The sequence below is a fragment of the Mesorhizobium sp. B2-7-2 genome (assembly GCF_006440775.1).
GTDB lineage: Bacteria > Pseudomonadota > Alphaproteobacteria > Rhizobiales > Rhizobiaceae > Mesorhizobium.
The window spans coordinates 221,489-279,159 of record NZ_VFTZ01000001.1 but is presented as its reverse complement, the minus strand read 5'-3'; the positions used below and the strand labels follow the sequence as shown (position 1 = coordinate 279,159).

Below are 57,671 nucleotides of genomic sequence, written 5' to 3'. Positions count from 1 at the left end.
GACGTCGCGGCCAAGCATCTTTTCGGCCTCGCCCCAGAGCTTGAGCGAGCGATGGGCAAGCGGCAACTGGGATAAATGGCGGCCCGTGCGCCTGATGTTACCGAACGAAGCGACGGTCGCCCCGGAGCCGATCCGGCGGCGCTCGATCAGCGTCACGCGCGCGCCGCGCCTGGCGAGAAAATAGGCCGAAGCCGTCCCCATCAGTCCGCCGCCCAGCACGATCACATCCATAGTCATTCCTTAGCGAAGAGCAGCAGATCCTTGGATGCATCCATCTTGTCGGCGCCGCGGCATTGCGTCAAAGATGGGTTTGGACGGAAGTCATAAGCTCGACCTATGGAGTTGGGATTTGCGGGCCCGGCAGCTCGAAGTGTTCATCGCCGTCATGCGCGCAAGCACCGTGACCGCCGCGGCGCGGATGCTGAACATCTCGCAGCCCGCGCTCAGCCAGATACTGCTTCATACCGAGGACGAGCTTGGCTTCACCCTGTTCGAACGGGTCAAAGGCCGGCTGCGGCCGACGCCTGAGGCGCTCGAGATCTTCGCCGATGCCGAGCGGCTGTCGGCGGGACTGGAAGGTTTGCGCCGCAAGACTACCGACCTGCGTCTCGGGCGGACCGGGCTGGTGCGGGTCGCGGCTTCGCCACCGCCGGCCATGGCGATATTGCCGCGCGCCTTCACCGCATTCCGGACGCAGCATCCGGACATTTTGCTGCGTTCCAACAGCGCGCCGATCGCCGCGATCGTCGACATGCTGCGCGCCGGCGATGCCAGCCTCGGCGTAGCCATGGACGACCGGCTGCCTCCCGATATCGAGGCGGAGGTGATCGGCAGCGTCGGCTTCGCCTGCCTGCTGCCTGCCGGGCATTCACTGCAGAAGAAAACGGAGCTGACGCTCGCCGACCTGGCCGGGGAGGAGCTGATATCCTATCGCGGCAATACCCGCCCCGCTGACGAACTGGCCCACGCTGCCCGCGCGCAAGGCGTGGCGCTTTCACCATCGCTAGAGATCGACGTCTCTATTTCCGCGATCGGTTTCGTCCAGGCCGGCCTGGGTATCGGCCTGGTCGACGCGCTGCTGCCCTGGCACCAGTTCGCCGGCCTTGCTGTCAGGCCATTGGCGGCCGGACCGGAATTTCCGATCGCGCTGCTCACGTCGCGTGCCCGGGCCCTGTCGCGCGCCGACGAGATGATGCGCGACGAAATCCGTACGGCCTGTTCCGCCGTTCTCGGTGAGCATCGCGCCAAGGCATAAGCAGGACTTATATCCTTCCCCCTCATCCATCTTGGACGTTGATCGTCCGCTCGTGCGAGTTTTGGTCGGCAGACAGGAAGGGACGCATCATGGACGGTGCCATCGCGGCGGACGAGGCGCAGAACGAAGCCGACTGGAAGGTCGGCGTCGATATCGGCGGAACATTCATTGACTTCTGCGCGCTGGAGACCCGTTCCGGCCGGGTCGCCTCGCTGAAGGTGCTGACGACGCCGGACGATCCGGGCGCCGAGCTGATGGCGGGCCTCGCCCTCCTGGCGGAACGTGAAGGCTTCGATCCCACCCATATGACGCGCTTCGTGCACGGCACGACCGTCGGCATCAATACCATCATCCAGCGCAAGGGCGCCGCGCTCGCGTTGTTCACCAATGCCGGCTTCGAGGACGTGGTCGAGCTCGCGCGGCTGCGAATGCCGGACATGTATTCGCTGTTCTGCGCGCGGCCGGACCCGCTGATCTCGCGCGACATGGTGTTCGGCATTCCGGCCCGCATGCGTGCCGATGGCAGTGAAACTCAGGCACCCGACATCGCCGTCGTCGAACGGGCGGTTGCGGCTGCGAAAGCAGGCGGAGCGCAAGGGATTATCGTGTCCTTCCTCCATGCCTGGCGCAACGCCGCGCAGGAAGCCTCGGTCAAGGCCGCGATCGCCCGTCTGGCACCGGACCTCTTCGTCTTCACCTCTGCCGAAGTGTGGCCGGTCATCCGCGAGTATGAACGCAGCTCGACTGCCATTCTCAATGGCTATGTCCATCCGCGCGTCTCGGGCTATCTGACAGCGCTGGAAGAGCGGCTGAGGAGCTGCGGTGTGCCGGCGCGCCCGATGCTGACGAAATCGAATGGCGGGCTGATGAACGCCGCCGAAGGCAAGCGCGCATGCGTGAACATGCTTTTGTCGGGAACGGCTTCCGGCGTCATCGGCGCCTCGTGGCTGGCGCGTCAAGCCGGCGAAGACAAGATCCTTACCCTCGACATCGGTGGGACGTCGGCCGACTTCGCGCTGATCATAGACGGCGAGGCGCAGTTCGGCACCGGCGAACTGATCGGCGAATTCCCGCTCCACATTCCATCCGTGTCGGTGAGCTCGATCGGCGTGGGCGGCGGCTCGATCGCCAGTATAGATGCGCAAGGCGTGCTGCGAGTCGGGCCGGAATCGGCTGGCTCGGCACCGGGACCGGCATGCTACGGCCGCGGCGGCGAACGGGCGACGGTGACTGACGCCATGGTGGTGTGCGGGTGGCTCGGCCACAGCGAGATGGCCTATGGCCAGCTCCGGATCGACACTGGATTGGCGCATCGCGCGGTCGGCGAGCTTGCCGCCCGGCTCGGCCGCACGATCGAGCAGACCGCGCAGGCAATCCTCGATATCGCGGTGTCGGAAATGTTCGTCGAGGTCGAGAAACTCGCCTCGCGCGCTGGTGTCGACCTGCGCGATTTCACGCTGATGCCATTCGGCGGCGGCGGCCCGATGCTCGGCTCTTTCCTTGCCCGCGAACTCGGCATGAAACGAGTGATGGCGCCGCGCCGCCCCGGCGTGGTCTCGGCACTCGGCGGGTTGGTGGCGGATCTGCGCGGCGATTTTATCCGCACGATCTTCAGCCCGCTGTCCTCAGCGTCGCTTCCCACCATCCGCGACGCCTTCGAAGCGCTTGCGGCTGAGGGGCGTCATTGGCTCGCAGCGCAGGGGCATGGCGCGGCCGCGGAACTCAATCTCTTCTGCGACATGCGCTATGTCGGGCAGAGCTATGAGATCGAAGTCGTCCTTTCGCCGCAATGGCTGGCGGATGGCGATGTGGCCGCCATCGTGCAGGCTTTTCACCTCACCCATCAGCAGCTCTACGATTTTCACGATCCGGACGGCGATATCGAGCTTGTGAACATCCGGCTGTCCGCCATAGGCGCAGGGCCGAAACTTTCCTTCCCGCAAACCGATGAGGTCGACGCCCCCGCCGATCCGACGCGCCGGCTCCCGGTTTATACGGGCCTCGGCGTCGAGACCGTCGACCTTCACGACCGGCAGACCCTCATGCCTGGCAGCACGTTCCGTGGGCCCGCCGTGGTCGTTCAGGAAGACACCACGTTTGCGATCCCCGCGGGAGCGCAGGCACGGGTCGACCGCCATCTCAACCTTCTGCTGACCTTCCCGGAGTGATGCCATGTTCGACCGGACAAACCTTCAGGTTTTGGCGAACCATGCCCGCGCGGCGGCCGAGAATATGGCCCACACGCTGCACCGCACCGCGCACTCCGCCTTCGTCAAGGAGACGCAGGATTTCACGGTGATGCTGATGGACAGTGGGGGCGCGACTTTCGCCGTGCCGATGGAACTCGGCGCCACCTGGTATCCGGGGCTTTCGTATCATCGGGCTATCGCGATGGTCGACGATTACCGGCCGGGCGATGTTGCGTTCACCAACGATCCCTATTCCGGCCACGTCGCCACGCATGCGCCCGACACGCATCTGTGGAAGCCCGTCTTCGTCGGCGGTGAGATCGTCGCCTGGACCGGCGGGCACATCCACAACACCGACATGGGCGGGGCGGTGCCGGCTTCGCTGAGCCGGGGGCTGACCGAAATCCATCAGGAAGGCATCCGCTTCCCGCCGATGAAGCTGGTGAGGGAGGGCGTCTTCGACGAGACCATCCTGCGCATCATGAGCACCAATGTGCGCAAGCCCGACCTCAACATCGGCGACATCAAGGCACTGGTCGGCGCGCTCAACACCGGCGAGCGCAAGATCCAGGCGATGGTGCGGAAGTTCGGCAAGGCCGGCTTCGTCGAAGGCGTTTCCGCGCTTCTCGACCATGCGGAGGCGCAGGCGCGCGACGTGCTGCGCGCCATGCCCGACGGCACATGGGAATTCGCCGACTATGCCGACGAGGATTCGGTCGAGGCCAATCCTTGCCGGCTGAAGCTGACGCTGACGATCAGGGGCGACGAGGCGGTGCTCGACTTCACCGGCTCCGATCCGCAGCTCGGCTCCTCGCTCAACGTGCCCTCGGGCGGCGACCCGCGCCACACGATGCTTCTGGTCGGCGTCTACTATGTGCTCTACACGTTGAACCCGAAGATCCTGCTCAACACGGGCCTCACCCGGCCGTTTACCTGCATCACGCCCCTCGGTTCGGTGCTCAATCCGGTCCACCCGGCCGCCGTGGGCATGCGTTCGCTCACATGCGCCCGGCTGCGCTCGGTGATCTTCGGCGCTTTCTCGCAGGCCGTGCCGGAGCGGATGCCCGCTGCGCCGGCCGGCAACAACTGCATCGTCAACGTCATGACGACGGACGAGCGCACGAGCCGCACCGTCATCGCGGCGGTGAACCCGGTGGTGGGTGGCGGCGGGGCGATGCCGCATCGCGATGGGACAAATGGATCGGGGGCGGATGCCGCTTATCTCAAGAACACGCCGATCGAGATCACCGAGACCGAGACGCCGGTCGAATTCGTCAGATATGGCCTCGCCAAGGACAGCGGCGGCGCCGGGCGGTGGCGGGGCGGGCTGGCGACAGAGATGGCCTTCCGCGTCTTCGCGCCCGACTCCCGGATCACGGCACGCAATCGCGACCGCAGCTTCTTCCGACCCTGGGGCGTGCTGGGCGGCAAGGCGGCCGGTCTCTCGGACATGGTCGTCAATCCAGGGACAGAGCACGAGCGGCGGCTGGGCAACATCGACACGGCGGTTCTGCAGCCAGGTGACGTGCTGGAAATCCGCTCGGCGGGGGGCGGCGGGCGCGGCGATCCGCATCAGCGCGAGCCCTGGCGGGTGGCGCTGGACGTTCGGCGCGGCTACATCTCGCAGGCTGCGGCCGAGCGTGACTATGGCGTCGTCTTTCGCGGCACCGCGGTCGACGAGCAAGCGACGGAGCAGCTGCGCGCGCAAAGGGCGCCCGCCATCGGCCATTTCCATTTCGGCCCCGAGCGCGACGGCTACGAAGCGCAGTGGACGCCCGCCGCCTATGACCGGCTCCATGCTCTGCTTGAAGCCTTGCCGATCCACTGGCGATTCTTCGCCAAGACCGAGATCTTCCGCCGCATGAAGGGATGCGCCGGGCCGAAGGGCGTTCAGGCGGCCTTTGATGCGGTCTGCGAGCGTTTTCCCGAACTGCCGCGTCCTCGCGCAATGCGGGAGGCTGCGGAATGATCACGGGCGGCCGCATCGTCCGGCTGGCGGAGCGGGACCGGGCAGAGGTGCATTTCCTTCTCGACGGTGAGAAGCGCGGCGCGCTCGCGGGCGACACCGTGCTGACCGCCATGCTGGCGTCAGGACACGCCTTGCGGAACTCCGAGTTCGGATCGGAGCCGCGCGCCGGCTTTTGCCTGATGGGCGCCTGCCAGGATTGCTGGGTTTGGCAGGAGGAGGGACCGCGCCTGCGCGCGTGCACGACCCTGATCTCCGAGGGCATGCGGCTGCGCACTCAGCCACCGGAGAACTGGCCGTGAGCGCAGTTGCCGCGCCGAAAATCGTGATCGTGGGTGCCGGCCCTGCCGGTATCAGGGCTGCGGCGACGTTAGTCGATGCTGGCTTCCACCCGATTGTGATTGACGAGGGGCAGCGCGCAGGCGGCCAGATCTATCGCCGCCCGGCTACCGGGTTCACCCGTACGCCGGAAGAGCTCTATGGATCGGAGGCGGCCAAGGCCCGCGCGCTGCATTCGCTCTTCGACCGACTGGCCGAAGAGCGGCGGCTCACCCATTGCGCCGGCACCTCGGTCATCGCCACGCATGAGGGGCGGCTGCATGTGCTGGGGGAGGGCGGCGTGCAGATGATCGTCTGTGACCGCCTGATCCTTGCCACCGGCGCGTCCGACCGCGTCGCCCCCGTTCCAGGCTGGCAGAACGCCGGCGTCTACAGCCTGGGTGCTGCGCAGATCGCGCTCAAGGCGCAGGGCGTGGCGCTCGGGCGACGGATCGTCCTTATGGGATCCGGGCCTTTGCTGACCCTGGTTGGTGCCCAACTCGTCAAGGCTGGCGCGGATGTGGTGGCGGTGCTCGACACCTCCCCCTGGCGCCAGCAACTGCGAGGCCTGTGGGATCTTGCCGCTCGGCCAGCCGTCGCGTTGCGCGGTTTGGTTATGCGGGCGCGGCTTGGTGGTCGCTACCATGCGGGCGTGACGCTCGAACGGATCGAGGCCGACGGGTCGGGCGTGGTGGCGTTTCGCTGGCGCGACGCCGGCGGAAAGGAGCGCGTCACCTCATGCGACATGATCGGCATGGGCTGGCATCTGCGGGCGGAGACGCATCTAGCCGACATCGCCGGATGCGCCTTCACCTATGACGAGCAGTGGCAGCAATGGCTGCCGAAGATCGACGAGATGGGGCGGGCCGGCAACGGCCTGTACCTTGCAGGCGATGGGGCTCGCCTGCTTGGGGCGGACGGCGCGGAAATCGCCGGCAGGCTCGCGGCGGCAGCCTGCCTTGCCGATCTGGGACATCCGATGCCTTCCGTCGGCGCCGACCTGCTCAAGCTTAAGCGGCTCAAGCGCTTTGCGCGCGGTCTGGCCATCGCCTTTCCGTGGCCGGGGGCGATGGCCCGGGCACTCCCCGACGATGCGATCGTCTGCCGCTGCGAGAACGTGACAGCAGGAAGCATTCGCGCGAGCGTGGAGCATGGCGGCGGCGAGGCCAACCGAGTGAAATCGCTGTCGCGCGTCGGCATGGGCCGCTGCCAGGGACGCTATTGCCTGCCGGCCGCCGTCGAAGTCATCACGGCGCAGGCCGGATGCGCGCCAAAGGATGTCGGCCGGTTTCGCGGACAGGCGCCTGTGCGGCCCGCGCCTGTCGGCGCTTTTCTCCAGGAGGGCTGATGCGAGCGCGAAAGTCGTGGCGAGCCTTAGAAATCGGCGACCTTACCCCAGGACGAAGCATCGAAGCGCCGCGGATCGTAGGATTTCGGGTCGACAATCGGCTCCGAGCCGGTGACGAGATCGGCCACCAGGTGTCCGGCGCCGGATCCTATGCCGAAGCCGTGTCCCGAAAATCCTGCGGCCAGGAAGAAGCCCTGAACGGTATGGATCTCGCCGATCGCGGGCACGCCGTCCGGCGTGCTGTCGATATAGCCGGCCCAGGCCGCGCTGATCCTTGTCTGGCGCAGCGCCGGCAACAGCTCGAGCGCGCGGGCGTGGGTCAGGCGGATGGTCGCCTGGTCCGGGACCGGATCGAGAATGCGCATGCGCTCCATCGGCGTCGGTTGGTCGAGTCGCCAAAGCTTGAGCGTTTCGTGCCCAGAACGCAAACCCTGCAGGCCGCCCGGCGCAAGGCTGCGCCACCGCTTCAGGAACATCGGCACGAAGTGCGACGAGAAGCGCAGCTGCTGCGGCGTGACATCGACGCGTCCCCGACCGCTTATGGCGAGGGTATAGCCGCCGTCGCCGCGGTGCGTGACCGAGATGCGCGCTGTGTGCAGCGCGTCCGGCAGGCCCTCCGCGCCGGGCGAGACGGACAGGATCGAGGAGCGGATCGATGCCTGCGGAAAGCGGAAGCCGAGCTGACGGCAAAAGGAGGAGGCCCAGGCGCCGCCGGCCAGGACCGCCACCTTCGTGCGGATCGTCCCGCTTTCCGTGACGATCCCGCTCAATCGCCCGCCTTCGGTCTCGATGCCGCGCGCTGCGCAATTCTGGTGCACCGTGCTTCCGAGCTTCAGGATGGCGCGGGCGACCGCTGGCGCGGCTCGCGATGGATCAGCGGTGCCGTCGCTCGGCGAGAAGACGCCGCCCTTCCATGGTCGGCCTGTTGCGCGGCCCCGCTCACTGGCCTCGGCGCCGTCGAGCATAAGCGTCGTTACGCCGGCCGTTCTGGCGAAGTCGCGCCAGCGCGCCCACCTGGTCAGTTCCGCCTCGTCATTGCTGAGGTACAGCAGGCCGCAGCGGCGAAAGCCGGTGTCCTCCCCGCTGTCCGCCACGAAACGCTCCCACAGATCGAGGCTGCGTGTCGCCATTGGCAGCTCGCGGGCGTCGCGGTTCTGCTGGCGGCACCAGCCCCAGTTGCGGCAGGACTGCTCGGCGCCGATGCGTCCCTTTTCGACGAGCACGACCTTCATGCCGCGCCGCGCCAGGTAATAGGCCGCAAAGACGCCGACGATGCCGCCGCCGATGACCACCGCGTCCGCGGATTGCGGCAGTTCGCTCGAAGTCTGAATTTGCTGCAGCGGTGCGCGCATGATCCTCTCCGCCTGGGGGCTTCAATCTACCGCGCTGCGCAGGCAGGCGCTGCTGCAGTTGAGAGCGAGGCAGAATTTTATTCCGCAGTCCGGTTGAATTCGGAAGCCGATGCGCTTCAAAGCGGTGTCCGATCCGATGGACAGGCCGTTGGGCTGTGCTAGTGTCGCTGGGTATTGGCAGCACGGCATTTTGTGCTGTGGCATGCGTTCCGTGGAGACGGCCATGAAGCTGGATCGGATCGACATCAAGATCCTGCACGAACTGCAGAAGAACGGGCGCATCACCAATGTCGAACTGGCCGAGCTGGTGCATCTGTCGCCGAGCCCATGCCTGATGCGGGTGAAAAAGCTCCAGTCGGAAGGCTACATCGAGGGCTATTCCGCACAGGTCAATATCGGCAAGCTCGGCCAGACGCTGACGGTGTTCACCGAGATCACATTGAAGAACCATCGCCAGGTCGACTTCGCCCGCTTTCTCGCCGTGGTGGAGAAGATCGACCAGGTCATAGAATGCCACCTTGTCTCGGGCGGCTACGATTACCTGATGAAATTCATGACCGCCGGTATCAGCGAGTATCAGACGATCATGGAACGGCTGACCGACATGGATATCGGCATCGACAAGTATTTCAGCTTCGTGGTCCTGAAGTCGCCGATCGTCAAGGCACACATGCCGCTGCCCAGCCTGTTCCCGATGTAGTCGGCTATGGCCGCGCCCTGACTGCAGTTGTCGCAGGTCCCTTACAGTGTGTCCGGCCCCAACAGAGGATGCAGCCTCTCCAGTTCGGCCTGCATCTCGGCAATCATCCAGGCAGCGATGTCGGACACGATCGGTCGCAGCGGTCGTGAGGGTGGCGCAACCAGCTGATGGGTCCGGCCCGTGTTGATCTGCCTGTCGGATGCCCGAACGAGCGTCCCCTGAAGCAACGCCGTTGAAACATTGCTGAGCCAGCCGAGCGCCACGCCTTGGCCGTTCATGGCCCCCTGAAGGACGACCGCATAGTCCGAGAACTCCAGCCACTTTGCCCGGCTTGTCTTGCGGTCCGCCACGCTGCCCCAGGCATCCTGCCACTGCTGCTCAGCATCGGTCAGATGAAGCAGGACATGACCTTCCCCGTTTCCTGCATGCACTAACTGGCCGTGGGTCGACAGATAGGACGGGCTGCACACCGGCACGATGATTTCCGGACAGAATGGCCAGTGGTGATAATGCGTATCGTCGTCGGCCAGGAATCGCGTGGCAAGGTCGACGTTCTCGGCCGGGCCTCGCAGAGGACGCCCGCGATCAGTTCGAACCTCAGGTCGACGTTGGGGAACCTCGTGTCGAACGCCCCCAACCTCGGAACGAACCAATGGGTTGCGAGAGAGCTCGAAAGAGAAAGGGTGACGACCGGCCTCGCGTCGCTGTTCTTCCTGATCGTGCCGATCACGCCCTCGATTCCTTCAAATGCCTCGCTTACGGCCGCATAGAGGGCGCGCGCCTCCGCGGTCGGGGCCAAACCCGCTGGACCTCGTGCGAAAAGACCGACGCCAAGATGGGCCTCCAGCTGGGCGATGCTGCGGCTGATCGACGGCTGCGTGACGTTGAACTCGCGCGCGGCCGCCGTGAAGCTGCCCGTCCGGACGGCAGCTTCGAAGACAAGCAGTCCGCGCGCGGACGGAACGAGTTTTGCAAAACCGGCCATGCGTGCAGCGTATAGCTGCCCAAAGTATTTTCAAGCTTACCGCCGCGCTGCAAATGGCGAACTATAACCCTCGCGAATGGGCGGGACCAGACATGAGCGTAGCGGCAACTCGAGCAGGCACAGCATCCAGCGATCCCCTGCTTCAGCCCTTTCGGCTGAAGGGCCTGATGCTGCGCAACCGCATCGTCAGCACCAGCCATGCCTCGATGCTCGACGAAGGCGGCCTGCCGCTCGAACGCTATCAGCGTTACCATGAGGAGAAAGCGCGGGGCGGCCTTGCGATGACGATGGTGGGCGGCTCGGCGATGACCTCGCCCGATTCGAGCTGGGGCGGCGGTCAGCTGGATCTTTCGAGCGATCGCATCGTACCCCATCTTCAGTCGCTGTCGCACCGCATTCATCGCCACGGCGCGGCCGTGATGTGCCAGGTCTCGCATCTGGGCCGGCGCGCCAGTGCCTATGCCGGAAACTGGCTGCCGCCGGTGGCGCCGTCGCGCGTTCGCGAGATGCGAAACCGCAATTTTCCGAAAGAGATGGATGGCGCCGACATCGACAGGATCGTCAAGGATTACGCGAGTGCCGCCAGGCGCTGCCTCGAGGGCGGTCTGGATGGCGTCGAAACCGTCACCGGGGGCCATCTGATCGGCCAATTCCTGTCCCGCCGAACCAACAGGCGTACCGATGCCTTTGGCGGCTCCCTGGAGAACCGGGCGCGCTTCGGCCTGATGGTCCACGAGGCGATCCGTCATGCGGTGGGTAACGACTTCGCCGTCGGCATCCGTTTCGTTATCGACGAGGCGGCGGACGACGGATCAAATTTCGAGGAGTGTCTGGCCTTCGCCAAGCTGTTCGAGCGGGAAGGCCATATCGATTTCTTCAACTGCATCGTCGGCCGCATGGACACCGATCTAGCGTTGGCCGAACAGAACATGCCTGGCATGTTCACCAGGAGCGCGCCGTTTCTGCCCTTGGTCGGACAGTTCAAACGGGAGACCAGACTGCCCGTCATCCATGCAGCCGGCATCAGGGATGTCGCCACGGCCAGGCATGCGATCCGCGAGAACCTGATCGATCTGGTTGGCATGACGCGGGCGCACATCGCGGACCCAAATATCGTCAACAAGGTGATGCGGGGAGAGGAAGAGCGCATTCGCCCGTGCGTCGGCGCATCCTACTGCCTGTACAAGAAGGTGCAGTGTATCCATAACCCGGCCAGCGGCCACGAAACGATCGTCGGGCATGTCATTGACCGGGCCGAAACATTGAAGCGGGTGGTCGTCGTCGGCGGCGGTCCTGGCGGGATGGAGGCGGCAAGGATTGCAGCCGAGCGCGGGCACAAGGTGACCCTGCTCGAGGCCGGAGCGCGGCTTGGCGGGCAGGTGCTCGTTGCCGCCTCTGCCCATCACCGCAAGGACCTCATCGGCATCGTTGACTGGCGTGTCGACGAGCTGGCTCGCCTTGGGGTCGCAGTCCGTCTCAACATCTATGCGGATGCCGAGCTCGTCCTTGCCGAAAAGCCGGACGCCGTCATCGTTGCCACCGGAGGCATTCCTGACATGCAATGGCTGGATGGCGCTGAACACTGCGACAGCGTCTGGGACGTTCTGACCGGAGTCGTGCCAGCCAAAGAGGATGTGCTGATCTACGACGAGACCGGACGTCAGGCCGCCATCTCCTGTGCCCTCCACTTGGCACGTCTGGGGCGCGTGGTCAGCTTGGCCATGGCGGATGACACCCTGGCGATCGAGACGCCTTATCCGGACAGAGTGAGTTTTCGCAAACTTGCCTCGGAGCTCGGCGTCCGCGTTGCCGGCGATCTGCGCCTGGTCAAGGTCGCGCGCCAAGGCGACGGGATCGCCGCCATGTTCCGGCACGAACTCACCGGCGCAGAAACGGAAATGACCGCGGCGCAACTCATCATTGAGCGCGGCACGGTGCCCATCGAAGACACCTTCCAGGAATTGCGCGGCCGCGCCGCCAACAACGGCGTCACCGATCTTGCCCTCATGATGGGAGCAAGCACAGAGCAAGCTGATGGCGCGCAGGCCGCTGGATCGTTCGTCCTGCACCGCATTGGCGACGCCGTTGCCAGCCGGGATGTCTACTCGTCGATCTATGAGGCCTACCGGCTCTGCTCGCGATTGTAGCGTCGCGAGAGGCGCTCATGAAGCGCGTGACCGAGATGGATGCCGGCACCGGCAAACGTTTCAACTTCGTGGTGCTGAAGCGCTTGCGTCGTCAAGAAGCACATGCCTTCCCCGCCCTGTTTGCGATGTGAGGCGCGATCCTTTGCCTAGCGATGGCCATACTGGGTGACCAGTTCGGGGTCGCGGACGAGCCCGTCGAGCCACGTCGGATCGAGCTTCGGCACGGAGGAGAACAGAAGCTTGGAATAGGGGTGGGCGGGCGCTTTCAGCCCGTCGGGTGAGATCTGCTCCACCCGCTCGCCATTGTACATGACCATGATCTCGTCGCAGATCGCCTCGACGACCGAGAGGTCGTGGCTGATGAAGATATAGGAAAGGCCAAGCTCGCGCTGCAGCTCCTTGAGCAGTTCGATCACCGCGGCTGCCACCACCGTGTCGAGCGCCGAGGTGATTTCATCGCAGATGATGAGCTTGGGATCGGCTGCCAGCGCGCGTGCAAAGTTCACCCGCTGCTTCTGGCCGCCCGAGAGCTCCGACGGACGACGATAGCGCAGCGCTCTCGGCAGCCGCACCATGTCGAGCAGTTCATCGACGCGCTTCGTGCGCGCCTGCCTGTTCATCGCGTGGTAGAAGGCCAGCGGGCGGGAGATGATGTCTTCGATCGGCTTGGCCGGATTGAGCGCGGTATCGGCATACTGGAACACGATCTGCATCTCGCGCAGCTGGTCCTGGCTGCGTTTGCTTGCGGCGCGCTCCAGTTGCTTGCCGTCGAAGATGATGTCGCCGGCCGCTGCCGGATGGATGCCGGCGATGACGCGCGCGAGCGTCGATTTTCCGCAACCGGATTCGCCGATGACGCCGAGGTTGCGGCCTTTCTCGACGACCAGGCTGACGGCATTGACAGCCCGGATAAGTGGCAGTCCATCGTCTCGCACTGCACCATAGCCGGCCGTCACATTGTCGATGCGCAGCAACGGCTTCGCGCCGGCATCTGCGTCCGCGTGCGCTTGCCGCCGCTTCGGCTCGAAGGCCGCGAGCAATTCGCGTGTGTAGGGGTGGCGGGCCGCAGAAAGGATTTCGGTGGTGCTGCCGGCCTCCTGCACTTCGCCGCCCTTGAGCACTACGATGTGATCGGCGATCTGGGCGACGACGGCGAGGTCGTGGGAAACATACACACCTGCTATCCCGCCAGCCCGCATCACCGACTTGAACGCCTTCAGCACGTCTATCTGCGTCGTCACATCGAGGGCCGTCGTCGGCTCGTCGAAGATTACCAGCTTGGGATCGCCGATAAGCGCCATGGCCGCCGATAGCCGCTGCAACTGGCCGCCGGAAACCTGGTGCGGATAACGGGCGCCGATCCCTTCCGGATCCGGCAACGACAAGGCCCTGAACAGCTCGACAGCGCGCTTTCGCGCCTTCTCGGGGGGCATCAGCCTGTGGATGCGCGTGACCTCGATCACCTGCTCCATGATGGTCGCCGAGGGATTGAACGAGGCGGCGGCACTTTGTGGAACATAGGCAATGTCGGTGCCCCGCAGCTTGGCTCGCTGCTTTTCGGAAAGTGCGGCCATGTTCTTGCCGTTCACATTGATCTCGCCGCCGGTTATCCGGCAGCCGGGGCGTGCGTGCCCCATGAGTGAGAGCGCCACCGTCGTCTTGCCGGAGCCGCTCTCGCCGATCAGCGCGACGATCTCGCCGTCGGCGATGTCGAGGCTGACGCCCTTGATGATTTCGACGATCCGTCCGGAATCGGTCTTCGCCTCGATCCTCAGGTTCCTCACCTCGACGAGATTGGTCATGCGTCCCTGTCCCTGATCTTCTGCGGCAGGTTGTCGATCAGCAGGTTGACGCTGATGGTGAGGCTGGCAATCGCCAGCGAAGGTACGATGACTGCCGGCGCCGCGAACGGCAGTCCGCCGATATTCTCACGCACCAGCGCGCCCCAGTCGGCCAGAGGCGGTTGCAGCCCGAGCCCGAGAAAGGACAGGCCGGAAAGCAGGAGCACGATGAAGACGAAGCGCAGGCCGAAATCGGCGAGCACCGGGCGGATAATGTTGGGAAGGACCTCCGAGCCGATGAGGTAGGCGGTGCTTTCGCCGCGCACGCGGGCGACGGTCATGAAGTCCATGGTGTTGATGTTGACGGCAAGCGCGCGGGCAAAACGGTAGGCGCCAGGGATATAGATCACCGCGAGCGTCAGGATCAGCACCGGGATCGACGAGCCGACCGCGGCAACGACGACGAGCCCGAACAGCTTGCTGGGGATGGAGTTCATGGCGTCGAGGAAGCGGCTGAGGCAGGTGTCGAACCACCCGCCGGTGACGGCCGCGACCATGCCGAGCACGACACCTGAAAAGCAGGCGATGAAGACGGCGGCAAGCGATATGCCGACGGTGTAGCGCGCGCCCATCAGCACCCGCGAGAGCATGTCGCGGCCGAGATAGTCCGAGCCCAGCCACAGGGCTTGGCGCATCGGGCCGAAATAGTCGTCATCGACGATGTCGCCGATCGAATGCGGGATGATGTAGGGCGCGAAGATGGCGATCAGCGTCCACGCCAGGATAACCAGCGAAGCCACGACGCCGACAACATTGTAGCTGTGGCCGAGCAGGGATCGTCGGGAGGCTGCAGCGCGTGCCATCGTCATCTCAGCCTCGGGTTGGACATGATGGCCACGATGTCCGCGGCCGTGATGAGCAGCAGATAGCCGAGGCAGAAGATCATCGCGCAGCTCTGGATCAGCGGCAGGTCGCGTGTCGCGACGGCATCGACCATCAGCTTGGCGATGCCAGGATAGTTGAAGATTGTCTCAACGATGATGACGCCGCCGACCAGATAGGACAGCGACAGCGCAACCGCGTTGACGATCGGGCCGAGCGCATTGGGAAGCGCGTGCTTCAGCACCATGCGGCCGCGCGAGGCGCCCTTGAGCAGCGCCATCTCGGCGTAGGGCGTGGAGAGCGTTTCAATCACCGCGGCCCGCGTCATGCGTACCATCTGGGCGGAGATGACGAAGGTGAGCGTGATCACCGGCATCGCATAGATGCGCACCAGGTCGGTCAGCGAATGCGCCTCGTTGACCGAGGACAACGCCGGCAGCCATTTTAGATAGACCGCGAAGAGCAGGACCGCCAGCGTCGCGACCATGAACTCCGGCACCGAGATCACCCCGATCGAAAGCACGGTGACAGCGCGGTCATAGAGCGAGCCGCGCAGCATCGCGGCGGTAATGCCGAGCGTCAGCGCCAGCGGCACCGACAACAGCGTTGTGATGGCGGCTAGCTTCATGGTGTTGACCAGACGGCCGCCGATCAGCGCTGCCACCGGCATGTTGTTGGCATAGGACGTGCCGAGGTCGCCATGGAGCAGGCCGAGAAGCCAGCGCAGGAAGCGCAGGATCGCCGGATCGTTGAGGTGCATGGCCTCGCGCAGGCCGGCGACCGCTTCGGGCGTCGCCGCCTGGCCGAGCAGGATCGACGCGGTGTCGCCAGGCAGCATGCTGGTGGCGAAAAACACGGCGAAGAGCACGATCAGAAGCGTGACGAGCGCGATCCCCAGCCGCTTCACCACGAGGTTCAAAACCCCAGACGTCATGGAGGCTCCTGCGGTTGCGTTCGGCCGAAATATTGCTCGACGCGGTGCCGAGGGGCCGGCTGACCGGGCCCCCGGCAGGCGCCTCTCAGGCTTCGAGCCAGAGATACTCGGCCATTGCGTAGCCCATCATGCCACCAAGCGGGTTTGCTTCCAAACCCTTCACCTTGCTGGAGAGGGCATCGACATTCGAGATATAGGCCGGGATGATGGTGCCCGCCTCCTCGGACACCATGGTCTGCATCTGGTCGTAGATCTCCTTGCGCTTGGCCTGGTCGAGGGAGCCGCGCGCCTCGACAAGCATCTTGTCGAACTTCTCCGACTTGTACTGGCTTTCGTTCCACGGCGCGTTGGATGCGTATAGCAGCGAGAACAGGATGTCCGGGGTCGGGCGCGGATTGATATTGCCGAAATGGACCGGCGCCTTGAGCCAGTAATTGTCCCAGTACCCGTCGGAGGGGACGCGCTGGACATCGAGCTTCATGCCGATATCCGCCCCGGCCGCCTGGATGATCACGGCCATGTCGATCGAGGAGGTGGCAGCGTCGGAGGCAATCACCGGGATGGACTGGCCGAGCACGCCTGCCTTCTGGAAGTGGAACTTCGCCTTGTCCGGATCGAAAGTCTTCGGCTTGAGGTCGGCGTTGTGGAAGATGTTGGCCGGCGAGACCGGCTGGTCGTTGCCGACCTCTCCAAGGCCGCGCAATGCCGATTTGACGATCTGCTCGCGGTTGACGAGATATTTCATGCCGGTCACGAAGTCGGCCTTGCTGCCGGGTTCCATATCGAGCCGAATGTTGAGGTCGGTGTAGTTGCCCGAGGTCGTCTTCGACAATTCGAAGCCCTGCTGGCCGGAGATGAGCTTCATCGCACGTGGATTGATCGCAGCGGCGAAATTGATGTCCCCTGACAGAAGCGCGTTGACGCGCGCGCTGTCGTCGCTGATGGCGATGAATTCGAAGGAATCGAGATAAGGCTTGCCCGACTTCCAGTAGTTCTTGTTCTTGGTGACCACCGAGCGCACGCCCGGCTCGAAGGTCTCCAGCACGAAAGCGCCCGTGCCGTTGCCTTTGGAAAAGTCGGTGGTGCCGTCCCTTACGATCATGAAGTGATGGAGCGCCAGGATGGTCGGCAGGTCGGCGTTCGGGTCGGCGAGCGTGATTTCGACGGTCGACTTGTCGACAGACTTGAAGCCCGTCATCTGCGCGGCGATCTTGGCGACCTTGGAGCCGACTGCCTTGTCGAGGTGACGCTTTAGCGAGAAGACGATGTCGTCGGCGGTGAGGTCCTTGCCGTCATGGAAGGTGACGCCCTTGCGCAGCTTCACCGTCCAGGTCTTGGCGTCCTTGCTGTCGATGCTTTCGGCCAGCTCCATCTGCGTCTTGCCATCCCTGTCGAGGAAGGTCAGGCGGTTATAGAGCGAGCAGCAGCGGACATAGTCGGTGGAGAGCGACGCCTTGGCCGGATCGAGCGTATCGGCCGTCGAGGACGACCAGCCGGCAGCCTTGAGGTGGCCGCCTGAGACTGGCGTGGCGGCGACGGCATTGGTGGCTCGGCCGAGCACAGCGCTTCCCGCGGCAAAGGCGGCGCCGCCTGCCAGCAGCATTTTGAGGAGTTCGCGGCGGCTCGCGCCTCGCCTGATGGCGTTTTCGACCATCGCATCGTCTGCTCCGGTCCAGTTGGTGATCTTGTCGCTCATGTCATTCCCCTTTCTGTTGTTTGGCCGGGATGCGCGTCTTGATGCGGCTTTCCGGGTCTTGAGCTCAGGTTCGTTCCTTCAGGCTTTCCCGCACGGCCGCCGCAAAGTCGGCCATTGAGGTGAAGTGGTAGTCGGGCACGGTGAAGTGCTTGGGCTCTGTCGTGCCGCCATAGCCCTTCTGGGCGTGGCGGCGCTCGATCCAGCAGTTGGTCATGCCGAGCGTCCGGGATATGCCGATGTCGTGATACTGGCTTTGCGCAACGTGCAGGATGTCGTCCTTGCTGTCGCCGCGGGAGGCCACGAAGTCGAAGACCTTTTGAAAGAAGGCAGGGTCCGGCTTCTCGGTGCCGGTATCGTCGGCGGTGAAGGTAGCGAAGAAGGGCGATCCAAGCTGCTTCTCGAAATGGTCGAGAGCCCAGCGCCGGGCATTGGTCATGGCAATCAGCTTGTGGGACTTCGCAAGGCCGGCTAGTGCCGCCCTGCTGTCGGAGAAGCCTTGCCAGCCGCTCGCCGAATCCCGGAGGCGGGCGCCGTATTTCTCCTCGGCCGGCAGGCCGAGCCGCGGTGCGATGACCATGTAGACACGCGCGAGATCGTCGGGGAAAAGCTTCGCATCGGGCATGTAGCGGGCCTGCCGGTAGAGGGCGAGCGCTTCTTCGCCGTCGACGGAAGCACCGGCCTCCGCGGCGATCTCGGCCAAGCAGGTCGTGATGCCGCCTTCGAAGTCGATCAGCGTACCGACCACATCGAAGGTCACGTATTTGAATTCGTTAAAGCCCCTGGCCAAGACTGGCTCTCCTCTGCGCGCGGCCGAATTACTCATGCTGAACAGAACAATATTCCGTGCTGTCCGCGGCGTCGGCCTTGTTCGAATGCCCGGAAATTCGGGGCTTTCTGGCCCCTTCTTAAAAAGCAGTCTGGCACTTCCCCCGCGCTGGATTCGCCGAAAAGGCGCGAGGTAGCGGCACAAAATTGCGAAATCGTCTGCCCCAGCGATATTTCGAGACACGACATAATCACTCTCATCATGCCAGCGCCTGGCGCACGTCCGGGTCCTCGAGCGTCTGGTCGAGCGTCTGGCGCGTGCGCTCGACGATCGCGTCGATCTCGTCGTCGGTGCAGCAGAGCGGAGGGGCATAGCCGAGAACACCGTGCGCGAAGGCGCGGATGATGATGCCATTGTCCCAGGCCCTGTCGAACACGCGTCGCGCCGGCATGGCCGAGGCTGGAAGCGGCGTTTTCTTCTTTTTGTCGATCACCAGCTCGATCGCAGCAAGCATGCCGCGACCGCGGACGTCGCCGACCAGCGGATGGTCGCTCAACCCTGACAGGCCCGCCATCAGGCGGGCGCCGGCCTTGACGCCGTTCTCAAGAATTCCGTTTTCATAGAGCTTCAGCACTTCAAGTGCGACGGCTGCGCTGACCGGATGGGCGGAATAGGTGTAGCCATGGCCGACCGCAGACGCACCCGCGCCATCGGCGATGGTGTTGTAGACATGATCGGCCATGAACACGGCGCCCATCGGCACATAGCCCGAGGTCAAGCCTTTCGCCGTCGTCATGAAGTCGGGAACGATATCCTCCTGGATGCAGGCAAACAGGGGGCCTGTGCGCCCGAAGCCGGTAATCACCTCGTCGGCTATGAACAGGATGCCGTATTCCCGGCAGAGCTCGCGGATCGCCTTGATCCAGCCTTTCGGCGGCACGATGACGCCGCCCGAGCCCTGGATCGGCTCGGCATAAAAGGCGGCGACGCGCTGCGGGCCGAGATCCTCGATCTTGGCCTTCAGCGCCGCAAGCGATGCGGCGGTGATGGCGTTCGGGTCATTCCCAACCGGATTGCGATAAGGATAGGGCGAGGGGATCTTGTGCTGCCATTCGAAGGGAATGCCGAAGCCGGCATGAAAGGCGGGCAGGGCGGTCAGGCCAGCGCCGACCACCGACGATCCGTGATAACCTTGCTCGATGGAAATGAACTGGTCGCGCTGCGGCTCGCCCTTGGCATTCCAGTAATAGCGGACGAAACGGATCGTGCTGTCGACCGCATCCGAGCCGCCAAGCGTGAAATAGACGTGGTTGAGGTCGCCGGGCGCGCGTTCGGCCAATTCCGAGGCGAGCCGGATGGCGGGCTCCGAGCCGAGATCGAAATAGGCAGTGGCGTAGGGCAGCTCGCGCATCTGCCGGGCCGCCGCCTCGACGATGCTGTCGTGACCATAGCCGGCATTCACGCACCACAGGCCGGCGAATCCGTCGAGAAGCTGCCGGCCGGACGCGTCGGTCACTGTAGCGCCCTTCGCCGATTTCAGCACGCGCACGCCGAGCGCCTCATGGGCGCGATAGGAGGTGACCGGATGGATGAGATGGGCGCGGTCGAGTTCTAGCAGGGAATTGGCGAGCATTTTTGTCCTCCGGACTATCCGAGCGCCTGGTTGGCGAGGGCGTAAACTCTTGGCCTGGCCTGTTCCGGCCCATTCCTGGCGGGGCGGTCCATGGCAACGCCTCCGCCGACATGAGCGAGGCCGATTTCGGCCAGCCATCCCGCGAGGCCGGTGCGGCTGTCGGTATCCACGCGCAGGAACGCGCCGGGGCGCGACGCGGCGAAGAAGCTAATCAGCACTTTGGCGTCCGCGGCGTTGTCCGCAATGACGGGGCCGATCACCTCGCCGCGTCCGAATGGGCGGATTGCGGCATAGGCCGCGATGATGCCTTTGCGGCGGATGACTGCGAATTCACCCCACTCGGCCAGCGCATCGATCAAAGCTTTACGGTCGGCGCCGTAGGCGTCACGGTCCAGGGCCTTGATTTCCAGCAGATCGTGGGTGCTTGCGGCTTCCACACCCTCGGGAGCCTCAAGCGCTGCCACCTGGCCATGGTGCTGAAGAATCGTGCCCGAGGGCATAAAGCCCAGCTTCTCATAAAGGGGCATGCCGTCGGTTGTCGCGACAAGTCGCAGTGGCCGGTCGCCGGCAAGGGCAAAGGCCTGTTCCATGAGCCGGCGCCCGAGTCCTTTGCCCCGCGCCTTCCTGTCGACGATCACCATGTTGATCATGGCGCAATCGGCGCCGTAGGGCGTTACCAGGATTGTGCCGGTGACCCGGCCCTGGTCGTCGAGCGCGACCGCGCCGCTGGAGAGTTGCAGCGCCATCTGCCAGTCCTGCGGGCGATGCGGCCAGTTCTCCTGGCGAGAAAGCGCGACTGCGCCCTCGATATGATCCGGCCCAAAGTCCTGGAGTTCGCCTTGCTGCATGAGGCACCTTTCCATCTGGCCCCAAGTCTCGGCCATCGGCGGGCTGCAGATCGTCTGAAGGTTTCGACTTCGGCAGTATCATTCGCCTTTGCGCAGGGGGTGCGCCGCATCTTGTGCTGGCGCGGGCCGCAGCGGATGCGCCGCAGGCCGCCGACCAACCCCTCGGGATCGGCTGCAGGGTGCTACAGCGTGCCAAACAGGCCAGCGGATACGGAACTTTCTGCTTTCGGAACGTGCATTTCGGTCAGGTGGCTCGCTCCCGGCCAGCCTATGATGAAAAACATCCGAACGCGGATGTGCTTCCACTGGAGATCGACGAACATGGCTTCCTTCAGGCCCAAATACATCACCTTCGACTGCTACGGCACGTTGACCAATTTCCAGATGGCGGAGGCGGCGCGCGACCTCTATGGCAGCCGGCTTGACGAGCCGCGCATGCAGGAGTTCATCAAGAACTTCGCGGCTTACCGGCTCGATGAGATTCTGGGCGACTGGAAGCCCTATGCCGAGGTCATCCACAACGCGCTGGAGCGCGCCTGCAAACGCAATGGCGTCGGCTTCAGCCCCGATGACGCCAAAATGGTCTATGAGCGCGTGCCGACCTGGGGGCCGCACGCCGACGTTCCGGCCGGACTTGCCAAGGTCGCCAAGGAAATTCCGCTGGTCATCCTCTCCAACGCCATGAACGCGCAGATCATGTCGAACGTCGAAAAGCTCGGCGCACCGTTCCATGCCGTCTACACGGCCGAGCAGGCACAGGCTTACAAGCCTCGCTTCAAGGCCTTCGAATATATGCTCGACAGGCTTGGCTGCGGTCCGCAAGACATCCTTCACTGTTCGTCTTCCTTCCGCTACGACCTGATGTCGGCCCATGACCTCGGCATCAAGAACAAGGTTTGGGTCAACCGCGGCCACGAGCCGGCCAATCCCTACTACGGCTATGTGGAGATATCCGATATTTCCGGGCTGCCGGGTGTGGTCGGGCTCTGAAACAGGCGGATTACCGATGAAGTTCGTCTCCTACTGGCACGACACCGCCCCCGTCTTTTCCGGCGGGGCGCAAGGCCCGGTCGAGGGGCACTACGACGCCGCCATCGTCGGCGGCGGCTTCACCGGTCTCGCCGCCGCGCGCCAGCTGGCGAAGGCCGGCGCCAAGGTCGTGGTGCTGGAAGCGGAGCGGGTTGGCTGGGGCGCCTCCGGGCGCAATGGCGGGCATCTGAACAACGGCCTCGCGCACAGCTATCTTTCGGCCAAGGCGGAGCTTGGCAAGGAACGCGCGATCGCGCTCTACCGCGCGCTGGACGATTCCATCGACACCATCGCGGCGCTGATCGCCGAGGAAGGCATCGACTGCAACTTCCGTCGCGCCGGCAAGCTGAAGCTCGCCTCCAAGCCGAAGCATTTCGAAGCGATCGCCCGCAACTTCGAAGCCGTCCATGCGGAAGTGGACTCGGATACGGCGCTGCTGTCGTCGACCGACCTTAAATCCGAGATCGGCTCGCCCTTTCATGGCGCAATGCTCTCGAAGAAAAGCGCCATGATGCATATGGGCCGCTATGTGGCTGGGCTGGCGACAGCGGCGGTCCGCCATGGCGCCATTATCCATGAGAATGCAACCGTGACGGATCACAGGCAGTCCGGCGCACTGCATCAGCTGACCACTTCGCGCGGCCGCATCAGCGCAGACAATTTGCTCGTGGCGACCGGCGCCTACACCACGCCGAATTTCGACTATTTCCGCCGCAGGATCATCTCCGTTGGTAGCTTCATCATCGCCACGCGGCCGCTGAGCGATGCCGAGATCGCCGCGACGATGCCGGGCAACCGGACATGCGTGACCTCGATGAATATCGGCAACTACTTCCGGCTTTCGCCGGACAAGCGCCTGATCTTTGGCGGCCGTGCCCGCTTCTCGGCAACATCGGACCAGCGCTCCGATGCCAGCAGCGGCCAGATATTGCGGGCAAGTCTCGCTGCGATCTTCCCGCAGCTCGCCAAGGTCGAGATAGACTATTGCTGGGGCGGGCTGGTCGACATGACCAAGGACCGCTTCCCGCGGGCCGGCTACCATGATGGGGTCTGGTACGCGATGGGCTATTCAGGGCACGGCGCGCAGCTTTCCACGCAGCTCGGCATGATCATCGCGGACGCCATGCTCGGCCGCGAGGATCGCAATCCGCTGAAGGGCCTCCAATGGCCGTCCATCCCCGGCTATTCCGGCAAGCCCTGGTTCCTGCCGATGGTCGGCCTCTACTACAAGGCGCTCGACCGGATCCAGTGATCGGGGCTGGGGTTAGCCCAGCCCGCCCATATGGAAGCTCTTCATCTCAAGATATTCCTCGATGCCGGCCTGGGCGCCCTCGCGCCCGAGGCCGGACTGCTTGACGCCGCCGAAGGGAGCGACCTCCATCGAGACGGAGCCGGTGTTGAGCCCCACCATGCCGAATTCCAGCGCCTCGCCGACGCGCCAGGCGCGCTTCAGGTTCTCGGTGTAGAAGTAGGAGGCCAGTCCGTATGGCGTGCCGTTGGCGAGCGCGATCGCCTCCTCTTCGGTCTCGAAACGGAAGAGCGGCGCTACCGGACCAAAGGTTTCCTCGCCGGCGAGCTGCATCTCAGCCGTTGCGCCGGTCAGCACCAGCGGCGCAACATATTGCGGGCCCTGCGGTAACGCCGGCTTCTCGGTTGCGATCGCAGCACCCTTGGCGAGCGCGTCCTCGACATGCCGCTCGATCTTCTCGACCGCCGCCATGTTGATCATCGGTCCGATCGCGACGCCGGGCTGCGTGCCTGGCCCGACTATCATGGCGTTCACGCGGGCGCTGAGCTTGGCGGCGAAGGCGTCATAGACCGAGGTCTGGACGAGGATGCGGTTGGCGCACACGCAGGTCTGGCCGCCGTTGCGAAATTTCGAGGCGAGCGCGCCTTCGACTGCCAAATCGAGATCTGCGTCGTCGAAGACGATGAACGGCGCGTTGCCGCCGAGCTCGAGGCTGAGCCTTTTCACGCTGTCGGCCGCGCCGCGCATCAGCAGTGAGCCGACCCTGGTCGAACCGGTGAAGGAAATCTTGCGCACGGTCTCGTTCGCCATGATCTCGTTGCCGATCTCGGCCGGCATGCCGGTGACGATGTTGATGACGCCGGTGGGGATGCCCGCTCGTTCGGCAAGCACGCCGAGCGCCAGTGCCGAATAGGGCGTGAACTCGGACGGCTTGATGACCACGGTGCAGCCGGCGGCCAACGCCGGCGCGACCTTGCGGGTGATCATCGCGTTGGGAAAATTCCACGGCGTGATGATGCCGCAAACGCCAACCGGTTCCTTCAGAACGATGATGCGGCGGTCGGATGAGGGCGCGGGAATGGTGTGGCCGTTGATGCGGCGCGCCTCCTCGGCGAACCATTTGACGAAGGAGGCGCCGTAGCGGATCTCGCCTTTGGCCTCGTCCAGCGGCTTGCCTTGTTCCGTCGTCAGGATCAGCGCGAGATCGTCCAGATGCGTGAGCATCAGGCCATGCCAGGCCTCCAGCAGGGCGGCACGTTCGGCATGGGTCTTCTTTTTCCAATCCTGATAGGCGGAAGCCGCGGCCTGTATGGCCGTTCGGGTCTCCGGACCAGCCATGTCTGGCACCGTGCCGACCGATAGCTGTGTTGCAGGATTAATCACATCGACCGTCCTGCCGGAACCTGCCGCGACCCATCTCCCGCCGATGAGGCCGGCCTCGCGGAAGAGACTGTTGTCATTCAGGTTTTTCATCAAAACGACCTCGCAAATCAGGTGAGCGCCGCGACGACGGCGGCCGTAATGGCGTCTGTCTTGTCTTTGCCGGCGGTGGTTCCGATGCCGCGCGCAGTCGTCGCTTCGACCGCTTTCATGATGCGGAAGGCCCCATCCTTCTCGCCAAGATGATCGAGCATCATGGCGCCGGACCAGATGGTGGCGATCGGATTGGCGATGCCAAGATGGGCGATGTCGGGCGCGGAGCCGTGCACTGGCTCGAACATCGACGGCGCCGAGCGGTCGGGGTTGATGTTGGCGGAAGCTGCGTAGCCGAGCCCGCCCTGGATCGCCGCGCCGATGTCCGTCAGGATGTCGCCGAAGAGATTGGAAGCGACGACCACGTCGAGACTCTCCGGCGCCATGATCATGCGCGCGGCGAGCGCGTCGACATGATAGCTGGTGACGGCGACATCCTGATATTCCGCAGCCAGCTTGCGCGTGATCTCGTCCCAGAACACCATTGAGTATTTCTGCGCATTGGACTTGGTGACGGAGGCGAGTTTGCCTCGCCGGGCTCGCGCCTGCTCGAAGCCGAAGCGCAGGATGCGCTCGACGCCGGCTCGGGTGAAGATCGAGGTCTCCACCGCGACTTCGTCCAGCGTGCCCTGGTGCACGCGTCCGCCGGCGCCGGAATATTCGCCTTCGGTGTTCTCGCGGATGCAAAGGATGTCGAAACTTTCCGCCCGCAGCGGTCCCTTGACGCCCGGCAACAGGCGGTGCGGCCGGATATTGGCATATTGCACGAAGGCCTTGCGGATCGGCAGCAGAAGGCCGTGCAGCGACACGGAATCCGGCACTTCGGCCGGCCAGCCCACGGCGCCGAGAAGGATGGCATCGAAGCCGCGCAGGGTCTCGATGCCGTCCTCGGGCATCATGCGGCCGTTTTCCTTGAAGAAGCGGCAGGACCAGGGGAACTCCGTGCCTGCAAGGCAAAAGCCTCCCTGTTTGGCTACCGTTTCCAACACTGTCCAGGCAGCGGCGGTGACGTCGCGGCCGATGCCGTCACCGGGGATCAGGGCGATAGAGTAGGTTTTCATCGACATCTCTTCACAGGCTGATCAGGACGCTCTTGGTCCTGCGGTTGGCGAGATAGGCTTCGCGGCCAAGGTCCTTGCCGATGCCGGAGCGCTTGTAGCCGCCAGTGGGCAGGATGTGGTCGCGCGAGCGGCTGTAGCGGTTGACCCAGACGGTGCCCGCCTCGAGCCTGCGCGCGAAACGGGTCGTGCGCGACAGGTCGGCGGTGAACAGGCCGGAGGCCAGCCCGTAGGTCGGATGGCTGGATAGCGCCAGCGCCTCCTCCTCGCTGTCGAAGGTCTGGACGGTCAGGACCGGGCCGAAGATCTCCTCGACGATCGCCGGATTGTCCTGACTGACATTGGCAATCAGCGTCGGCTCGTAAAAATAGCCGGGAGCTTCCATGGCCCCGCCACCGATCAGGCATTCGCCGCCTGCGGCGACAGCGGCCCGCACGATGCCGTCAACGCGCGCCCGCTGCCGTTCCGAGATGATTGGCGAATACTGCGTCGCCTCGTCCCAGGTTGCGCCGGGCCGCACTGCCTTCATCCGCTCCAGGATGGCGGCCGTTAACTGGTCGATCACGCTCTTCTCGACGATCAGACGCGTGCCGGCCACGCAGGCCTGGCCTGCATTGAAGGTGACGCTGCCGGCGATTGCCGTCGCCGCCTTGTCGAGATCGGCATCGGCAAAGACGAGCTGCGGGCTCTTGCCGCCGAGCTCCAGCGTCATCGGCTTGACGCCGGTGCGGGCGACGTTCTCCATGATGGCTGAACCGGCGCGGGTCGAACCGGTGAAGCTGACCTTGGCGATCTCGGGATGACCGGTAAGCGCCGTGCCGGTCGTCGGGCCGTCGCCGAGCACCACGTTGATCAGCCCCGCCGGCAGGCCGGCTCTGACCGCAAGCTCTGCCATGTAGATAGCCGAGAAGGGCGTCATTTCCGACGGCTTCAGCACGACTGCATTGCCCGCGGCCAGCGCCGGCCCGAGTTTCCATCCGGCCATCGAGATCGGAAAATTCCACGGCGTGATCGCACCGACCACGCCATAGGGCTCGCTCATGATCATGCCGAGACTGGCGTCGTCGGTCGGCACCAGCTCGCTGCCTTCCTTGTCGGCGAACTCGGCAAAGAAGCGGATCTGCTCGGCGGTGACGGCGATGTCGCCGGCGACGAGCTGGCCCACGGGCCGGGTCGAGCTCAGGGCCTCGATCCGGGCGAGCGTTTGGCCCTCCGCCTCCATCAGATCGGCCCAGGCGTGGAGCGCCTTGGTGCGCTCGCGCGGCCGGACGCCGCCCCAGTTGCTGGCTTTCAGCGCCGCTTTGGCGCTTTCCACCGCCCGATCGACCAAATCCAGACCGGCCACGGGGCAGGCGGCGTAGGATTTGCCATCGGACGGACGGCGCATCTCCATCACGCCCTCGGCCGAAACCAGCTCCCCATCGATGAAGTGGCCGACGGCAAGGGCGATTGTATCGGGATTGAAGCTCAGGCTCATGGGCAAACCATTTGGCAGCATCGGCCTGAGCTTAGCCCGTGCCGGCACGCAGCATGCGCTGTTCGGTGATCCGCCGCCGACGAATGTTGCGTGCTTGGAACAAGAGACGGCAAAATCTTCCGCGGAGGTCGCTGCCTGCGCGGACGCTCCCTAGCCCACCGTGACGTAGATCTTGCGCACGGTCTCGATGGTCCTCCAAACACCGGTGAAGCCCGGCTTCATCACGAAGCTATCGCCGGCCCGATAGGTCACCGTATCGCCGGCGTCGGGCGTGATCTCGACCACGCCGGCGAGGATGTGGCAGAACTCGAAGGTGTCGCCCTTGATCGAGCGCGTCTCGCCCGGTGTCGCCTCCCACACGCCGGTGTGGACAAGGTCGTCCTTGGCGACATCCTGGGCCCAGGTCTTGAAGGCTGGGTCGCCGGCAATCAGGCGGTCGGGCAGCGCCTTGGATTCGCGCGGCGGGAAAACCGGGTTGGTATCGACGGTCTTGAGCAGAGACAAGGTATGATCCTTCCAGTTGACGTTTCAATAGCCGCGCGAGCGGTCGACGAGCCCGATCGGATCGAGACCGGCGCGATGGCGCCTTATGTTGTCGATCACGGCGCGCGCGGCGGTCGCGGGCTGGGTGACGCTGGCGACATGCGGGGTCAGGATGATCTTCGGATGCGACCAGAACGGATGGCCAGCGGGAAGCGGCTCGGGATCCGTTACGTCGATCATCGCCGACGACAGATGACCGCTGTCCAGCGTGGCGACAAGCCCTTCATGGTCGAGCTGCGGTCCGCGCCCGGTGTGGACGAGAGCCGCGCCCGCGGGCAACTTCGCGAAGAGATCGGCATTGAGGAAACCTCGCGTCTCGTCGGTCAGCGGCAGGAGGCAGACCAGTATATCGCTGGCCGCCAGCATCTGCTTAAGCCCGAGGTCGCCATGATAACAGGTCACGTCCTGGATCAGCCGCTGCGAGCGACTCCAGCCGGCAAGTGGAAAGCCAAAGGGCTTCAGCCGGTCGAGGACGGCTTGGCCGAGCTGTCCGAGACCGAGCACACCGATCCGACGCGAGCCTGCTTGAAGCTGAGGGACGTCGCGCCATTCTCCGGCTCGCTGCTGCGCCAGATAGATTGGCAGGTTGCGGTGAAGCGCAAGCACGGCGAGTGCCGCATACTCTTGCATCATGCGCACGATGCCTTCTTCGATCATGCGAACGATCTTGACCTTCGCCGGGACCGCATCGAAGCGGAACTGATCAACGCCGGCGCCGAGGGAAAACAGGATTTCGAGGTTGCGGTAACGGCCGAGGTCCTGAGGAACGGTCCAGGTGATCAGATAGCGAACCGCGTCGGGATCGACCGACGCCGGGTCCATCGCGAAGGGCAGTTCGGGTAATTCGCTCGCGAATGCCTCGGCAAATACCGCGCCGCGCCGCGCATCGGAGTTGAACAGGAAGGTCATTCCGGCTGCTCCTTCACGCCGCGCATCGTGCACCCAGCGCCTCGATCATCTGCTGGCAGGCAGCGAGCTCGCTCTCGAGGATATATTCATCCGGCTTGTGGGCGCGGCCGATATCACCCGGGCCGCAGATGATCGCGTCTAGCCCCGCGGCCTGGTAGAGCCCGGCCTCTGTGCCGTAGCTGACGGCGGCGAGCGGCGTCTGGCCGGTCAGCTCTTGCAACAGCGCCGCCAGCGGCGCGTCCTGCGGAAGCGACAGCGCCGGATAGGCGCTTACCGGCGTCCACTCGACGCGAAAACCGTCGATCGCCCGAGTCTCAGCGCTGGCCCTGACCGGCGTGAGCAGGCTGGTCGGGTCGACGCCGGGAATAGCGCGCGCCTCCAGGTCCAGCGTGCAGGTGTCGGGGATGATGTTGACCGACTGTCCGCCGGCGATCACGCCGGCCTGCAACGAAGAATAGGGCGGCTCAAAGGCCGCATCGAACGGGCCGTGCATCAGCCCTCCGGCTTCGCTCACGGCTGTGCTCAGGACATCGGCCATCGCATGGATGGCATTGAGGCCTAGATCGGGGCGAGAGGAATGGCCTGAGCGCCCCCTTATGGTCACGCGGGCGGCCGCCTTGCCCTTGTGGCCGCGCACGGCGCGCATGCCGCTCGGCTCCCCGACGATGACGCCGAGCGGCTTGGCGCAAAACTCGCAAAGGCAGGCGATCAGGTGCGGCACGCCGCGACATCCGATCTCCTCATCATAGGAGAAAGCGATATGGATCGGCGTGGCGAGGCGCAGTTTCGCGAGCGCTGGGACCGCCGCGAGCACCGCCGCAAGAAACCCTTTCATGTCAGTGGTGCCGCGTCCGTAGAGCCGCTCGGTCTCGCGGCGCAAGGCGAAAGGGTTGGAACTCCATTGCGGCTCGCAAGCGGGGACGACATCCATGTGGCCGGAAAGAATATAGCCCGGTACATCGGCGGGACCGATCGTGGCGAATAGATTTGAGCGGTCGCCCTCAGGCCCGGGAATCAGCCTGACCTTTGCTCCGTATTCTCTAAGATAGGTCTCGATCCAACTGGCGATGTCATTGTTTGGCTTGCCGGCGACGGAGGGAAAGGCGACGAGACGGTCGAGGATGTCGCAGACGTCCATTCCTGCCCTCAAATCAGTTCGGTTCGCCGGACTCGGCGCCGGTCATAACTGCAGAATTGCCGCAGACGATGGGCGCTTTCCTTCGCGATTGCGTGCCGAAAGCGGAAATGTTTCAGTCGAATCTTGCGTTGGCGCGCGGCATTCGAGCAAATCGTATTGGTCTGGTCGTTTAAACGTGGACAGGGCAGGGGTGTATGTCACCCGTTACGCAATCTTTCAGAGGCAAGGAATTGAAGCCGTCCGAAAGCTTGAAAATCGATGCCTTCTCGGTGCGGATCGCCGAGATCGAAGGTGTTGAACTGGACCGATTGCATGCGCTCTCGCTGTCTGTAGGCTGGCCGCATCGTGCGGAAGACTGGCACTTCCTGCGCGAAGTGGGGCAAGGCTTGGTGGCTCTCGATGAGATCGGCCGGGTTCTCGGCTCCGCGATGTGGTTCGGGCATGGCGATAGCTTCGCGACCGTCGGCATGGTCATCACCTCGCCACGGCTTCAGACGCTTGGGGCCGCGCAGTGGCTGATGAAGCGGGTTTTCGATAACCTTCCCGGGCACGACCTTCGCCTCAATGCAACCCGCGCCGCCCGGCGACTCTATCTCTCGCTCGACTTCCAGCCTGAGAAGACCGTCTATCAATGCCAGGGCATCGCCCGCGTCCCAACGGCAGGCAGCCCCACGGAGGCGGGCAGCGACGTCCGGACTTTGGACGCAGGCGATATTCCGGCAGCGGTCGCCCTCGACGCGGCGGGGTTTGGAGTGAGGCGGACAGCGCTTATCGAAAGGCTCTTCGCACACTCGAACGGATATGGTCTTTTCAAGAATGACAAGCTGAGCGCATTCGCGCTCTGCCGGCCATTCGGGCGAGGCCATGTCATAGGACCGGTCGTGGCCGAAAGCGATGCTGATGCGGTTGCGATTGTCCGGCCGCATGTAACCGATCATTCTGGGTCTTTCCTCAGGGTTGACACTCACATGCACAATGGCGAGTTCGCTGCCTTCCTGTCGCACGCCGGAATGCCGGTTTTCGACACGGTGCTGACCATGTCGCTGGGCAAACGCCTCGCCGATTTTTACGAAGGCCGCTCGGCTGGGCCGAAGACCTATGCTCTGGCAAGCCAAACCCTGGGGTAGTTGGTGCTCGTCGATACATCCCATCTTTGAAACCGAGAGGCGTCGCGTCATTTCCGGGGTTTCGCCGAAGTTCGTGAACGATCTGATGAAGCTGCGCGCCGAGAGGGGTTCGCTTGACCCGCTCCGGCAATCACTGGCGGCGGCAAGCTGGCCGCTCACGCCGACTTCGTGCGCCAGTGGACGGCCAATAACGGCAATCTGATGCTCGACGAGCTGTGCGGTGCGATCGCGTAAGTCAGGCCTGTTGTCGGGTCGCCGGCCCGGCGAAGCTGCAACTAGACTAGGCGGGCGCGCTGCAGAGCAAGGCCTCCCGAACAGCCTCGAAGAAGCGACGGACCTCAGCGCGCGCATCGTTGGCGTCCTGGCCGCGTTCGGTCGCGACCGAAAGCAGATGCGTAGCAGTTTCCCGCCAGAGCGTAGCCGCCTCGTCACTCGGAAGGCGAGCAATTGCGTTCGCCACGATTCGAATGGCGGGAAGTTCTCGACTAATTGGGAAGGCATGCACCGACATGGACCGGATGACCCGCAAACGTTCCATGCCGAACCTATCGATCGAAAGGAAACAGAAGCTTAAGAAGCGGGGCTTAAGCCCTTCGCCAAGACCTTGTCGCCAGATGATGAAAGATCTCCCGTAGGGCCATTCTCGAGTTCGCGGGAAGTTGCGCGGCTCCTGGGATTTGGCCCGGAACAATCACGCGCCTGAAAGCAGGGCGCTTAGAGCTTCGAACTGAAGCCGCACTGCATCACCATCGCCTCGATTGCCGCCATGCTAGCTATCGGGCTTGCCCGTCCGGCAGTTTATGGCCATGTGGCGCGCCCTTTCCCAATTTGTGTAATGCCACGGCGAAGTAATTGATACTGGGAACAAATTAGCAGTTCGAAAGTTCGCGACAACGCGGGAGAAGGACTAACCGCTCCCGAGCCGGTTGGTCGAAGGCCTGCTTTCGTTCCAGGATTCCCGCATATGAAGATTGACCAGATCGCCCCCCTGACTGAGTCCGTGCCACCCAAGCTCTATGGCGGGACCGAGCGCATCGTTTCATATTTAACGGAAGAGCTGGTTCGAAGGGGCCATGACGTGACGCTGTTCGCCAGCGGCGATTCACGTACTTCGGCCGAACTGGTGGCATGTTGCGACGTTGCGCTTCGCTTCAATCCCAAAGCAAGGAATCCGATTCCTTACCACGTGATGATGCTTGAACAGGTCCGCAGACGGGCGGACGAATTCGACGTGCTGCTCCTCGCGTTCCTCGGCCGCATCTCACCCGAAAAGGGGCCGGAAGCCGCGATGGAAATCGATACGCGGGCGATCGGGGATGCGCCGATCGCCTATCCCGTCGCCTGTCTGCCGCAGGCATGGTCGGCCGGTTCCGCGTTTATGATGCTGCAGGCCTGCCTGGGGATCCGCATCGATGGTTGGAAGCGCGAGATCAATGTCGAACGCCCACGGTTGCCGATAGGCATCGACAACATCGTCATCCGGCACTTAACCGTGGGCGAGGCGAAGGTCGACCTCAATTTCCAGCGCGTCGGCGACCGGATCGTCTGCTATCTCGGCGAACGGCACGAGGGCCTGGTGCCGCTGGTCGTTCGCTCGTAGCAACCGGGATAGCAGGGCCTGCTATAGATGCTCACCGGCATTCAGGTGCTGCTGGTGAGGTCTCTCGGACTCCTCTTGAACCGAAAAGAGCTCCTTCCAATCTTTTCTCTTGGTCTCCAGCGGGGCGTGCAGGTGTTCGAATATCACCGGTGCATCTGCGGAAACGACCAAAGGGGTCAGTTGTTGAAGGAGGTCACTATGGACGGTGATGCTTTCAAGCAGCCGGTTTTCGTAGGGGAGAATGGCTACATCCAAAAGATCGACTGCGTGATGGATGCCATTGAGTTTTTGGAAGAATGGCCTGTGGAGAGACGTGGCCTGCTTCACGCGGCGGCCTGCGAAGCGTGCTACTCGGCTTATGACGGTCGCAAACCAGTCGAGGCCGCGCGCAAGGCCTTTACGACTTGGGCCCGCAAGGTTGGCGTGATCGAGGACGTGCCCACAGCGCCGTCGTGGATGACTGGGCCAAAGATCAGCAACGCCAACCTCTTGTGAGGCGTGCGAAAGGGCTCCTCGTCAGGCGCGGCTTGCGATGAATACGTGCCGGAGCGAAACGCCGCGTCAGACGCGTATATGGGACCTCGGCCGCCCCTCTTCCTATCCCATAGAACCGGGGTTGACTGATGGAGGCCGCGCCGCTGCAAACGCTGTCTGTTCGGCCGGACGACTTCGCCGCTCTCATGGAAGTTCGATCTCGCCGTCCACCTCGTGGGTGAGGCCAGTGCCTTCCGCCGTCAGAGTCATGCGGACCTTCAACTTCTTGCCGCCGATTTGCCCTTCGCGCACCGTCTCCTCGATCTTGCGCTGGGAGGTGACGCCGACTTCCTTCAGGAACTTGCGGATCGACATGTTGAAGGCATCTTCGCTCACGGCGGAACTCCTCTCTTGTCCGATAGGGATTTTAAGGGAAGGCAAAGCATCAAGGAAGCAGGACCGTGCCGTGTCCCCATAGGACTGGATTCCGAGCCCGAAGGAGCGTCGGGCTCGGCGATTGGAAGGTATGGAACCGTGATTGGCCTCTGCTGTCGCTAGTTGCGAAGGCAGAACGGTTTCTAGAACCAACAATGGGGCTCGGCAACGTTGGGGTCTGTCCAATGGGCGAGAGCCGATGACCAGGTTCTGTTTTCCACATCGATAACCATGCCTTCACTCCTGATCCCGATCGGGTGGATCTCCCGGATTTGGGTGCGGCCACTGCAAGCGGTGCGTCCTGCTGGCGAGACGATAAACGACAAAAAGCAGTCGTTCTGGCAGGATCTAAGCCAAATACGCCAGCCTCAACCACTCACCCCTTGCAGCGAAGTCGGAAGTGTCAGTCCCCGCTAGCATGCTATGGACACCTGGCGGCCTGCCGGCGCCCTCAGCATCCAGAAATTGGCTTATTGACGCACGATTCCGCGGCATTTCTCGCGTGATTTCATTTGGTATCAATCACATCGAGCCCAGTGTTGCAGAACCGGACTGGTCGTCTCATATGGCGCCCTTCGCCGGGGGCTGTCGGTCCCGCATCCCGCCTTACGGCGGCGCTATGCTGATGCTCCTTCGGCCGCCCTGTTGAACCGGTCTCAGGGCCACGAACCTGCTCCGGCACCGAACTGACCTGTTTGCGCTTACGGACATTTCGGTGCCTCCACTTTGTACGCCCTTTTCACATTGGTCGGGCGAGCAGTGGGCTCTCCCGATGGAGAGGCCGAGAAGGGCGGAGTTTTGAGCGACGGATTGATGAGGGAAAGAGAGGAGCAAAGGCCCGGTGCGTGCAGACGTCGCGGAAGCAGAGTGTCACCGAGAGCGGCGGCGGCGCACCGTGCCGCTTGCGCGCCAAGGCCGGCAAGGGAAGCTGCGCCGCGGCGCAACACGCCACAATCACTGCCTTGCATGCCGCGCCCTTGCCCGCCTTGCTCTTCGCGGCCTCCTGTTCCTGCCCAATTGCTTGGGCGAGAACCGAATAGAAGGGAGGCGCTGCACAGGTGCGCGGGCGAAATGGAAAAAGCAGAAATTGAAGGGCTGAAGGACAAGGTACCCTGCGCTGCGGTGCTGGAGCGCGCGGGATTCGCCCTCGACATCAAGCAGAGCACGCGCAAGGCGATGAAATATCGCCGTGAGGCGTCGATCATCATCGTCATCCATGACGGCAAGGGCTGGTTCGACCCGCTTGGCGACGACAAAGGCGATGTCTTTCGCCTGGTCGAACATCTTGAGAAGGTGCCGTTCGTCGAAGCCATGAACGACGTCGCCAGCCTCGTCGGGTTCGTGCCGTCCGAGCCTGTCTGGCAGCGGGTGTCCCGCCAGCGGGAGCCTGTCCTGTCGATACCGGAGCGCTGGCACGCACGGCGCAGGCCATGGCGCGGATCGGCGACTTGGCGCTATCTCACCGAGGGCCGGCATCTTCCCGATCGCATCGTCCGTGCCGCAATCAGCGCCGGCGTTCTGCGCGAAGGCCCGCACGGCTCGATGTGGGCTGCCCATGTCCACACCAACGGCACCGTTGCCGGTTGGGAAGAACGCGGACCGGACTGGCGCGGCTTTGCCACCGGCGGCGCCAAGGTGCTGTTCCACCTCGGAAGTCCCGATGCGTTGCGCCTTTGCGTGACCGAAGCCGCGATCGACGCCATGAGCCTTGCCGCGCTTGAGGGTTTCAGCGCCGACACGCTCTATCTCAGCACCGGTGGCGGCTGGTCGCCGGCAACCGATGCGGCGCTCCGCGCGCTTGCCGCCAAGCCGGGTATTGAGCTCGTCGCGGCTACCGACAACAACAAGCAGGGCGAGGTCTATGCCGACCGCCTGCTCGGACTGGGGGAGGAAGCTGAGTGCGGCAGTGATCGCCTTCGACCTATAGCGGATGATTGGAACGCCGATCTGAGAATGAAAGCGGAAGCAGGAGAGGAGGAAGGAGGAAGCTGCCGCATGCCCGCCGGTCGCCTCAAGGGTGAAGCTTCGCCCGGCTCGCGCCGGCCCTTGACCCGCCCGGGCGGAGAGGCGGCCGCGGGGGGAGGGTCCGGAAGAGCCGAAGAAGATGGTGATCCACAGGGGATGAACCGCACTCCGGCTCCGCACAAGGCCAGGAGCCTCCCATGACCCAATCCTTCATCCGCAAGATCTACTTCGGCGTCGCCGATCGCCGGCAGATGCCGATGACGGCATCGAGTTCATCGAGGCCGAGCGTCTGCTTCCGCTGTTCGACCGCAACCTGCGGACTACTCACCTCAACGTCGAACTCACCGAGACCGAAATCGCGCTCTCGCTGATCACCCGCTGACTTCCCAAGCCGCGACATCGATCGCCTGGCCGACCCGCCCGGCCGGGGGTTTGCGCGCGCCTTCAAGACGAGGATTTCTCCAGATGTCCAACGACGATCCATTCACGCTCGATCTGTTCAACACCACCACGCTCTCGTCCAGTCTCGGCTTCGGCATCACCGCCTTCGGCAACGACTTCGGCGCCGACAACGAAGAGACTACGACGCCCGCCGTGCCGGAGTCGCAGCCGGCCTTCCAAACCGTCCACTCGCTGTGCCGCGCGGCCGAGGCCGGCCTGGATGGCAACAACTTCTTCCTCGAGACCGATCGCGGTCTTGCCCGGAGCTGGAAGCAGCGAGCCCGCGATAATCTCGATGCGATACGGCTCGCCGCCGAAATCGAGAGCGCCGATCGGCCGGCGACGCGCGAGGAACAGGCGCGGCTGATCCGCTTCACTGGCTTTGGTGCGTCCGAGCTCGCCAATGCGCTGTTTCGCCGTCCCGGAGACGATGATTTCCGCGCCGGCTGGCACGCAATGGGCGCCGAGCTCGAGGAGATGGTGTCGAGCACCGACTACGCTTCGCTCGCGCGCAGCACGCAGTATGCGCACTTCACGCCAGAGTTCATCGTCCGCGCAATGTGGGCAGGCCTGGTGCGTCTGGGCTGGCGTGGGGGCAGGGTGCTCGAGCCCGGTATCGGCACGGGATTGTTTGTGGCCCTGACGCCGGCAGAGCTGCGCGACGAAGTGCACGTCACTGGCGTCGAGCTCGATCCGGTGACCGCGCGAATTGCCAGGCTGCTTCAGCCCCGGGCACGCATACTCAATACCGACTTCGCCCGCACCCACTTGCGGGCTGACTTCGATCTCGCCATCGGCAACCCACCCTTCTCGGATCGTATCGTCCACTCGGATCGCGTCTATCGGTCGATGGGGCTGCGCCTGCACGATTACTTCATCGCCCGCTCGATCGATCTGTTGAAGCCCGGTGGTCTCGCGGCGTTCGTCACCAGCTCGGGCACCATGGACAAGACGGATCGTTCGGTGCGCGAGCACATCGGCAAGACCGCCGATCTGGTCGCCGCCATCCGCCTTCCCGAGGGCAGTTTCCGGGCCGACGCCGGCACCGATGTGGCGGTGGACCTTCTCTTCTTCCGCAAGCGTGGGCACGGCGAGGCCGAAGGCGATCTGTCGTGGCTCGATACGGACGAGGTCCGTCCTGCCGACGGCGGCGATGGCGCGATCCGCATCAACCGCTGGCTTGCCCGGCAACCGGATTCCGTGCTCGGCACGCACGCGACCACGTCGGGACGGTTTGGCGAGACGTATACCTGCCTCCCGTGTCAGGGCGTCGACCTTGCAGAGGCGCTGTCGGATGCCATCTCGCTTCTTCCGGAAGCCATCTATGACGGCGAGCCCGAGAGGATCGATCTCGAAGGCGGGCACACCGAGCACCTCGGTGAAGACCTCCCCGCAGGTCCCTCGATCCGCGAGGGTAGCTTCTTCGTCGCCTCGAACACCGCGCTGATGCAGATGGTCGACGGCGCGCCAGTGACCCTCACCGTTCGCAAGGGCCGGTCGAGCGATGGGATGCTCGACAAGCACGCCCGCATCATCCGCAAGCTGATCCCGATCCGCGACGCGGTGCGCGAGGTCCTCAAAGCGCAGGAGCTGGATCGGCCGTGGAAGGCGGCGCAGGTCAAGCTGCGCATCGCCTGGTCAAACTTCGTCCGTGCCTTCGGTCCGATCAACACCACCGTCGTGTCGACCAGCGAGGACCCGGAGACCGGCGAGGTGCGCGAGACGTATCGCCGCCCGAACCTCGCGCCGTTCCTCGATGATCCTGATTGCTGGCTCATGGCCTCGATCGAGGACTACGACCTCGAGACGGACATGGCGCGGCCTGGTCCGATCTTCACCGAGCGGGTGATCGCACCGCCCGCGGCCCCGATCATCAATTCGCCAGCAGACGCTCTCGCGGTCGTGCTGAACGAGCGCGGCCTAGTCGATATCGATCAGATCGCCGAGCTGTCGCATGTCGATCCCGACCTGGTCATCGCCGATCTGGGCGACGCCATCTACCGCGATCCGGAGAGCGGCGCCTGGCGGACCGCCGACGACTATCTCTCCGGCCAGGTCCGCGGCAAGCTCAAGGCCGCTGAAGCCGCCGCGGCTCTCGATCCCGCCTTCGAGCGCAACGTCCGCGCCCTCCTAGCTGTCCAGCCCGCCGATCTCGGCCCATCCGACATCACCGCGCGTCTCGGCGCACCCTGGATTCCGGCCGCCGATGTGGTCGCCTTCGTCAAGGAGACGATGGGCGCCGAGATCCGCATTCACCACATGCCCGAGCTCGGTTCTTGGACGGTCGATGCCCGCCAGCTCGGTTACATGGCGTCCGGCACGTCCGAGTGGGGCACCGAGCGCCGGCATGCCGGCGAGCTCGTCACCGACGCGCTCAACAGCCGCATGCCGCAGATCTTTGACACCATCAAGGATGGCGACAGCGAGCGGCGCGTGCTCAATGTCGTCGACACCGAGGCGGCCAAGGAGAAACTCACCAAGATCAAAACGGCCTTCCAAAACTGGATCTGGTCCGATCCCGACCGCACCGACCGGCTGGCGCGGGTCTATAATGACCGGTTCAACAACATCGCCCCGCGAAGGTTCAACGGGGACCATCTGCAACTTGCAGGCGCCTCAGGCGCGGTTTCTCTTTATGGACACCAGAAGCGCGGCATCTGGCGCATCATCTCGGCCGGTTCGACATATCTCGCGCACGCCGTAGGCGCCGGCAAGACCATGACCATGGCGGCCGCCGTCATGGAGCAGAAACGGCTCGGTCTCATCGCCAAGGCCATGATGGTCGTCCCAGGACATTGCCTGGCGCAGGCCGCGCGCGAGTTCCTGGCGCTCTATCCGATGGCCCGCATCCTCGTCGCCGACGAGACCAATTTCACCAAGGACAAGCGGCGCCGCTTCCTCAGCCGCGCGGCCATGGCGAATTGGGACGCCATCATCATCACTCATTCGGCCTTCCGCTTCATCGGCGTTGCGTCCTCGTTCGAACAGCAGATGATTCAGGACGAGCTCGCGCTCTATGAGTTCCTGCTCACCAAGGTCGAAAGCGGCGATCGCGTGTCGCGCAAGCGCCTCGAGCGGCTGAAGGAAGGCCTCAAGGAACGTCTGGAGGCCCTCGTAACCCGCAAGGACGACCTGCTCACCATCTCCGAGATCGGCATCGACCAGATCATCGTGGACGAGGCGCAGGAGTTCAGGAAGCTCAGCTTCGCGACCAACATGTCGAGCTTGAAGGGGATCGATCCGAACGGCTCGCAGCGCGCCTGGGACCTCTATGTGAAATCCCGCTTCATCGAGACCAGGAACCCGGGCAGGGCGCTCGTCCTCGCCTCCGGTACACCGATCACCAATACGTTGGGCGAGATGTTCTCGGTGCAGCGCTACCTCGGCTACGCGGCTTTGTCCGAGCGTGGCCTGCACGAGTTCGATGCCTGGGCTTCGACCTTCGGCGACGTCACGACCGAACTCGAGCTGCAGCCCAACGGCAAATACAAACCGGTCACCCGCTTCGCCACCTTCGTCAATGTCCCTGAGCTGATCGCCATGTTCCGCACCTTTGCGGATGTGGTCACGCCCGAGGATCTGCGCGACTACGTCAAGGTGCCGGCGCTCTCGACCGGCACGCGTCAGATCAGGACCTGCAAACCATCTGACGCGTTCAAGCGCTACCAGGCTCTCCTCGACGCCCGGATCAAGGCGATCGAAGGGCGCGAAGCGCCACCCGAGCCCGGCGACGATATCCTGCTCTCGGTCATCACGGATGGCCGCCATGCCGCGATCGACCTCCGCCTCGTCGATCCGGACAATGACAATGAGCCGGGCAATAAGCTCAACGACCTCATCGCCAACGCTTACCGTATCTGGCGCGACACCGCAGACGCAGCCTACGTCCGGCCGGACGGCACGCCGTTCGAACTGACTGGGGCCGCGCAGATGATCTTTTCCGATCTCGGCACGCTCAATGTTGAGCGGACGCGGGGCTTCTCGGCCTATCGTTGGATCCGCGACGAGCTGGTGCGCATGGGCGTGCCGGCGGCCGAAATCGCCTTCATGCAGGACTTCAAGAAGTCGGAGGCCAAGCAGCGGCTGTTCGGCGACGTCCGCGCGGGCAAGGTCCGCTTTCTCATCGGCTCGTCCGACACCATGGGCACCGGCGTCAATGCCCAGCTCCGGCTCAAGGCGCTGCATCATCTCGACGTGCCATGGCTCCCCTCGCAAATCGAGCAGCGCGAGGGACGCATCTTGCGGCAGGGCAACCAGCACCACATCGTCGACATCTTCGCCTATGCCACCGAAGGCTCGATGGACGCCCAGATGTGGCAGAACAACGAGCGCAAGGCTCGCTTCATCGCCGCTGCACTCTCGGGCGACACCTCGGTGCGCCGCCTCGACGACCTCGGCGAAGGGCAGGTCAACCAGTTCGCCATGGCCAAGGCGATTGCCTCGGGCGACCCGCGCCTGATGCAGAAGGCCGGGCTCGAGGCCGACATCGCCCGGCTCGAACGCCTGAGGGCGGCGCATCAGGATGATCAGTTCGCCATCCGCCGGCAGATCCGCGATGCCGAGCGCGACATCGAACACTCGACACGTCGCATTGGCGAGATCGGCCAGGACCTCGCGCGGCTGGTTCCGACGACGGGCGAGGCGTTCCGCATGAGCGTGGGCAACGCGACATATGTGGAGCGCAAGCTCGCCGGCCGCGCGCTGATGACCGAGATCCTGACCTTGATCCAGCTCCAGCATGCCGGTACCCGCACCATCGCCGCGATCGGTGGGTTCGAACTCCAATATTGCGGCGAGCGCTTTGGCCAGGACAGCTATGGCTACATCACCACGTTGCTGCGCGCCGGCGCGACGACGGAAGTCGAGTTACCTGTGACCACCACGCCGTTTCGCGCGATTGCAAAGCTCGAACATGTGCTTGGCAATCTCGAGGAAGAGCAGGAGCGCGCACGCCACCGGCTCGCGGAGGCCGAGCGGCGGCTCGCGTGCTATCGCTCACGCGCGGGCAGTACCTTCGCCTTCTCGGACGAACTGGCCGACAAGCGCCGCCAGCTCTCCGAAATCGAAAGATCGCTGTCGCAGGAGATCGATGGTGTACGCCCCGCTGAGGTGCAGGCGGCGTAACCCGCTCCCACGTTCTGAGCGGCCCTCGCCGGCTCGGTGGAGGGGCCTTCCCGAACGAAGTAGGGAAGCGAAAAAGCAAGGAGGACTGCTCGCAGATCGGGTGGTCCGCCGACGCTGACGCTCAATCGCGCCCGTCGCCATCCCGGCCCGTCATCCTGCGCAGGGCTGAAGAAGCCCCGCTTGGCCAGCCGGGCAGGGATGCTCCAGCGCAATTGCCCCGTCCCGCCCGCTCCGCGGGCCGGGGGATGTCTTCGGAAAGAAGACGAGAAAGGACCGGCGACGGGGCCTGTCCATAACCCACCAAGGAGCATTCCAATGGAACTGAAGTTTGTCGATCCGCGCTCGCTCAAGGACAATCCTGACAAGGCGCGGCGCTCCAAGTCCAGCCCTCAGGCCGACGCCTTGCTGCTGGCAACGATCAAGGCCATCGGTGTTGTCGAGCCGCTGATCGTCTTCGCTGAGGCCGATGGCGGCAATGGCTTCGTCATCGATCAGGGTCATCGCCGGGCGAAGCAGGCGATCGCTGCAGGTCTCGAAGAGATCGCCGTTCTGGTCGTGCCTCGAGCCGAGGACGGCGGCGCGATGCGCTCGCTGGCCACCTCGATCACGCACGAGCAGCTTAACCCGGTCGATCTGTGGCGTGCGATCGAGCGTCTCGTTGCGCTGAACTGGACCGAAGAGGCAATTGCGATCGCCCTCGCGCAGTCGGTGCGCCAGATCAAGAAGCTGCGCCTGCTCGCCAATGTGCTGCCGGCGATGCTCGACGCCATGGCCAAGGGCGATATGCCGAACGAGCAGCAGCTCCGCACTATCGCGGCCGCTTCGCTTGAGGAGCAGAAGGAGGTCTGGAAGGCCAAAAAGCCGAACAAGGGCGATCCGCAGGTATCGTGGTGGAGCATCGCCAACGGTCTCACCAAGCGCCGGATGTACGCGCGCGACGCAAGCTTTGGCGACGAGCTGCGCGAGGCCTATGGCATCGCCTGGGTGGAGGATCTGTTCGCACCGGCCGACCAGGACAGCCGGTACACCACCGACGTCGAGGCCTTCCTCGGCGCCCAGCAGGAATGGATGACTCAGAATCTGCCCAAGAAAGGCGTCATCACCGAACCGAACACCTATGGAGAGGTGAAGCTGCCGCCAAAGGCGGAACGCGTTTATGGCACGCCGAAGAAGTCGGATCACGCCGCGATGTATCTCGACCGCGAGGGAAAGGTGAAGACCGTTCACTTCCGTCTGCCCGAGGCCAAGAAGAAGGCCAACGCGACGGAAGCCGCCGAGGCGGTCGTCATGCCGAAATCGCGTCCCGATGTGACCCGTAGGGGCATCGAGATGATCGGCGACCTGCGCACCGATGCTCTCCATGAGGCGCTGTCACGGGCGCCGATCGAGGACGACACGCTGTTGGCGTTGCTCGTTCTCGCCTTCGCTGGCCAGAACGTGCGCGTTGATTCCGGTGCCGGCGGCGATCATTGGTTCGGTCGCCGCATGCCTCGGCACGCCGCCACCCTCTTCGATGCCGAGGGCAAGTTCGCTTTCGACGCCGAGACTTTGCGCATCGCGGCCCGGGGCGTCCTCATCGATGCGCTCTCCTGCCGCGAGGGCATGAGCAAGTCGGGCGTGGTGGCGCTCGTCGCAGGGGGCGCGATCGGGGCAGACAGCTTCCTCGCCAATATGGGCACCGAGGACTTCCTGTCCTGTCTGTCGCGTCCGGCGATCGAGGGCTTGTGCGACGACACGCCGGTTCTGCCGCGGGCGCGCGTAAAGGACACGCGGGCCGCGCTCGTCGAGTACTTCAAGGAGGGGCACTTCGTCCACCCGGCTGCGCTGTTCGCTGCCGATGCGGCAAGCCTGACCGAGTGGCTGTCCAAGAGCACCGTCCCCGAGGCCGAGGACGACGTTGGGCCTGAGGTCGACGGTCTGAGTGGAGAGGACCAACGTTCCGAGAAGGGCGAGCTCGAGGAAGGCTACCGCGAGGCCGCCGAATAGACCTCGCCTCCTTTGATCGCTCTGCCGCCGCCAGGTTCGCTTGGCGGCTGCAGGTGTACGGCCGCGGCAGCGAGCGCTGGCGATACAATAGAACTCCGGCGTAGGCCCAGGGCCATGATGGTGTGACCCGTGTGGTGCGTGCCGAGACACCTTCGGTCGATGAATAGGCAGGTGGCCATGATCACCCGTCCTTCGGTTTCAATGTCGAAGTCGAGGCCCGTGCCGGTCCTCACTCGGGCTTTGTGCGGTCCTGAACCTGCGGCCGTCCGCTTCAAGGCCGCGTTCCGCGCCGCGAGGCGGCCGGATCGGTCCGGTCTCGGCATGGCAGGCCCGCGCCCCGCGCGAGGGCTGAAGAAAAGCCCTGCTTGGCCGCAACCCTTCCATGCTCGTCTCGGTCCGCCCGGACCCTGAAGCGCCCGTCATTCCGCCGGTTCTTTTTGGTCCGCGCCCGAGGGAGGGCCGGCACGGAGCCGGTCCTGGCCTCGAGAACCAGAAGAAAGGACATGCCAATGACCAGGAAAGCCGCCAATCCCCGCGCAACCGCCCGCGTCGCTCCGTTGCGCAAGGGCACTACCTTCCAAATGGTCCGACTCGTGTGCCCCGACGCCGCACAGTGCTCGCTCGTCTCGGAGAGTTTTGGCCTCCCGGTGCTCGACAGCGACGGCATTCGCGACTTGCACGAAAAGCTCCTCGTGGTCACGGCCGCGGCGCTCGACGAGGGACTTGGGGAACGCGCCATGCAGATACACCTACAACGCGTCGTCGGTGCCTTTGTCGGGTCCGCCTACGGGGCCGGCCAGTTCTACAGCCGGTCGGTATCCGAAGCTCGGGACGCGACGGCCAAGTCGGCCTGCGACGATCGGAACGAAGACGTCGCAGGTCCGGTCGGCTTCGACAGCGCTGCCCAGCGCAAGCGTGAGTTCGCCGCCGATATGGCACTACAGGCCCATGCGCTGCGCATGGCCGCCGAGGGGGCTATTGCGGCCTACGAGCAGGTTGTAGGCGAGGTCTGGAAGCCCTTCGAGCGTCCAGTCGAAAACCCCGGCCAATCCGTCGACCGCAAGGCGGCCGAATTGCAGATGGCGGCTCTCGGATGAACGTCGAGGGCGGGGCTCCGGTCCCGCCCTCCTTCCATGAGCACGTCCGGCTCATCCGGCCGTCGCATCAACTGCGAAGGGCCTAGCCGATTTTCATGGGCCGAACAGGCCGCTTTCGATAATCGCCAAGTGAACGTCGCGAGTGCCGCTCCTGGTGCACGAGGAGAGACGACCTGCTGCCATCCGGTGCGCTCGGGCATTACGGCTGCATCGTCTCCCAATTTTCCGCCCCCTGGCGACCAACTCGACAACGACAATCTCTCGCTCCAGCGGTTTCATGTGCGCGACTTTGCCCCGGGTTCGCATGTCGCTTCCGGCGCGCGACGCTGAGGGGAGGGCCGCCGATGCCTGCTCCTTTCGCCAGCCTCGGCCCGATCGGCACGCTGGGCTCTTTCACGGCCCAATCCCCGCTCTCTCGTGATGGCTTTCCTGGTGCGGCTGCGGATCTTCCCCGATCAACCCGCAAGGGGTCCGCTAGCACGCTGCGGCCGCTCGGCTGACGCCTTCGGGTGATCGCGCCCGCCTCCGCACACTGACGGAGCCATCGAGCGGGAATTGGCCCGCTCCAAGATGGAGCCTCAGATGTCCCACGATCTCATACTCGCCCAAAAGGCCGCCTGGTCCCTCGCCCGCACTCTCATGGTCCCCGTTATCCTCTTCCAGGTCGACAACGAATTTGGCGTCATGCCCGCCTCTGAGCTCGACAACGCCGATGTCGAAATCCTCTTCGAATACGATCCCTATAGCGGGGGCCGGTCGGTTCATTGAACCGGCCTTCTCTCGACTGCATTCAGGCGGCGCCCAGCGCCGCCTTCCTACTTTCTGACGGCCGCTCGCGCACCCCGTCGTTCCCGAGGTCCTGGCGGAGCCAGGCAGTCAGCGCAACGGCTTCGCCGTCCTCCGCTGTCGCTGCGGCCCACCCCATCGTGCAAGCACGATGGGACCCGGTCGGGTGCGCGGCCCGCCTTCCTGCTCCGCCCAAGCGGACCCCGTGACGGGGCCGCGATCGGCGTGGCCCGCAACTGGAGGTTCATGAAAATGACCAGGAAACAAAATGCAGAGCGCATGGACGTCTATGCGCGGATCACCGACCGCATCGTAGCCGAGCTGGAGAAGGGTATCCGTCCTTGGATGCAGCCGTGGCAACCGAGCAATGCCTCCGGCCGCGTCACCCGGCCGCTCAGACACAATGGTCTGCCCTATAACGGCATTAATGTGCTGCTGCTTTGGTCGGAGGCTGTCGCACGCGGCTTTTCCAGCCCGATGTGGATGACATTCAAGCAGGCGCTCGACCTTGGCGGCGGGGTTCGCAAGGGCGAGACCGGCCCTGCAGTGGTCTTCGCCAGCCGCTTCACCAGGACGGAGACGGACACCAGGGACGAGGAAATCGACCGCGAGATCCCGTTCCTCAGGGCGTATTCCGTCTTCAACATTGCGCAAATCGATGGCCTGCCGAACCAGTTTTATCGACGGCAAGCGGAGCCGGTGCGCGATCCGATCGCCCGGATCGGGCATGCCGACCAGTTCTTCGCCAATACTGGGGCGCTAATCCAGCACGGCGGGGATCGCGCCTACTTCGCCCCGGTGACGGACCACATCCAGATGCCGCCTTTCCAGACGTTCCGGGACGCCCCGTCATACGTTGCCACACTCAGTCACGAGGTCATCCATTGGACTTCGGCGCCGCATCGCGTGAACCGCGACCTTAGCCGCTACGCCAAGGATCGCAGCGAGCGAGCGCGCGAGGAACTGATTGCCGAGCTCGGAAGCTGCTTCCTCTGCGCCGATCTTGGTATCGCGCCCGAACTCGAGCCCCGGCCGGACCATGCGAGCTACCTCGGCTCGTGGTTGAAAATCCTCGCCGACGACGAGCGCGCGATCTTCTCGGCCACAGCTCATGCGCAGCGCGCCGTCGGTTTCGTGCATGGGCTTCAGCCGCAGGCCGCAGAAGAATGCGAGGCCGCCTGATATTTCGCGCATCAGGCTTCGGAGGGGAGGCCAAGTGCTCCCCCCTCTGTTTTGCTCGGCCGTGCCGGCCGACGACTATGCCGGAGAAGCCTCCCAGGTAGTGGCGAAATATCCCCACGCGGGCTGATCCGAAGAGCCGGGCAGATTTCCTTTTCGCGGCCATCCTCAAGTTCGAACCGAAGTTGCCGTTGTTCCGGCGGCAACACATCGCCTAGCGACGAAAGCGTGACGCCTAGCAGCCGGATTCTGTTGTCACCGACACGGCGCGACTGCGCGTGATCTGCTGGAAATCGGCAAATTTGACCTTCAGCGTGATCGTCCGGCCCCGGATATCATTGCCTTGACAGTATCCCCAAACCTTGGCTGTCAGCGGCTTAAGTTCGGCGATCGCTGCAGCGAGCTCCAAGATGTCGGCTGCGAACGTATCCTCGGCGCCGATGGATTTGCGCGGCCGATCCAACTCGACCGCGCGTTTCGTCGATGGCGCGCGCGATCTGATAGTACCAGAGCCCTGACTTGCCGAAATGCTGCTGCAAGAAGACAAGCGAGCGGTCCTTGAGATCGGCGCCGGTCTTAATGCCCAGCGCCTCCATTTTGGCGGCCGTCGCGGGACCCACACCATGAAATTTCTTGACTGGCAACATCTCCACGAAGGCAGGCCCATCACGGGACGTGACGACGAACTGGCCGTTTGGCTTGTTCTGATCGGACGCCATCTTGCCGAGGGATTTCTTGTATGAGATGCCGGCGGAAGCGGTGACACCGGTCATTAGCAGGATCTTTGCCGTGATCATCTCGGCGATCGTCGTGGCCGACGAAATATTGAGCCTGTTCTGCGTCACGTCGAGATAGGGCTCGTCGAGCGAGAGCGGTTGGATGAGATCGGTGTGTTCGGCGAACACCTCGCGGATCTGGGCCGAGGCGGACTGGTAGACGTCGAAGCGGGGCGGCACGAAGACCAGCTCGGGGCATTTGCGCTTTGCCGTGACGGAAGGCATCGCGGAGCGAACACCGAAGCCCGGGCCCTCGTAGCCTGCGGCAGCCACCACGCAGCCCGCAGCGGCCCCGCCAACGGCAAGCGCTGCCGCGCAGGTCCGGATTTGTCACGCTGTTCGACCGACGCGTAGAACGCATGCATGTCGACATGGATGATCTTACGCGGGTCGGCGCTGCGGTCTGGGGCTATATGACTGCAATGCACTCGGCCAGGATATGTGCTTCGTGCTACCCGGATCTAGGACTCTCAGATCGCAAATTCAGCCTGCGCGCGACCCTGACTGCGGCGGGAAGTCCGAAAACTGCCCCCCGGAAGGGGACGAAGGACTTCGTGTTCGGGACGGGGTCATATCCAGCCAAGCCGAGCGCTGGTCTGCACCGCCCTCTGGCGACGACGTCGTCATTGGCCCCGATCGTGGGGATTGCGTGGGCTTCCGGTCAATCGCCCCGTCGCCGGCCGCCAGATGCCGGCGAAATAGAACCAGTTCCCGTTGGCGAGGCGAAAGCTGTAGTTCTTCCCCTGGCTGCGGTGCCGGAATTCGGACGCCGGCACTAGGCAGCGATGGCTCGGGAATGATCGATCCTCTGCCCGCACCACAGTGAAAGGGCGGCAATCTCGATGCCACAGCGGACGGGACAATCGGGCCAGGACAGGAGCGTAGACATCATGACTCGTCCTACAAGCATAAATGGAGGTTGAGCGACGCTGCAGCCATGCCTCGGTCAGGTAGAGTCAAAGAGATCCTTCTCGAAGGGCACTGACTATCTTTCGTTGGCACTCAGAAAGCTGGTCCTACAGAGGTTGGGGGCTGCGATGCGCATGCCGGAGGGCCCAAATGACTTTGGACGCCATCCACGAGCATGTTCGGGAATGACTTGCTACTCTCAACGTGGAGTGCCACACTACAGTGCGCCACATTACTATGTCTTGAGAACACCGCTAAAATGAGCCTGAAGGAACCATTGAAGTAATTCTGAAATGGTGAGAGCAATAAGATGGCAGCTGGGCCGATCTACCGCTTCGCTGGGTTCAGCCTAGATACCGATGCTGGCCTGTTACGCAATGGTTCGGCGGAAATCGCGCTACGACCGAAATCGTTTGATTTGCTGAGTTGCCTGATCCGCAACGCCGGCCGGGTTGTGCCAAAGGCTGAACTGATGGACGCCGTCTGGCCAGATGTTACCGTGACCGAGGATTCGCTGACCCAAACAATCAGCGACATACGGCGTGCGCTTGGCGATGAGGCGCAGATTCTGGTGCACACCATTCCACGCAGAGGTTATCGCTTCGTAATAGAACGATTGGAGGTCGCATCGGATGCCAGTTCCGGAGCTGTCCATCGCGAGAATCAGACAGACGACGAGGCGAAACCTTCAATTGCTGTCTTGCCGTTCAGCAACCTCAGCGGCGATCCCGAACAGGAGTATTTCGCCGACGGAATTTCCGAAGACATCATAACGGAATTATCACGCGTCAAATGGTTCTTCGTCATCGCCCGCAACTCAAGCTTTACCTACAAGGGGAAAGCTGTTGATGCGAAACAGGTGGGCCGTGAACTTGGGGTCCGTTATCTGCTCGAAGGGTCAGTCCGCAAGGCGGGAGATCGCGTTCGCATCACAGGGCAGTTGGTCGATGCCGAGACTGGGCGTCACGTCTGGGCGGACAAGTTCGACGGCAGGTTGGAGGACATATTCGAACTGCAGGACCGCATTACGGAAGCCATCGTCGGTGCGGTCGAGCCGACCTTGAAACTTGCCGAGCTGCAGCGAATGCGCGGTCGGGCTACTGACAGCCTGGCGGCTTACGATCTGTGCTTGCGTGCACTGCCAAACATCAATTCCGTCATCACCACCCGCAAATTCAATGACGACGCGCTTGGTCTTCTTTATCGTGCGGTCGCGCTGGACCCCGGCTATTCGTTGGCTAAGGCGCTAGCCGCATATGCTTATGTGCTGAGAAAATCGCAGCACTGGTCGACGGTTGTCGAAGATGCCGAGGGCGTGCGCTTGGCCACCGAAGCTCTGGAGGCACATGCAGACCATCCGACGACGCTGGCCTGTGCCGGCCACGCCTTAGCCTATCTCGGCAAACGCTATGACGCAGCGGTAAGAGCGTTGGATCGTGCAAGCTCGCTTGGTGGAAGCTCATGGCGTGTGCTCACGTCGAGTGGCTGGGTCAGCAATTATATCTGTGATGCGAAATCCGCCCTGCAATCGTTCGAGCGCGCAATGAGGCTCAATCCGATCGACCCTGAAATAGGGTTCAGCCTTTCCGGAATCGCCACGGCCCACATGATCGCGGGGCGATATGGCGATGCCCTATCCGTCGGATCCGAGGCGATCGATGCAGCCCCCACCTGGGCGACCTGCTATAGGATTGTTGTTTTCGCGCTTGTCGAACTCGGCCACATTGATGGCGCACGAGAGATTGCACAGAAACTGCTTCGCGTGTCCCCAGGCTTCTCGGTAAGTCTCTACCGCAGCACGGGAACTTTCAGGAAAGTGGAATTCTTCGAACGGTATCTGACCGCTCTGTTGCGCGCGGGTATTCCAGACTGACGTAGGATTGGATTCCTTTGTGGCGTCACTCACCTGCGGCTCATCTGATCATCACTTCGCATACACCTTTGGGGAGGCATCGAATTGGATTCTCGTTAGCTCTCCCAGCCAGCAAGTTCGAGAGCAGATCGTATTCGTTGCTGAAGCTCCGAGCGCACCAGGCGAAAGTCTGCAACGATCGCTTCTACGGTCAAACTCGGCTCGAGTTCGCTTCCTGTTTTGGCGCATGACCGCGCCTTCTCGATATCCCCGTCGAGAGCATGACATGCCGCGAGCCGACCCCAATACCACACACTCTTCAGGGGTAAGCAGGAGAACGACATAGCGGCTTCCCTGTAGCGACCCGCAATAAGCAGGGCCTCCCCCCTGTCGAAATAATACCAATGCGGGTGCATCGGATTAAGTTGGATCGCTTGGTCCAGAAGTGCCAAGCCGGCCTCGGCATTTCCACAAAGCGCGTGGAAAAAGCCGGTCTGAGCCAACGTATCGGCATCGTAGGGGTTGAGTTCCAGCGCCCGAACGAAATGCTGCGCCGCAGCCTCGAAGTCGTTCCGATAAAGGAGGATCAAAGCCAAAATCCGGTGGCATCGTGCCTCGTCGGGGCTGAGGCCGATGGCGTGCAGGGCTCGGTTGTGAGTCTGATCAAGCACAGACTGTGGGGCGCTGAGATACCCACCTATGATCGTATCCGCCAAAGCGAGATAGGCGTGGGCAAGCCCCGAATCCGGATCGAGTTCTAACGCCTTCAGCAAATGGTCGCGCGCCTGCTGGTTCACCCCCTCGCCATAACTGCGCAGCAGCGCAATGCCACGCAGAATATGGACGTAAGCCTCGACATTGGCGGCAGCTACAGGAGATACACGCCGCATGGCCGCGCTCTCGATATTGGCGACCAGCGCCGCCGCGATCCGCCGCGCAACGGTTTTTTGAAACGCGAAGATTTCGCTCATTTTGAATGAAAATGCTTGCGTCCAGACCTGCCGGCCGGACGCTGTTTCCGACAGAACAACACGCGCATGATATCCGTCGTCGAAACTCTCAACGGTGCCTCCGGCAACAAAGTCCACCCCGAGGCGCGCTGCGGTCGCCCAGACGTCCTGGTCGGAGTATTGGGCAAGCGCGAAGGCCGAATGACGCGCAAGTACCGCAATGGTTTTGAAGTAGCAAAGCGCGTTGATGATCTCCTCGACCGCGCCATCAAAGAGCGACTTTGCTGCCAAATCCGCAACGCTAACCCGAAACGGCAGTATAGCGACCATTGGCTCAGGTGCTCGTATGGCTTCAACTGCTGCCGATGCAGGCGATATCGACAAGGCGCCGTCGGCGGGCTGGAATATGTAGCCGCGCCGAGGAACGTTGCGGATCAGCGACTGCGTCTCATCGCCTAGGCATTTGCGCACATCACGAACGCACTGGGTGAGCGAGTCTTCGGTGACCGTGGAGCGGGGCCAGACCGCTTCGAAAAGCTCGTCCTTGCTCAGCACGCGCCCTGGGTTGCGCACCAAAAAGGCGAGCAAATCAAACGTCTTTGGTCTGATGGGCACGATCTCGCCGTCGCGCCGTAAAGTGCCGCGTTCGAGATCGAGAACTGCGCTGCCGATCTGTTGTGCCAAGCACCTGCACCATCGCTGCGCCTGATCGCGCTGCGATCATCGGAGCCTCATAGGACGGTAAAGGTCAAGCCCGTCGGACGCCGGTGCGATAGAGGCTGGCCTGAAAAGTCCGGCAAGGCGCCGCCACAGCCCCCGATGTGCTTCGCCGGAGAGCGCCATTTGGTCGCGAGGTGTTAAAGCGTCAAGGTAGTGCAGAATCTGCACCGCTTCACCGCCACAAAATTCAACGCTGCCTGTCGACAAAATCCGATGCACCTCCTCCCTCGCAATGATCGACGGAGGGAATGGTCCTTCAACCTTCACATGCATGGTCGACCTCCAGGGTTGGTGGCGGCAGGGGCGTGGGCAGCGAGGCCAGGTAGGCGGCGACTTTGCCCTACAACCGCCACAGCGTTGCGTCGCGAATATTGCGAATTTCGAGCTGAAGGACCGTCCTGCGCAGATAGTCGGCGCAGCTGCCAATATGGCCTGCGGCAAGCGACAGGATTTCCACGGTGGTCTCCTCTGGTAGCGCCGCCGCGTATCCTGGGCCAGCCCGGTTAGCGACGAAGGCGATGGCCGGCAATTGTCCGCCCGCGCTTCGGACGGACACCCAGCGAGGAACGTTGGTCGGCGGATTGGCCGCCATTTCCCGGCGCAGCAGCCGGTTGATCGCTAGGTCGATGTTGTGATCATGCAAACGGTAGACGACACCCCGGCAACTGCCGCCACGATCGAGTGCCAGCATCAGGCCAGGCCGTTCGCGCGAGCCACGCCACCGGGTTAGCCACAGGGAAAATCGCCGATGCCAACCGTACACGGTTGCCGGACGTTCCTCGACGAATTCGAAGCACGGATTCCACAGAAGCGATCCGTAGGCGAATACCCAGACGTTGCGGCGTCGATCGGCAAGCAGCCGTTTGCCGATCGCAAGATAGTCGTGATCCTCCATGTATCGCAGCCCAGGCGCGGAGCCGGGGTCATCGATCGTGCAGTCGATCTTGACAAGGAGGTCTTCAGTAAGGGCGATGTTCATCGCGGCCCTCGTCCAATATTCTCTGTCGGAAGCATCGCAGCGCTTGGCCGTCGTGTCCTGAACGGATGCTGATTTAGTTCTGAAATTGAAGTGAAGTGAGGGTCAGACCGGATGCCCAATCGAGCTGGCAGCAAATTGTGGCATTGGTGAAGGCGTTGCGTTTGCATGCGCATGATCGTCGGCAACGCACGCCGCTCGCGGCGCCTGCGCATAGGAGACCCCGCGCTGCAGCATGGGCAGGATCGCCGCCGGCCGTTCGGCGATGAGGCAGGCGGACAATACCTCGCCGCACAGGAAGCCCGTCTCCTCGAGATGGGCCAGCAAGGCCAGCCAAGGCGACCAGAAGCCGAGAAAATTGGCCATAAGGATTGGCTTTTGGTGCCGGTTGAGCTTCCGCCAAGTCATCACCTCGGCCAGTTCCTCGATCGTGCCGATGCCGCCCGGCAGGGCAACGAAGGCGTCGGCGTAGTCGAACATCAGCCGCTTGCGTATGTGCATGTCGGGGACTGCGATGACCTGGGCGATGCCGCCCGGCATGCGCATCCGTTCCAGCAGGAATTGCGGTGCAACGGCAATGACCTCGCCCCCTGAATTGGCCGCAGCGGCGGCAACCGCGCCCATCAATCCCTCGCTGCCGCCTCCATAAACGAGGCGAATGCCCGCAGCTCCTATCTCGCTGCCCAGAGCCGCCGCAGCTATATTCAGGCGGGGGTCACTCCCGGGGTTTGCGCCGCCGAACACTGCGACGGTTTTGATATTAATCTGCAGCGGATAAAGCAGTTGTTCGCTCATACTGTTGTCTTCGTTAGCACTCCCGAACACGGGCGATCTCCTCAAGCTTCATTCAAGCTAGCTGTGCCAGGGCCGGCAAACAGCATAAGGTCGGCCCTGGCCCACAGGGCATAACAGGCCAGCAGCGTCAGCGGCGCGGCGAGCGCGAGCGTCTGGCCGCCGGACCACACCCCGGGCAGGGCGTTGGCGATGGAAAGCATGGCCGCCAGCATGGCCGGCAGCCGGCTGGCGAGCACGGCGCTGCGGAACGGATCTGGCCAAGCGGCGGGCCAGGTTGAGCCCAATCCGAGGGACAAGGGGACGCCTGGCCGGTGCGCCGCGCTGGCGAACTTGCCAAACGCATGCATTAGGCCCGCAGTTGCCGCCAGGAGTGGCTGGCCGGATAAGAAGAGCGCCGCGCCAAGTCCAATTGCACCGACCGCGGATAAAAGGTCGCCGAGCCGGTTCAGCCTTTGGTCGGATGCGCCGGGGTCTACCCAGGCGCGGTGATAACTCTCGCCACTGCAGAAGAATACCAACGTCGCCAGCGTCAGCGCGAGCGCGCTGCCGGAGCCGGCGAAATAGTCGTAGAGCGCCCCTGTCGCCGTGCCGTGCACCGCGCTGCCTGAGGTGAGCTGCACCGCGATGCCCATGGCAAGCCCCAGCGCATTGCCGAGATTGTAATAGCCACCGGGACCGGCCATGCGTGCCCGCGCCGCCTTTGCCAGACGCGGCAGTGTCCGCGCGGTCCAGTCAATACCCGCCCCTTCCCGCCGCGCCCGTGGCCCGTCCGCGTTGGAAACGTGTTGGGCGGCGCGCATCCGCTGCTCGGTGCGGCGCAGCACTTTGGCGACTGGGTTCGTTTGGCCGAGGCCTGTCTGCTTCTTGGCGAAATGCGATAGGATGTTCACTACCGGTTCCCCCTGTCGCGTCGGTATGCCCGGGCGGTTCGCGTTCATTGGGTCGGCATCATTTCTTGATAGTGCGTCTGCTGCAGTTCGCCGGCGTTCCGAGAGGCTTGGCCGATGTCGGGCATACATTCGACTTCTGCGCTTTTGCGGCGGACGCGATGGACTTCCGCCCCTTTGCCCGCCACCGCTGCGGCATTGTCCGAGGCGTTACTCTTCGCCTCGACGACTTCAAGGAACTGATGAACCTCGGCGATGCTGAGGAACGTGCCGTTCCGGGCGTCATAGCCGATGCTGACGAGCGCGCCCTTGAATTCCGTCGTGCGTTTCATCTCGATCTCCTGCAAGGGGGATGGAATGAGCCAAGTGCTGCTTGGTTTAGGACCTGGCGACGCGGCGCCGAAAGCCGCTCATCGGCCGGCGAGCCCGACTGCCATTGTCAAGGTGATGCCGGTGAGGATGAGGCCGGAGATTAGGTCGAAGATGCGCACATTCGTCCGGCCACGAAGAAGCGAGGCGATCATGCCGCCGCCAAGCGCATAGCCGTAGCAGCACAGCGCGGCCATCAGCATCAGCGCCGTGACGAATTCGACCCTCGCGCCGCCGGCCGCGAATGACTGGCCAAGTGCGGCCGGCACCAGCAGCAGCTCGACATAGGTTAGCGGGTTCATGCACACCACGCCCATGACGCGGGCGAAGCATGAGCGGCCGATCGCATCCCTGCTGGAGCGATCCTCGATGCAGCCGGCAACCGATGCGGCACGAAAGGATTGCAGCGCAAACCATGCCACGGCCGCTAGACCGAGCCAGGAAAGGACTGTCTTGAACGCTGGCTCGGCGCCCGCGATCGACCCGGCGAGCAAATAGGAGGTCGCGATCAGGACGACATAGGTTACCCAGACTAAGCTAGCCACGAACATTATCCGACCGCGCAGCAGGCCTTCGCGTATCAACATCAGATTGTTCGGTCCGACCGAGACCATGGAGGCCATACCGAGCGCAAGGCCTGTCTGGAATCCATTGACGGCGACACAGCTCATGGTGTTTCCTCGAGTGGTGCAACACAAGTTTCAGCCTGTTCGCGCACCCGTTGAGCACCGGGAAACAGGAGCACATTGTTGAGATGCAGATTCGACATATCTCTGTTCCTCTGCGCTGAGCCTGTCCGGGCCGGGGTGAGCTCCAGTCGTTTAAGCAGCCTGCCGCTGTTCGATCCGCGTGTCCTGAAGGCACGCTGAAAATGTTCTGAAAGCTTATCGGGCCGATCGGCCGCCACATTTCGATGGTGGAGGCTCTTAATGGGAAGGCGTCGCGTCTCGGCTGCCAGAGGCTGTGGGCGCCTCAATCTCGCGCCGAGCTACCTATTCGGCGGCTCGCCGCCGTGCGGCGCACCGTGCCCGACTGCTTTCATCGCGATCGCCGAGCGTCTACCGTGTGGGCGCGCAGCTCACGATGCTGGTCACAGTCGTCATGCAAGCGGCGCCATCGAGGCGCTGCCGTCCCTCGGTAGCGCTCCGGGGAGGACCGCTGCTCCTGCTATCCACCGCTCGGAGATTCGGGAGTTGAATCGCGTTCCGCCGATAATTTCAGGACTCTTTCATCCGGACCTCAGGACATTGGTCGCAGCTTCAACGCAAAATTCTCCCGACGCCAGGTCAAACGGCGCAGCGATCTCATGGAGAGGAACGCATGGTTCAGGTTTGCAATCACCGCCACGATGACCGACGTTGGGCTGGTCGCGGGCACGATCTGCTCAATTTGTTATCGGACTTTAAAGCTCGTTCGAGGCGCGGCCCTGCGCCAGTATCCTCCTGGTGTCGTTCGTTAATGCGAACAGGACCCCGTAATATGCCAGGCGTGCAACGTTCGCGTCATCTCCTACAAGTGACTTGGAATATTTCAGGCCGTCCTAAGTGGCCGGTTGGAATGCGTAATCTGGTCAGTGCCCTGACCTTGTTCATGGCCTTCCCTGCGACCGCCGGACCTGGGGTTGCGGAGGCCGCGTCAAGATGTTGGACATTGCCTGCAGGATTCAACCGCGACTTCAGCGTGCATTTTGACGTAACTTTTGACGATGGAAACGTCTCGGCTATCAAGATCTTGGAGTTCAATCCTAGAGATGCAGAAGAGGCCGTTCGATCTGCATTCGAAGCAATCCGACGCTGCTCGCCGTATCGGGGTTTTATAGGGACTGAGCAAGTGACCATGACGGCCCAGGCTCGCAGAGCTGCGGCTTCCCAAGAGTAGGTATCAAGGTACCCTCCGACCATGTTATTGCAAACAAAGTTCGTCTGCCTTCCTCCTGTTTGAAGTCAGGCGTCCCGAGCGGACAATGCCGGCTAGCCAAAAAAGCCTCCACATCGTCGAGGCGTGGATGATCTTTGCCGTTTGCGGATGCGACGCGGAGAAACAGGCGGTCTCGCCTTCAATCGGAGATCGCGCATTGCGCAATCCAGAGGGATCACCGTTGCTGCCATGACAAGATCAACTACCCTGTACTTCGTCATATGCCCTCGTTCTACGTGTTTCATCCTGGCCACAGAAGGGACCACCGTGTGGGGGCAAATGATCGGCAGGTGACCGAAAATGGGCGGCGTCTGGACAGACGAAAATCGAGGACGCACTTGGTCGCGTCGGTGTAACTCGAAACTCGCCTCGTCTCAGTCGCTGAGGGGGTCACGGTGGTATGCCGGAAGTGCTGAGAAGCTTATTCGTTCATTATGCCGCTTTCGAACGGATTGAGGCATCCCTATTCGCATCTTGCTAACTTTTTTCTTCAGTCGGCCCTGTGGAATCGTCGTCGATCGCTTTGTCCCCGCGACCGTAGCGGTAAATACGTTGCTCTTCTGCACTGGGCTCCGCCGATGTCGGCTTTTCTATCTTAATCATCTGAAAGAGGACGTTCCGTTTTGGCCCTATATGAGACGTCCACTATATGCGGCCGCTCAATTGCAAAAGCCGGTATTTGGAGCGCGTGTCTGGGCCAGCTTCGATAGCAGCCAGCAACGGCATTACCCGGTCATGCACGCGAAGGCGAGTCCTATCTCATCCGCGATCGCCAGATGGATCCAGCCTCTGATGCTGCACACGTCGGGCCCCGGTAACATCTGCACGGCGAAAGGGTCCACATCATCTCCTTAGGCGCAGATGATCCAATCGTCCCCGTCTCTCCGTTTCACAGCGGGCACCAACGACCTCTCGAACGGGCTGATCTGGCCGAAGGACGGCTGAAGCCTCGACCGCCTATGCCGCAATGGCGCGACGCGAGTTTCTTCCCCTGGGCGAAGCCCATTCCTCGCGCAACCAAGAAACGCGCGCCTCGCCATCCTGCGCTTTGCTGCGGTCGCAAGCGATGCGGCGGCGGTCGCCTCCGGCCTCACGATCGCCATCGAGGCCGCATGGTGCGGGCTCGGAAACGAGAACGGAGACTGAAAATGGCTACCATCGGCATCTTCAAGAAGACCAATGCGAACGAGTTCACCGGCGAGATCGTCACCCTCAGCGTCCAGGCCAAGGGCGTGCGCATCGTCCCCGATACCCGCGCCAGCGGCGAGAACGCTCCAACCCATCGCGTGGTGGTCGGCAAGGCCGAAATCGGTGCCGCCTGGTCCAAGCGCTCCAACGAGGGCCGCGACTATCTCGGGCTCAAGCTCGACGATCCGAGCTTCACCGCTCCCATCTACGCCAACCTCTTCGCCGACGAGGAAGGCGAGGGCCACAGCCTCATCTGGTCCCGTCCCAACCGCCGCAACGGCGAGTGACCTGGCAGACGCCTCGCCCGGTCCCGGGCGAGGCGCCTTCGGCCGGTGGTCGCGCAAGCTCGCCTATAATTGATCAGAACGGCTGGCGAGCCGGACGCCCGCCCCACCACCATTCTCCGGGATAAACTGAATACCTGCGGATTCGAATGCTCGTC

General features: G+C 63.5%; 46 protein-coding genes and 5 pseudogenes (1 of these 51 cut by a window edge). 23 read left to right on the top strand and 28 right to left on the bottom strand.

The features are described from left to right. On the bottom strand, positions 1 to 231 hold the 5' end (the start) of the coding sequence (locus tag FJ425_RS01415; protein WP_140721200.1) for an FAD-binding oxidoreductase. Its footprint begins 888 nt before the window's first position; only the first 231 of its 1,119 coding nucleotides appear in the window; its start codon is at positions 229 to 231; its stop codon lies beyond the left edge, outside the window. Positions 232 to 349: 118 nt separating this feature from the next. Between FJ425_RS01415 and FJ425_RS01410 the strand changes: the two genes are divergently transcribed. The 5 genes from FJ425_RS01410 (at position 350) to FJ425_RS01390 (ending at position 7,076) form a co-directional block, all read left to right on the top strand. Beyond that, on the top strand, positions 350 to 1,255 hold the full coding sequence (locus FJ425_RS01410) for a LysR family transcriptional regulator (RefSeq protein ID WP_140721197.1): 906 nt from the start codon (positions 350 to 352) through the stop codon (positions 1,253 to 1,255). 89 nt (positions 1,256 to 1,344) lie between these two features. Beyond that, positions 1,345 to 3,423, top strand: a complete 2,079-nt coding sequence (locus FJ425_RS01405) for a hydantoinase/oxoprolinase family protein (RefSeq protein WP_140721194.1) — start codon at positions 1,345 to 1,347, stop codon at positions 3,421 to 3,423. Positions 3,424 to 3,427: 4 nt separating this feature from the next. After that, a complete protein-coding gene (locus FJ425_RS01400; protein ID WP_140721191.1) occupies positions 3,428 to 5,413 on the top strand; it encodes a hydantoinase B/oxoprolinase family protein in 1,986 nt (661 codons plus the stop codon). Beyond that, the gene (locus tag FJ425_RS01395; protein ID WP_140721188.1) at positions 5,410 to 5,712 is read left to right on the top strand and encodes a (2Fe-2S)-binding protein; all 303 of its coding nucleotides are present in this window, start codon (positions 5,410 to 5,412) and stop codon (positions 5,710 to 5,712) included. The genes FJ425_RS01400 and FJ425_RS01395 overlap by 4 nt, the downstream gene beginning before the upstream one ends. Beyond that, positions 5,709 to 7,076 (top strand): FAD/NAD(P)-binding oxidoreductase, encoded by a 1,368-nt coding sequence (locus tag FJ425_RS01390; protein WP_140721185.1) that lies wholly within the window; start codon positions 5,709 to 5,711, stop codon positions 7,074 to 7,076. Before FJ425_RS01395 ends, FJ425_RS01390 begins: the two co-directional genes overlap by 4 nt. Positions 7,077 to 7,102: 26 nt before the next feature. Here FJ425_RS01390 and FJ425_RS01385 read toward each other — a convergent pair whose 3' ends face one another. Beyond that, positions 7,103 to 8,428 carry an FAD-binding oxidoreductase gene (locus FJ425_RS01385; protein ID WP_140721182.1) on the bottom strand — a complete coding sequence of 442 codons (1,326 nt, stop codon included), beginning with the start codon at positions 8,426 to 8,428 and terminating at the stop codon, positions 7,103 to 7,105. A gap of 223 nt (positions 8,429 to 8,651) precedes the next feature. Between FJ425_RS01385 and FJ425_RS01380 the strand changes: the two genes are divergently transcribed. Further along, positions 8,652 to 9,128: an Lrp/AsnC family transcriptional regulator gene (locus tag FJ425_RS01380; protein WP_140541160.1), complete on the top strand. Its 477-nt coding sequence runs from the start codon at positions 8,652 to 8,654 to the stop codon at positions 9,126 to 9,128. Between the two features lie 41 nt (positions 9,129 to 9,169). Here the strand turns inward: FJ425_RS01380 and FJ425_RS31890 are convergent, their stop codons facing one another. Then, positions 9,170 to 9,700 (bottom strand): LysR substrate-binding domain-containing protein, encoded by a 531-nt coding sequence (locus FJ425_RS31890; RefSeq protein ID WP_348643147.1) that lies wholly within the window; start codon positions 9,698 to 9,700, stop codon positions 9,170 to 9,172. Between FJ425_RS31890 and FJ425_RS31885 the strand changes: the two genes are divergently transcribed. Next, the gene (locus FJ425_RS31885; RefSeq protein WP_246677862.1) at positions 9,638 to 9,898 is read left to right on the top strand and encodes a hypothetical protein; all 261 of its coding nucleotides are present in this window, start codon (positions 9,638 to 9,640) and stop codon (positions 9,896 to 9,898) included. The genes FJ425_RS31890 and FJ425_RS31885 overlap by 63 nt on opposite strands. Before the next feature lie 65 nt (positions 9,899 to 9,963). On the opposite strand, the pseudogene FJ425_RS31880 reads toward FJ425_RS31885, so the two are convergent. Next, a pseudogene (locus tag FJ425_RS31880) lies at positions 9,964 to 10,113 on the bottom strand (LysR family transcriptional regulator); the annotation flags it as partial. 92 nt (positions 10,114 to 10,205) lie between these two features. Here FJ425_RS31880 and FJ425_RS01370 point away from each other — a divergent pair. Next, positions 10,206 to 12,260 carry an NADH:flavin oxidoreductase gene (locus tag FJ425_RS01370; RefSeq protein ID WP_140721179.1) on the top strand — a complete coding sequence of 685 codons (2,055 nt, stop codon included), beginning with the start codon at positions 10,206 to 10,208 and terminating at the stop codon, positions 12,258 to 12,260. Between the two features lie 146 nt (positions 12,261 to 12,406). Here the strand turns inward: FJ425_RS01370 and FJ425_RS01365 are convergent, their stop codons facing one another. From FJ425_RS01365 to FJ425_RS31460, 8 genes are all read right to left on the bottom strand, one after another. Then, positions 12,407 to 14,062 carry an ABC transporter ATP-binding protein gene (locus tag FJ425_RS01365; RefSeq protein WP_140721176.1) on the bottom strand — a complete coding sequence of 552 codons (1,656 nt, stop codon included), beginning with the start codon at positions 14,060 to 14,062 and terminating at the stop codon, positions 12,407 to 12,409. Further along, complete coding sequence (locus FJ425_RS01360) at positions 14,059 to 14,910, bottom strand: ABC transporter permease (protein WP_140721173.1); 852 nt, start codon at positions 14,908 to 14,910, stop codon at positions 14,059 to 14,061. The genes FJ425_RS01365 and FJ425_RS01360 overlap by 4 nt, the downstream gene beginning before the upstream one ends. Next, positions 14,907 to 15,857 carry an ABC transporter permease gene (locus FJ425_RS01355; RefSeq protein ID WP_140541155.1) on the bottom strand — a complete coding sequence of 317 codons (951 nt, stop codon included), beginning with the start codon at positions 15,855 to 15,857 and terminating at the stop codon, positions 14,907 to 14,909. The genes FJ425_RS01360 and FJ425_RS01355 overlap by 4 nt, the downstream gene beginning before the upstream one ends. 85 nt (positions 15,858 to 15,942) lie before the next feature. Then, entirely contained in the window at positions 15,943 to 17,553 is a 1,611-nt protein-coding gene (locus tag FJ425_RS01350) for an ABC transporter substrate-binding protein (RefSeq protein ID WP_140721171.1), read from the bottom strand. 64 nt (positions 17,554 to 17,617) lie between these two features. After that, on the bottom strand, positions 17,618 to 18,340 hold the full coding sequence (locus FJ425_RS01345) for an HAD-IA family hydrolase (protein WP_181175752.1): 723 nt from the start codon (positions 18,338 to 18,340) through the stop codon (positions 17,618 to 17,620). A 238-nt stretch (positions 18,341 to 18,578) separates the two neighbouring features. Then, a complete protein-coding gene (locus tag FJ425_RS01340; RefSeq protein WP_140721168.1) occupies positions 18,579 to 19,952 on the bottom strand; it encodes an aspartate aminotransferase family protein in 1,374 nt (457 codons plus the stop codon). A 14-nt stretch (positions 19,953 to 19,966) separates the two neighbouring features. Continuing rightward, on the bottom strand, positions 19,967 to 20,800 hold the full coding sequence (locus tag FJ425_RS01335; RefSeq protein WP_140721165.1) for a GNAT family N-acetyltransferase: 834 nt from the start codon (positions 20,798 to 20,800) through the stop codon (positions 19,967 to 19,969). A 182-nt stretch (positions 20,801 to 20,982) separates the two neighbouring features. Continuing rightward, positions 20,983 to 21,123 (bottom strand): hypothetical protein, encoded by a 141-nt coding sequence (locus FJ425_RS31460; RefSeq protein WP_181175778.1) that lies wholly within the window; start codon positions 21,121 to 21,123, stop codon positions 20,983 to 20,985. Here FJ425_RS31460 and FJ425_RS01330 point away from each other — a divergent pair. Together FJ425_RS01330 and FJ425_RS01325 are read left to right on the top strand one after the other, a co-directional pair. Then, on the top strand, positions 21,122 to 21,790 hold the full coding sequence (locus FJ425_RS01330; protein WP_140721162.1) for a haloacid dehalogenase type II: 669 nt from the start codon (positions 21,122 to 21,124) through the stop codon (positions 21,788 to 21,790). The genes FJ425_RS31460 and FJ425_RS01330 overlap by 2 nt on opposite strands. A 16-nt stretch (positions 21,791 to 21,806) precedes the next feature. Further along, positions 21,807 to 23,081: an FAD-binding oxidoreductase gene (locus FJ425_RS01325; RefSeq protein WP_140721159.1), complete on the top strand. Its 1,275-nt coding sequence runs from the start codon at positions 21,807 to 21,809 to the stop codon at positions 23,079 to 23,081. Between the two features lie 12 nt (positions 23,082 to 23,093). Here the strand turns inward: FJ425_RS01325 and FJ425_RS01320 are convergent, their stop codons facing one another. From FJ425_RS01320 to argE, 6 genes are all read right to left on the bottom strand, one after another. Beyond that, on the bottom strand, positions 23,094 to 24,551 hold the full coding sequence (locus tag FJ425_RS01320; RefSeq protein WP_140541148.1) for an NAD-dependent succinate-semialdehyde dehydrogenase: 1,458 nt from the start codon (positions 24,549 to 24,551) through the stop codon (positions 23,094 to 23,096). Positions 24,552 to 24,568: 17 nt separating this feature from the next. Next, on the bottom strand, positions 24,569 to 25,612 hold the full coding sequence (locus FJ425_RS01315; protein ID WP_140541147.1) for a tartrate dehydrogenase: 1,044 nt from the start codon (positions 25,610 to 25,612) through the stop codon (positions 24,569 to 24,571). Positions 25,613 to 25,622: 10 nt separating this feature from the next. Further along, positions 25,623 to 27,086 carry an aldehyde dehydrogenase family protein gene (locus FJ425_RS01310; protein ID WP_140721156.1) on the bottom strand — a complete coding sequence of 488 codons (1,464 nt, stop codon included), beginning with the start codon at positions 27,084 to 27,086 and terminating at the stop codon, positions 25,623 to 25,625. A gap of 150 nt (positions 27,087 to 27,236) precedes the next feature. Next, positions 27,237 to 27,590, bottom strand: coding sequence for a cupin domain-containing protein (locus tag FJ425_RS01305; RefSeq protein ID WP_140721153.1), 354 nt, complete (start codon positions 27,588 to 27,590; stop codon positions 27,237 to 27,239). A gap of 24 nt (positions 27,591 to 27,614) precedes the next feature. Continuing rightward, on the bottom strand, positions 27,615 to 28,538 hold the full coding sequence (locus FJ425_RS01300; RefSeq protein WP_140541145.1) for a glyoxylate/hydroxypyruvate reductase A: 924 nt from the start codon (positions 28,536 to 28,538) through the stop codon (positions 27,615 to 27,617). 13 nt (positions 28,539 to 28,551) lie between these two features. Further along, positions 28,552 to 29,676 (bottom strand): acetylornithine deacetylase, encoded by a 1,125-nt coding sequence (argE, locus tag FJ425_RS01295; RefSeq protein ID WP_140541144.1) that lies wholly within the window; start codon positions 29,674 to 29,676, stop codon positions 28,552 to 28,554. Positions 29,677 to 29,870: 194 nt separating this feature from the next. On the opposite strand from argE, the gene FJ425_RS01290 reads away from it, so the two are divergent. Beyond that, entirely contained in the window at positions 29,871 to 30,803 is a 933-nt protein-coding gene (locus FJ425_RS01290; protein WP_140541143.1) for a GNAT family N-acetyltransferase, read from the top strand. Positions 30,804 to 31,083: 280 nt separating this feature from the next. On the opposite strand, the gene FJ425_RS31875 is transcribed toward FJ425_RS01290, so the two are convergent. Further along, complete coding sequence (locus FJ425_RS31875; protein WP_140721617.1) at positions 31,084 to 31,314, bottom strand: DUF6074 family protein; 231 nt, start codon at positions 31,312 to 31,314, stop codon at positions 31,084 to 31,086. Positions 31,315 to 31,767: 453 nt separating this feature from the next. Between FJ425_RS31875 and FJ425_RS31455 the strand changes: the two are divergent. From FJ425_RS31455 to FJ425_RS31870, 3 genes and pseudogenes are all read left to right on the top strand, one after another. Further along, positions 31,768 to 32,040: pseudogene (locus FJ425_RS31455) on the top strand (glycosyltransferase); the annotation flags it as partial. A 63-nt stretch (positions 32,041 to 32,103) separates the two neighbouring features. Beyond that, a pseudogene (locus FJ425_RS31450) lies at positions 32,104 to 32,403 on the top strand (amylo-alpha-1,6-glucosidase); the annotation flags it as partial. 27 nt (positions 32,404 to 32,430) lie between these two features. After that, positions 32,431 to 32,898, top strand: coding sequence for a DUF982 domain-containing protein (locus tag FJ425_RS31870; RefSeq protein WP_246677845.1), 468 nt, complete (start codon positions 32,431 to 32,433; stop codon positions 32,896 to 32,898). Positions 32,899 to 33,081: 183 nt separating this feature from the next. Here the strand turns inward: FJ425_RS31870 and FJ425_RS01270 are convergent, their stop codons facing one another. Continuing rightward, positions 33,082 to 33,273 (bottom strand): DUF6494 family protein, encoded by a 192-nt coding sequence (locus FJ425_RS01270; RefSeq protein ID WP_140721148.1) that lies wholly within the window; start codon positions 33,271 to 33,273, stop codon positions 33,082 to 33,084. A 1,110-nt stretch (positions 33,274 to 34,383) separates the two neighbouring features. Between FJ425_RS01270 and FJ425_RS01265 the strand changes: the two genes are divergently transcribed. From FJ425_RS01265 to FJ425_RS01235, 7 genes are all read left to right on the top strand, one after another. Continuing rightward, complete coding sequence (locus FJ425_RS01265) at positions 34,384 to 35,478, top strand: DUF3991 and toprim domain-containing protein (RefSeq protein ID WP_140721146.1); 1,095 nt, start codon at positions 34,384 to 34,386, stop codon at positions 35,476 to 35,478. Positions 35,479 to 35,482: 4 nt separating this feature from the next. After that, entirely contained in the window at positions 35,483 to 35,659 is a 177-nt protein-coding gene (locus FJ425_RS01260) for a DUF3085 domain-containing protein (protein ID WP_140721614.1), read from the top strand. Between the two features lie 83 nt (positions 35,660 to 35,742). Further along, entirely contained in the window at positions 35,743 to 40,842 is a 5,100-nt protein-coding gene (locus FJ425_RS01255; RefSeq protein WP_140721143.1) for an N-6 DNA methylase, read from the top strand. Positions 40,843 to 41,157: 315 nt separating this feature from the next. After that, complete coding sequence (locus FJ425_RS01250) at positions 41,158 to 42,828, top strand: ParB N-terminal domain-containing protein (RefSeq protein ID WP_140721140.1); 1,671 nt, start codon at positions 41,158 to 41,160, stop codon at positions 42,826 to 42,828. Between the two features lie 509 nt (positions 42,829 to 43,337). Next, positions 43,338 to 43,925, top strand: coding sequence for a hypothetical protein (locus FJ425_RS01245; protein ID WP_140721137.1), 588 nt, complete (start codon positions 43,338 to 43,340; stop codon positions 43,923 to 43,925). Between the two features lie 582 nt (positions 43,926 to 44,507). Further along, positions 44,508 to 44,693: a hypothetical protein gene (locus FJ425_RS01240; protein ID WP_095769172.1), complete on the top strand. Its 186-nt coding sequence runs from the start codon at positions 44,508 to 44,510 to the stop codon at positions 44,691 to 44,693. A gap of 270 nt (positions 44,694 to 44,963) precedes the next feature. Then, positions 44,964 to 45,893, top strand: a complete 930-nt coding sequence (locus FJ425_RS01235) for a zincin-like metallopeptidase domain-containing protein (protein ID WP_140541134.1) — start codon at positions 44,964 to 44,966, stop codon at positions 45,891 to 45,893. Between the two features lie 265 nt (positions 45,894 to 46,158). Here the strand turns inward: FJ425_RS01235 and dinB are convergent. Together dinB and FJ425_RS31865 are read right to left on the bottom strand one after the other, a co-directional pair. Next, positions 46,159 to 47,031: pseudogene (dinB, locus tag FJ425_RS01230) on the bottom strand (DNA polymerase IV); the annotation flags it as partial. Between the two features lie 105 nt (positions 47,032 to 47,136). Continuing rightward, positions 47,137 to 47,538: pseudogene (locus FJ425_RS31865) on the bottom strand (SOS response-associated peptidase). Between the two features lie 347 nt (positions 47,539 to 47,885). On the opposite strand from FJ425_RS31865, the gene FJ425_RS01220 reads away from it, so the two are divergent. Further along, entirely contained in the window at positions 47,886 to 49,448 is a 1,563-nt protein-coding gene (locus tag FJ425_RS01220) for a winged helix-turn-helix domain-containing tetratricopeptide repeat protein (RefSeq protein ID WP_140721135.1), read from the top strand. A 95-nt stretch (positions 49,449 to 49,543) separates the two neighbouring features. Here the strand turns inward: FJ425_RS01220 and FJ425_RS01215 are convergent, their stop codons facing one another. The 6 genes from FJ425_RS01215 to FJ425_RS01190 all read right to left on the bottom strand — a co-directional run bounded on the left by FJ425_RS01215 (position 49,544) and on the right by FJ425_RS01190 (position 54,795). Next, positions 49,544 to 51,061, bottom strand: coding sequence for a winged helix-turn-helix domain-containing protein (locus FJ425_RS01215; RefSeq protein WP_140721132.1), 1,518 nt, complete (start codon positions 51,059 to 51,061; stop codon positions 49,544 to 49,546). A 376-nt stretch (positions 51,062 to 51,437) separates the two neighbouring features. Then, entirely contained in the window at positions 51,438 to 52,076 is a 639-nt protein-coding gene (locus FJ425_RS01210) for a gamma-glutamylcyclotransferase (RefSeq protein ID WP_140721129.1), read from the bottom strand. Positions 52,077 to 52,178: 102 nt separating this feature from the next. Further along, positions 52,179 to 52,868, bottom strand: a complete 690-nt coding sequence (locus FJ425_RS01205) for a TIGR00730 family Rossman fold protein (RefSeq protein ID WP_181175750.1) — start codon at positions 52,866 to 52,868, stop codon at positions 52,179 to 52,181. 41 nt (positions 52,869 to 52,909) lie between these two features. After that, a complete protein-coding gene (locus FJ425_RS01200) occupies positions 52,910 to 53,758 on the bottom strand; it encodes a hypothetical protein (protein WP_246677844.1) in 849 nt (282 codons plus the stop codon). Positions 53,759 to 53,802: 44 nt separating this feature from the next. Further along, the gene (locus tag FJ425_RS01195; RefSeq protein WP_140721127.1) at positions 53,803 to 54,087 is read right to left on the bottom strand and encodes a hypothetical protein; all 285 of its coding nucleotides are present in this window, start codon (positions 54,085 to 54,087) and stop codon (positions 53,803 to 53,805) included. 78 nt (positions 54,088 to 54,165) lie between these two features. Then, the gene (locus FJ425_RS01190) at positions 54,166 to 54,795 is read right to left on the bottom strand and encodes a LysE family transporter (RefSeq protein WP_140541129.1); all 630 of its coding nucleotides are present in this window, start codon (positions 54,793 to 54,795) and stop codon (positions 54,166 to 54,168) included. Between the two features lie 2,394 nt (positions 54,796 to 57,189). Between FJ425_RS01190 and FJ425_RS01185 the strand changes: the two genes are divergently transcribed. Continuing rightward, complete coding sequence (locus FJ425_RS01185; RefSeq protein ID WP_181175749.1) at positions 57,190 to 57,516, top strand: DUF736 domain-containing protein; 327 nt, start codon at positions 57,190 to 57,192, stop codon at positions 57,514 to 57,516. The last annotated feature ends 155 nt before the right edge of the window (positions 57,517 to 57,671 follow it).

Bases quoted from the DNA above. Each gene is read 5' to 3' on its own strand.
- FJ425_RS01405 (WP_140721194.1), top strand. From the start codon at position 1,345: ATGGACGGTGCCATCGCGGCGGACGAGGCGCAGAACGAAGCCGACTGG.
- FJ425_RS01400 (WP_140721191.1), top strand. From the start codon at position 3,428: ATGTTCGACCGGACAAACCTTCAGGTTTTGGCGAACCATGCCCGCGCG.
- FJ425_RS01395 (WP_140721188.1), top strand. From the start codon at position 5,410: ATGATCACGGGCGGCCGCATCGTCCGGCTGGCGGAGCGGGACCGGGCA.
- FJ425_RS01385 (WP_140721182.1), bottom strand. From the start codon at position 8,428: ATGCGCGCACCGCTGCAGCAAATTCAGACTTCGAGCGAACTGCCGCAA.
- FJ425_RS01380 (WP_140541160.1), top strand. From the start codon at position 8,652: ATGAAGCTGGATCGGATCGACATCAAGATCCTGCACGAACTGCAGAAG.
- FJ425_RS31885 (WP_246677862.1), top strand. From the start codon at position 9,638: ATGCGTATCGTCGTCGGCCAGGAATCGCGTGGCAAGGTCGACGTTCTC.
- FJ425_RS01370 (WP_140721179.1), top strand. From the start codon at position 10,206: ATGAGCGTAGCGGCAACTCGAGCAGGCACAGCATCCAGCGATCCCCTG.
- FJ425_RS01365 (WP_140721176.1), bottom strand. From the start codon at position 14,062: ATGACCAATCTCGTCGAGGTGAGGAACCTGAGGATCGAGGCGAAGACC.
- FJ425_RS01360 (WP_140721173.1), bottom strand. From the start codon at position 14,910: ATGACGATGGCACGCGCTGCAGCCTCCCGACGATCCCTGCTCGGCCAC.
- FJ425_RS01355 (WP_140541155.1), bottom strand. From the start codon at position 15,857: ATGACGTCTGGGGTTTTGAACCTCGTGGTGAAGCGGCTGGGGATCGCG.
- FJ425_RS01350 (WP_140721171.1), bottom strand. From the start codon at position 17,553: ATGAGCGACAAGATCACCAACTGGACCGGAGCAGACGATGCGATGGTC.
- FJ425_RS01340 (WP_140721168.1), bottom strand. From the start codon at position 19,952: ATGCTCGCCAATTCCCTGCTAGAACTCGACCGCGCCCATCTCATCCAT.
- FJ425_RS01335 (WP_140721165.1), bottom strand. From the start codon at position 20,800: ATGCAGCAAGGCGAACTCCAGGACTTTGGGCCGGATCATATCGAGGGC.
- FJ425_RS01330 (WP_140721162.1), top strand. From the start codon at position 21,122: ATGGCTTCCTTCAGGCCCAAATACATCACCTTCGACTGCTACGGCACG.
- FJ425_RS31460 (WP_181175778.1), bottom strand. From the start codon at position 21,123: ATGTTCGTCGATCTCCAGTGGAAGCACATCCGCGTTCGGATGTTTTTC.
- FJ425_RS01325 (WP_140721159.1), top strand. From the start codon at position 21,807: ATGAAGTTCGTCTCCTACTGGCACGACACCGCCCCCGTCTTTTCCGGC.
- FJ425_RS01320 (WP_140541148.1), bottom strand. From the start codon at position 24,551: ATGAAAAACCTGAATGACAACAGTCTCTTCCGCGAGGCCGGCCTCATC.
- FJ425_RS01315 (WP_140541147.1), bottom strand. From the start codon at position 25,612: ATGAAAACCTACTCTATCGCCCTGATCCCCGGTGACGGCATCGGCCGC.
- FJ425_RS01310 (WP_140721156.1), bottom strand. From the start codon at position 27,086: ATGAGCCTGAGCTTCAATCCCGATACAATCGCCCTTGCCGTCGGCCAC.
- FJ425_RS01300 (WP_140541145.1), bottom strand. From the start codon at position 28,538: ATGACCTTCCTGTTCAACTCCGATGCGCGGCGCGGCGCGGTATTTGCC.
- argE (WP_140541144.1), bottom strand. From the start codon at position 29,676: ATGGACGTCTGCGACATCCTCGACCGTCTCGTCGCCTTTCCCTCCGTC.
- FJ425_RS01290 (WP_140541143.1), top strand. From the start codon at position 29,871: ATGTCACCCGTTACGCAATCTTTCAGAGGCAAGGAATTGAAGCCGTCC.
- FJ425_RS31875 (WP_140721617.1), bottom strand. From the start codon at position 31,314: ATGTCGGTGCATGCCTTCCCAATTAGTCGAGAACTTCCCGCCATTCGA.
- FJ425_RS31870 (WP_246677845.1), top strand. From the start codon at position 32,431: ATGCTCACCGGCATTCAGGTGCTGCTGGTGAGGTCTCTCGGACTCCTC.
- FJ425_RS01265 (WP_140721146.1), top strand. From the start codon at position 34,384: ATGGAAAAAGCAGAAATTGAAGGGCTGAAGGACAAGGTACCCTGCGCT.
- FJ425_RS01255 (WP_140721143.1), top strand. From the start codon at position 35,743: ATGTCCAACGACGATCCATTCACGCTCGATCTGTTCAACACCACCACG.
- FJ425_RS01250 (WP_140721140.1), top strand. From the start codon at position 41,158: ATGGAACTGAAGTTTGTCGATCCGCGCTCGCTCAAGGACAATCCTGAC.
- FJ425_RS01245 (WP_140721137.1), top strand. From the start codon at position 43,338: ATGACCAGGAAAGCCGCCAATCCCCGCGCAACCGCCCGCGTCGCTCCG.
- FJ425_RS01240 (WP_095769172.1), top strand. From the start codon at position 44,508: ATGTCCCACGATCTCATACTCGCCCAAAAGGCCGCCTGGTCCCTCGCC.
- FJ425_RS01235 (WP_140541134.1), top strand. From the start codon at position 44,964: ATGACCAGGAAACAAAATGCAGAGCGCATGGACGTCTATGCGCGGATC.
- FJ425_RS01220 (WP_140721135.1), top strand. From the start codon at position 47,886: ATGGCAGCTGGGCCGATCTACCGCTTCGCTGGGTTCAGCCTAGATACC.
- FJ425_RS01210 (WP_140721129.1), bottom strand. From the start codon at position 52,076: ATGAACATCGCCCTTACTGAAGACCTCCTTGTCAAGATCGACTGCACG.
- FJ425_RS01205 (WP_181175750.1), bottom strand. From the start codon at position 52,868: ATGAGCGAACAACTGCTTTATCCGCTGCAGATTAATATCAAAACCGTC.
- FJ425_RS01195 (WP_140721127.1), bottom strand. From the start codon at position 54,087: ATGAAACGCACGACGGAATTCAAGGGCGCGCTCGTCAGCATCGGCTAT.
- FJ425_RS01190 (WP_140541129.1), bottom strand. From the start codon at position 54,795: ATGAGCTGTGTCGCCGTCAATGGATTCCAGACAGGCCTTGCGCTCGGT.
- FJ425_RS01185 (WP_181175749.1), top strand. From the start codon at position 57,190: ATGGCTACCATCGGCATCTTCAAGAAGACCAATGCGAACGAGTTCACC.